We start from the raw sequence: 56,270 nt of genomic DNA, 5'->3' as shown, positions 1-56,270 counted from the left end.
ACGGCAGCGTCGACGCCTCGCCCCGCGGCGGCGGCATTGGCTTCGTCCGCGTCGCGGGCCCCAACCAGTTGCTGATGCCCGACCGCTCCGGCAACAACCGGATCGACAGCTTTCGCAATGTCGTCGAAGGCTCGGGCTTCGTGCACATGTTGTTCTTCGTGCCCGGGATCGACGAGACGCTGCGCGTCGGCGGCCGCGGCACGCTGTCGGCCGATCCGGATCTGCTCGCCTCGATGGTGGAGTTCGGCAAGCCGCCGCGCGCAGTGCTGAACGTCGCCGTCAGCGAAGTCTATTTCCACTGCGGCAAGGCGCTGATGCGCTCAAAACTGTGGTCGCCGGAGAAGGTGCAGCGCTCGGTGATGCCAAGCATCGGCCAGGTCATTCACGACCAGACGGGCCTGGGCGAACCGGAGAGCCAGGAGATCGTGGAGGAGCGCTACAAGACGCAGCTGTAGCTGGCGCGTTCGCGGCTCAGACAAACCGTCATGCCCGGGCTTGTCCCGGGCATGACGAATGGAAAGAAGCGAGCCGGAGCTTAATGCCCCTCGCCCTCGAGCCCGCCGACGTGCTTCTGGGTGTAGAGCTCGAGGCCGATGCGGCCGATCAAATCGAGCTGGGTTTCGAGGAAGTCGATGTGGTGCTCTTCGTCGCTCATCAGCTTCTCGAACAGGTCACGCGTGACGTAGTCCTTGGCGCTGTTGCAATAGCCGGCCGCCTCTTGGTAGAGCGCCCGCGCGCTCATCTCGGCGGCGAGATCGCACTCGATGATCTCCTTGACGTTCTGGCCGATGCGCAAGGGATCGAGCACCTGCATGTTCGGGAAGCCGTCGAAGAACAGGATCCGCTCGGTGAGCTTGTCGGCGTGCTCCATCTCCTCGATGGACTCCTTGCGCCAGACCTTGGCCATGTCCCGCAGGCCCCAATTGTCGAGGAAGCGGTAGTGCAGCCAGTACTGGTTGATCGCAGTCAGCTCGTGACGCAGTGCCTTGTTGAGATAGTCGATGACTTTTGCGTCGCCCTGCATGGTTCACTCCAGCTCTTGCAGTCCAAATCGGCCCTAAAGCCGAATTTAGAACGCTTCTAAATCAGTTTACTAATGAGGGCAACCGGCTACGGGGACGCAGCCGGGGAAAAGCCGACGATGGGGAAATTCTCAGCAGGCCGCGAGAGCGAACTGGGCGGGCTCGGCCGTCTCGTCATTGGCGGCCACGGTGTGGCTGTGGGGACAGCCGGAGCAGCAGGACTTCGCGCAGGGGCCAAGCGCTTCGTCGATGATGGTCTTGATGGTGCGGGCGCAGCGGCCGCACTCGGCGCTGCAGCCGAGGCATCCATAGACCTGCTTGGCATGACGCACCGCATCGTCGGACTCGGCGACGGCGGCGCGGATGTCGTCATCGCTCAGCACGTTACAGGAACAAACGATCATGGAAGCGGTAGGCCCTTCGGTGATGCGCCATCATCGATATTTAAGGGGCCGTCCGGATGCAAAGGGAAAAACCGGTATTTGAAGCTATTCCAAACTGGCCGGAAACAGCCTAGAACGGCTCTAAAATAGGGTGTTGCGCTGGATCAAGATGGCAGCGGACCTAGTCGCCGCCGCCTCCTCCACCGTCGCCACCGCCCCCACAATCTCCACCGCCTCCGCCGCCATCGCTGCTGGAACAGGCGTCGGTCGAGTTCCCCGAGCTATCGCTGGAGAACCAGCTGCCTAGCGAGAAGCCCTCGCTGCTCCCCGAATAGCTGTCGCCTCCCCCATCGCCTCCGGTCGCAGCGCGCGAGCGCCGGCCGCGGTTCTGGAGATGAGTGAACCAGCCATAGCCGATCGCAGAGACGATCCCGGCGGCGATCAAGGCATTTATCATCGCATTGCCCATCGTCCCCTCCCTAGCGAAGCCCGATCCATATCAATTGGTCGCGCCCGGCAAAGATGCCGTTCATTGATCATTCAAACGAAATATGGAACTCTGGTTCCCAAACAGTTCCGCGTTTGAGAGGACAGCCAATGAAGAGATCGCTCCTGGCAGTTGCTGCCGTCACCATTCTGGCTCTGACGGCCGGAACACCGGCCCATGCGCAACGCGGCGTTGCCGCGGGCGTGGCCGCCGGCATCATCGGCGGTGCCATTGTCGGTGGCGCGCTGGCGTCTCCGTATTATTACGGACCCGGCCCCGGTTATGGTCCGGGCTATGGCCCCGGCTACTACCCGCCCCGCTACTATGCTCCGGGTCCGGGCTATGTCGCCGACGACTATTACGGCGACGGCTGCGTCTGGCAGAAGCAGCGCTTCTGGGACGGCTATGCCTGGCGCATTCGCCGCATCCGAGTCTGCGGCTGAGACGCCTTCAACCAAGCCGGTTCACGACGGTTGCGCCGTTCATCTCCGGGCCTGAAAAAGACCGCTTTTTCTCGTCACAGCTCTGTGTGCGTTTACTGTGGATTGACCATTTGCGCGCTTCCTAGCTGCAAGGCCAATTCCATCAGAGTCTGCGTGAACCTTTGAACCCCGGGCGCTTCTAACAAGGAGCGTCCATCTCTCAGGAGAGCCAAGAGCATGAAGAAGACTTTAGTTGCCGCCCTCACGGTTGCGACGATCGCCGGTTCGCTGGTGACCGCCACTCCGTCAGCCCAGGCCCATGACGGCGTCGGCGTCGGCATCGCCGCCGGCCTGCTCGGCGGCGCCATCGTCGGCGGCGCCATCGCATCGAGCCGCCCCGCCTATGGCGGCCCGGTTTACGTCGCTGAGCCCGGCCCGCCGCCCCCGCCCTGCTACTGGCAGCGCCAGCGTTATTGGGATGGTTACGGCTGGGTCGTGCGCCCGGTTCGCGTTTGCTACTGATCTGATCGCACGGCGCTCATCAGCGCCGCGATCAAAGCCCGGCCGAGACCATCGGCCGGGCTTTTTTCTTTTGAAAGGCTTGTTCAGCGCGCCGCCTGGATCGAACGCAGCACCTCTTCGCTCGGCCAGCAATCGACCTTGAGCCCTGCCGACTTCTGATAGGCGCCGAGCGCGGCGCGCGTCTGCATGCCGGCCTTGCCGTCGATCTTGTCCTTGTAGAGCCCGACGCGCGTGAGACCGCGCTGCATGGTCTCGACGTCCTTGGTGCGCAATTGCTTCGAGGCCGACCATGCCGTCGCGAACGGCAGCGGGCTCGTCATGCGGTCGCTGAGATGGCCGACGAACAGCACGTAGAGGTCGGAGAAATTGTACTCCTTGATGACGAAGTAGTTCTTCGTCGTGAGGAACGCCGGACCGTAAATGCCCTCCGGCTGGAGCAGCGATGCCGGCTGCGCCTGCTCGGTAGCGCTGAGCTTTTGCCCGCGCACCGGCACAAATCCGTCGCGCAGCCACTGGCCGATCGGCTTGGTCACTTCAGGCACGCCGGTGGTGCAATCGACCTTCGCCGGCGCCTGCACCTCGTAGGCCCAGCGCACGCCGCTCTGCCAGCCCTTGTTGACGAGCTGCTGTGCGGCCGAGGCCAGCGCATCCGGCACCGAGTGCCAGATGTCGATGCGGCCGTCGCCGTCGAAATCGACGCCGTGCTTGTAATATTCTGACGGCAGGAACTGCGTGAGCCCGGTGGCGCCCGCCCAGGACGAGCGCATGTCCTTGCGCGTCACCACGCCTTCGCCGAGGATTTTCAGCGAGAGGATGAACTCGTTGCGATAGGTGTCCTTGCGGCGGCCGACATAGGCTTGCGTGGCCAACACGCGGACCAAATCATAAGGCAGCGTGTAGCGACCGTAATCGGTCTCACGGCCCCAAATCGCAAGCATCACGGTCGCCGGCACGCCGGAGCTCTTCTCGATCTCGGTCAGCGCGGTGCGATATTTCTGCAGCAGCCGCTGCCCCTCGCCGGCAAGGCGCGCGATCGAGGCGTCCTTGACGTAGTCCGCCGGCACCTGCACGAACTCGGCCTGCGACGGCGCGCCGATCGCGGGCCGTCCGGGCAGGATCAGATCCGGCAGCTTATAATCAGGCTCGAGCCCGCGCGTCTGTTGGTCGAACGTCGCGCGCGACACGCCGGCGGCCTGCGCCTCCGGCCAGAGCGAGGCGATGAATTGCGTGAAGGCCGCGTCAGCAGCGCGGGCGGGTGACCATCCGCAGGTGACCACAATCACCGCAGCGATGAGCGCCCGCCGCATCATGCCGCCATCACCGCGTCAGCTTCTTGTACTTCACGCGGTGCGGAATGATGCTGTCCTGGCCGAGCCGGCGCATCTTGTCCTTTTCGTAGTCCTGGAAGTTGCCTTCGAACCATTCGACATGGCTCTCGCCCTCGAAGGCGAGGATGTGGGTCGCGATGCGGTCGAGGAACCAGCGGTCATGGCTGATGATGACGGCGCAGCCGGCAAAATCCTCCAGCGCCTCTTCGAGCGCACGGAGCGTGTCGACATCGAGGTCGTTGGTCGGCTCGTCGAGCAGCAGGACGTTGGCGCCGGACTTCAGCATCTTGGCCAGATGCACGCGGTTGCGTTCACCGCCGGAGAGCGCACCGACCTTCTTCTGCTGGTCCGCGCCCTTGAAGTTGAACGACGAGCAATAGCCGCGCGAGTTCACTTCCTTCTTGCCGAGCAGGATCAGCTCGTTGCCGCCGGAGATCTCCTCCCACACGTTCTTGTTGCCGTCGAGCGCATCGCGCGACTGGTCGACATAGCCGAGATGCACGGTCTCGCCGACCGTGATGGTGCCCTTGTCTGGCTTCTCCTGCCCCGTGATCATCTTGAACAGCGTGGTCTTGCCGGCGCCGTTGGCGCCGATCACGCCAACGATGCCGCCGGGCGGCAGCTTGAAGGTGAGATCGTCGATCAGGAGACGATCGCCATAGCCTTTGCTGAGCGCTTCGAAATCGACCACGTTGGCGCCGAGCCGCTCGGCGACGGGGATGATGATCTGCGCGGTCTGGGTCTGCTTCTCGCTCGCCTGCTTGAGCAGGTCCTCATAGCGCTGGTAGCGCGCCTTGGACTTGGCCTGGCGTGCCTTCGGCGACGAGGCGACCCATTCCTGCTCGCGCGCAATCGTCTTCTGGTGCGCGGCGTCCTCGCGTCCCTCCTGCTCCAGCCGCTTCTGCTTCTGCACCAGCCAGGACGAGTAGTTGCCCTCGTAGGGAATGCCTTTGCCGCGATCGAGCTCGAGGATCCAGCTGGTGACGTTGTCGAGGAAGTAGCGATCATGGGTGACGATCAGGATCGCGCCGGGATAGTTGCGCAGATGGCCCTCGAGCCACGACACCGACTCGGCGTCGAGATGGTTGGTCGGTTCGTCGAGCAGCAGCAGCTCGGGCTGGTCGAGCAGCAGCTTGCACAGCGCGACGCGGCGGCGCTCACCGCCGGAGAGTTTCGTGACATCGGCATCGTCGGGCGGGCAGCGCAGCGCGTCCATGGCCTGGTCGACCTTGCTGTCGAGATCCCAGAGGCCCTGGGCCTCGATCTCGTCCTGCAGCTTGGTCATCTCGTCGGCGGTTTCCTCGGAGTAGTTCATCGCCAGCTCGTTGTAGCGATCGAGGATGGCCTTCTGCTTGGCGACGCCCAGCATGACGTTCTCGCGCACGGAGAGCGCCGGATCGAGATGCGGTTCCTGCTCGAGATAGCCGACGCGGGCGCCCTGGGCGACCCAGGCCTCGCCGTTATACTCCTTGTCGAGGCCGGCCATGATCTTGAGCAGCGTCGACTTGCCCGAGCCGTTGACGCCGAGCACGCCGATCTTGGCGTCCGGGTAGAAGCTCAGATGGATGTTATCGAGCACCTTCCGGGTCGGGTAGCTCTTGGTCAGGCCCTGCATGAAATAGATGAACTGGCGCGCCATCGGTCCCGTGAAACCTTCGATTTGAGGAGATTTGCTTAGCCAGCGATGTAGCGATCCCGCCCCCAAAGGGCAATGTTTTCCCTCCGTTCACCACGGATGAATACGGGACGGACACCATCCGGACCCCGATCCGGACAATTGAAACCATCTTTTAATAAATCAGGCCAAAGCTCGGTTTCGCGCGGAAACAGCGCCACCCGCTCAGAACGAACGGGGAGCACAGCGAGGCCCATCATGGCTCTGACCGAGACCCATTCTCTCCCTGTTCCGGCAGAAGCCGGCAGCCCCTCCGCGCTCGTCTCGGAGATCAAGGGCTTCTGGAAGCGCTTCTTCGCCACCGCCTTCAACCCCTACCGGCCCGAGCTGCACTACATGCGCGGCCCCGGCCCTGCCTGGCGCGCCAAGCACGGCATGGATGCGCCGTTCCGGCTGAAGCCCCGCGACCTCTGAGCCGCCCTCTCCTATCGGATTTTTGAAGACCCAAGCGGCTTGCGCGCGGTCTGATTGCGCGCAACCATGGCCCGGTTCCGACGACGGCGCCCTCGCCTGGCGCTATCACCTCTCGCCATGGATGAACGCTGATGAGCCGGCTGCGCTGTGCAATTCTCGACGACTATTTTGACCTCGCCCTCAACCTTGCCGACTGGCCGAAACTGTCCGACCGTGTCGACGTCACCGTGTTCAGCCATCCCTTCGCTTCCGAGCAGGCCGCGGCCAGCGCATTGGCGGATTTCGAGATCATCTGCGCGATGCGCGAGCGCACGGCGTTCCCCAAGAGCCTGTTCGAGCGCCTGCCGAAGCTGAAGCTGCTCTTGACCTCAGGCATGCGCAACGCCTCCATCGACATGGAGGCCGCGAAGGCGAAAGGCGTTGTCATCGGCGGCACGCAATATTCGCGCGATCCGACCGCGCCCCTCACCATGGGCCTGATCCTGGAACTGACCCGCGGCATCGGCCGCGAGAACGCGCGCATGCATGCCGGCGAGCCCTGGCAGACCTTTGCTGGTGTCGAGATCGAGGGCCTGACGCTCGGCGTTGTCGGGCTCGGCAAGCTCGGCAGCAAGATGGCAGGCATCGCCAAGGCGTTCGGCATGAACGTGATCGCCTGGAGCCCGAACCTGACGCCGGAGAAGTGCGCGGCGGCCGGTGTCGGCTATGCGACCAAGGAGGAGCTGTTCGCCAAGGCCGACATCATCACCATCCACGTCGTGCTGAGCGAGCGTTCGCGTGGCCTCGTAGGCCGTGACGACCTCGCGCGGATGAAGCCGACCGCCTTCCTCGTCAACACCGCGCGCGGGCCGATCGTGGACGAGCAGGCGCTGCTGGAGGCCCTGCAACAGCGCAAGATCGCGGGCGCCGGCATCGACGTGTTCTCGGTCGAGCCGCTGCCGGTCGACCATCCCTTCCGCAAGCTCGACAATCTCGTGCTGACGCCGCATCTGGGCTACGCGACCGAGGACGGCTTGCGCATCCATTACGGCCAGATGGTCGAGGCGATCGACGCCTTCACCAAGGGCGGCGAGCTGCCGCGCAAGCTCGCCTGAAACGACGAAGGGCGTGCCACCGGCACGCCCTTCCGCAATCTGAATTGTCAGGAAGCGCTTAGCGCACCGTCACCGGCGCGGGCAGCGGCGGAACCACGGTCGGCTGAGTACCAGGAACGGGGCCAGCCTGGGCGGCCATCGGAGCCGGGCCGGGCGTGGGCGCAGCGGAAGCCGTCGCCGTTCCCGGCGCCGGACCACCCGGCATCACCACCACGCGGGTGCCGACCTTGGTGCGCGCGAACAGATCGGAGACGTCATCATTCAGCATGCCGATGCAGCCGGAGGAGACGAACTTACCGATCGTCGAGGGCTGGTTGGTGCCGTGGATGCGGTACACGGTCGAGCCGAGATACATCGCGCGGGCGCCGAGCGGATTGCCTTCACCGCCGGCCATGAAGCGCGGCAGATAGGGCTGGCGCTCGATCATTTCCGCCGGCGGATGCCAATCCGGCCACTCCGCCTTGCGGGTGATCTTCTGCACGCCGGTCCAGGTGAAACCGTCGCGGCCGACGCGGACGCCGTAGCGGATCGCACGGCCGTTGCCGAGGACGTAATAGAGGTAGGTGTTCGGGGTATCGACGATGATCGTCCCGGCCGGCTCCTTGGTCGCGAGCGAGACTTCCTGACGGCGCAGGTTCGGCGGCAACTGCGCCGGTGCCGCGTCAGGCTGCTCCTCGGGCGGCAACGAGGCGATTGCCATCGGGCGGCCATCAGCGCCAACGGGGGGCTGTCCGGCCTGGACCGCGCCGGTCGAGGCGGGACCGCCGACGGCTTCCGGCGGACGCATGCCGTCATTGGCGGGCGCCTGGACATATCCTTGGCCCGAACGATCGCCATAGATCACCGCCGGCGGACCGGCGGGACGGCCATAGCGGGGATCGTCGGGCGACATCACGGGACCCTGCGGCGGCGCAGCCGAGTAGACGGGAGCACCGGCGGGACGGCCATAACGGGGATCATCCGGCGACATCACCGGGCCCTGCGGCGGGGCGGCCGAATAGACGGGCGGGCCAACGGGGCGGCCATAGCGCGGATCGTTGGGCGGGATCGGGCCGGGCGGCGGCAGCGACGCCTGCGGCATCGCATCGTCATCATCTTCCAGCGCGTCGAAATTCGGCGCGCGGTCGCCGGGGCGATATTCGGCCGGCGCGCCATAGCTCGGCGCCTGCTGGACCGGATAGCTCTGGGCCTGTGCGAGCGAGGTTCCCGCCGCAGCGACTGTTGCGGCAGCGCATATCGTCAGAAAATGTTTGATCATCATCGCTCTTGTATAGTCCCCAGGCCCGATCGGACCGTTAACGGCCAGATGACCGAAGATAGCGGCACATTCAAGACATTACAGGCTGATTTGTGCCCGATTTAGCGATTTGTGATGCGAGCGCACACCGTTGCTCCGTTGCATCACGGGGATGGAAATCGCTTCGCGCCGTAGATTGCCGGAGTCTTCAGCCCCGGATTTTACGGAACGGCGCAGAATCGTTGCGGTATGTTCGAATCAGCCTGATTCGCCGCCGCTTTGAACTCCGATTCCGCGTGGCGAACGCGGCAACCAGTACCGTCACCGCGTTCAGATGGCTCATGGGCCCTGGCTACCCACGCCGCCGGGGCGGAAATTCGTAACCTGTCCGATGCTTCCCGGCTTTCGCTTTCTGTTTGCCGCGATCCTGCTGTCAACCTCCATCCTGGTGTTCGGCCTAGGCGCCGCCGCGCTGCTGCGGGCGAGCCATGAGCAGTATGTCAGCAATCCCTCCTGGCGGGATGGCCCGCAGGAGCAGGTGTTCGCGCAAGCGCCCGAGCCGGCGCAGCCAGTGCTCGCGGTCCTGCGCACCGAGCCGGAGGTGGCCGCCGAGCCGGCGCCGTCGCTGCGCGACCAGGTGCCGACCATTGCGCTGCCAATGAGCGAGCCCGAGCAAGTTGCCGCAGTGACGACCGAGGCCGAAGCTCCGCAGCGGACTGAGGCCACCGAACCGGCCAAGGCCGAGGCCACGACGGACGCCGCAGCTCCCGCCGACACGCTGACCCAGGCCGACACCACCGCATCGATCTCCGAGGCCAAGCCTGCCGCGACCGTCCCCGAAGCACCGCGAACCGCGGCCCCGGTGCTGGCATCGCGCGTGGCGGACATTGCGCTCGCCAGGATGGCTGCGCTGAACGACCTCGCGCCGGCCAAGACCAAGGCCGACAGCAACGCGGCCAAGCCCCGTGCGAACAAGCCGAAGAAGCGTCACCGCATCGTGCGGCGCCCGCCGCCTCCGGTTCAGCAGCTCGATCCGTTCGGACAGCCGCAGCAGCAGCAGCAGCAGCAGACTTTCGCGACGACGACGACGCGCCCGCGGTGATCGTTCACCTCTCCCCGCTTGCGGGGAGAGGTCGGATCGCTCTTGCGATCCGGGTGAGGGGGACTCTCCACGCGTCTCACTCTCACCGCCCCCACGGAGACTCCCCCTCACCCCAACCCTCTCCCCGCAAGCGGGGCGAGGGAGCACACCGTCGTCGCCGCTCTACGCCGGCCCGGTCGCGATCGGCGGGCCTTTTTCCTGGCCCCATTCCGACCATGAGCCGTCGTAGAGCGCGGTGTCGGTGACGCCAAGGCGATACAGCGCGAGCGTCAGCACGCCGGCGGACACGCCGGAGCCACAGCTCGTCACGATCGGCGCGTCGAGCTTGACGCCGGCGCCGGTGAAGGCGGCACGCAGGTCCTCGAGCGGCTTCATGGTGCCGGTCGCGGCATCGAACAGCTGATTGTAGGGCACGTTGCGGGCGCCGGGGATGTGGCCGGAGCGGATGCCCGCGCGCGGCTCGGGTGCGCGGCCTTCGAAACGCTCGGCGGCGCGCGCGTCGATGACCTGCTCCTTGCTGCTTTCGACGTTGGCGACGAGTTGCTGCATGCTGCGCACGCGGTTTGAATCGTAACTCGCCTTGAAGGTTTGTGGCTTCGGCTTCACCTCGCCGCTTTCGACCGGACGGCCCTCAGCGCGCCACTTCTTCAGGCCGCCATTGAGGATGCGCACATTGCCGTGGCCGAAGGCCAGGAACATCCACCATGCGCGGGGCGCTGCGACCCAGCCGCCGGCATCGTAGAGCACGACGGTGTCGCTATTTCCGATGCCGAGATTGCCGACATCACGACCGAATTGCTCGGCGCTCGGATACATGTGCGGCAGCGGATTGGAGTGGTCCGACACCGCATCGACGTCGAAGAACGCCGCCCCCGGCAGGTGCGCGGCGAGATAGTCGTCCTTCGGCAGCGGCAGCACACCCGGCAGCTTGAAGCTGGCGTCGAGGACTTTGACGTTGGCGTCGTTGATGTGGGCGGCGAGCCATTCGGTGGAGACGAGGGGATCGGTGGTCATGCGGCTTGTTCCTTGTCATTCCGGGGCGTGCGCAGCACGAACCCGGAATCTATCGCGCGGCAGTGTTGGTGGATGAATGGATTCCGGGTTCACGCTTCGCGTGCCCCGGAATGACGGGTGGAGAGAGCGAAGACCGCGCCCCTCACCCCTTCTTCTTCGGCTCCCACTGCTCCACCGGACCGCCGGCGTCGCGCCAGGCGGCGTAGCCGCCGGCGATGTGGGCGACGGGCTTCAAGCCCATGTCCTGCGCGGTCTTGGCGGCGAGTGCGGAGCGCAGGCCGCCGGCGCAATGGAAGACGAACTTCTTGTCCTCCTGGAACACAGGCTTGGCGTAGGGGCTCTGCGGATCGATCCAGAATTCCAGCATGCCGCGGGTGCAGGCGAACGCACCGGGGATGCGGCCGTCGCGCTCGATCTCGCGGGGATCGCGGATGTCGACGATGACGACGTCGCCGTTCTTGGAGATCTCGATGGCGTCCTTGGCGGTGAGCGTCTCGATCTCGGCATTGGCCTCGTCGATCAGCGCCTTGATACCGCGGGTGATGGTCTGGGGCATGGGTCTTCCCTTCTTCTCTTCCGTCGTTCCGGGGCGATCGCGAAGCGAGCGAACCCGGAACCTCGATCGGCATCAACAACTGCGAGATTCCGGGTTCGCGCTACGCGCGCCCCGGAATGACAGCAGTGCTAGTGCGTCAATTCCTTCATCGCACCTTCCAGCCCCTCGATGGTGATCGGGTACATGCGGTTGGCGAAGATGCGTTTGATGATGGTGGTCGATTCCGAATAGTCCCAGTGCTTCTGCGCGACCGGGTTGAGCCACACCGTATGCGGATAGGTGCGGATGATGCGGTCGAGCCAGACCGAGCCCGGCTCCTCGTTGACGTGCTCGACCGAGCCGCCGGGCACCATGATCTCGTAAGGCGACATCGAGGCGTCGCCGACGAACACGACCTTGTAGTCGTGCGGGTATTTATGCAGCACGTCCCAGGTCGGCGTGCGGTCGGTAAAGCGGCGCTTGTTCTGCTTCCACACGCCTTCATAGAGGCAGTTGTGGAAGTAGAAATACTCCATGTGCTTGAACTCGCTCTTCGCCGCCGAGAACAGCTCCTCGACCTGCTCGATATGCGAATCCATGGAGCCGCCGATGTCGAAGAACACCAGCAGCTTCACCGCGTTGCGCCGCTCAGGGCGCATGTGGACGTCGAGATAACCGTGATTGGCGGTCTCGCGGATGGTGGTGTCGAGATCGAGCTCGTCGGGCGCGCCGGTGCGGGCGAATTTGCGCAGGCGGCGCAGCGCCACCTTGATGTTGCGGATGCCGAGCTCGACATTGCCGTCGAGGTCCTTGAACTCGCGCTTGTCCCACACCTTCACGGCGCGGTTGTTGCGGTTCTTCTCCTGGCCGATGCGGACGCCTTCGGGATTGTAGCCGTGCGCCCCGAACGGCGAGGTGCCGGCGGTGCCGATCCACTTCGAGCCGCCCTGGTGCCGCCCCTTCTGCTCCTCGAGCCGCTTCTTCAGCGTCTCCATGAGCTTGTCCCAGCCCATGGCCTCGATCTGCTTCTTCTCTTCCTCGCTGAGGTACTTTTCGGCGAGCTTCTTCAGCCACTCCTCGGGGATCTCCGCCTTCTCCATGGCATCGAGCAGGCTTTCCAGCCCCTTGAACACCGTGCCGAAGACGCGGTCGAACTTGTCGAGGTTGCGCTCGTCCTTCACCAGCGAGGTGCGCGACAGATAGTAGAAATTCTCGACCGAGTAGTCCGACAGATCAGCGTCGAGCGCCTCCATCAGCGTGAGGTATTCGCGCAGCGTCACGGGGACCTGCGCATCGCGCAGAGAGGTGAAGAATTGCAGGAACATGGGTGACAGATTGCCCGTCGGGTGGCGAACGTCAAGGGGCGGTCCACCTCTCCCATAGGGAGAGGTGAAGCGAAATCGCGAGCGCGGGTAGACCCAACGCCTTTTTGCTCTAGAATTGGGCGCACCACGAGGTTGTTTTGGGGACGTTTGCAATGGGAATTCTCGCAGCACTCATCATCGGCGCGATCGCCGGCTGGCTTGCCGGCAAGATTGTCCACGGGGCGGGATTTGGCCTGCTCGGCAACATGGTGGTCGGCATCATCGGCGCGCTGGTCGCAGGCTGGGTGCTGCCTCAGCTTGGCGTCGCGCTCGCGACGGGCACGCTGGGCTCCATCGTGGACGCCACGATCGGCGCGGTGATTGTGCTCGTCATCCTTTCGCTGATAAAACGGGTCTGAAAGCCTGACCGAACCAGGAACGGCCGCCATGAGCGGCCGTTCCCATGTCGCGACCAGGGCCATGACATCGGCAATGCCTGGGACGACGACCAACAAGGACGCGCAATGAAATTTACCGGCACCAAGGACTATGTTGCGACCGACGATCTCAAGGTTGCCGTCAACGCCTCGATCGTGCTGGAGCGCCCGCTCCTCATCAAGGGCGAGCCCGGCACCGGCAAGACGGTGCTGGCCGAGGAAGTGGCGAAGGCCCTGAACGCGCCGCTTTTGACCTGGCACATCAAGTCCACCACCAAGGCGCAGCAGGGCCTCTACGAATACGACGCGGTGTCGCGCCTGCGCGACAGCCAGCTTGGCGACGCCCGCGTCTCCGACATCAAGAACTACATCAAGCGCGGCAAGCTGTGGGAAGCCTTCACCGCCGAGCAGCGCCCGGTGCTCCTGATCGACGAGATCGACAAGGCCGACATCGAATTCCCGAACGATCTGCTGCTCGAGCTCGACCGCATGGAATTCCATGTCTACGAGACCGGCGAGACGATCAAGGCCAAGCAGCGCCCGATCATGATGATCACCTCCAACAACGAGAAGGAGCTGCCGGACGCCTTCCTGCGCCGCTGCTTCTTCCACTACATCAAGTTCCCCGACGCCGACACGATGGGCCGCATCGTCGACGTCCACTTCCCCGGCATCAAGAAGCGCCTGGTCGAAGAAGCGCTGCGCATCTTCTTCGAAGTGCGCGAGGTGCCCGGCCTGAAGAAGAAGCCGTCGACTTCCGAACTGCTCGACTGGCTCAAGCTGCTGCTCAACGAGGACATGAGCGTCGAGCAGCTGCGCGAGCGCGACCCGCGCAAGCTCATTCCGCCGCTGCACGGCGCGCTGCTGAAGAACGAGCAGGACGTGCATTTGTTTGAACGGCTGGCGTTCTTGAGCCGAAGGGAAGTTTGAGGCTCTCGTGTCCCGGACGCGCCGCAGCGTGAAACGCTGCTGCGCAGAGCCGGGACCAGAAGGCGAAACGAATTGCTCGGAGAGATGGGCCCCGGACGCAGCGCACCGCTGAAGTAGCGCTGCGCTGCGTCCGGGGCACGAGAGTGAAGTTCGACGCACGCTCCCTCCCCATCGTCATTGCGAGCGCAGCGAAGCAATCCAGAATCCCACCGCGGAAGCAGACTGGATTGCTTCGCTGCGCTCGCAATGACGGAGCAAGAGGCGACGGCGTCGCCCTCCAATTCGCATCGTGCTCGCAGACACATCTTCGCATTCTCGCGGCGCAGTCCGCCCGAGCTTTGCTTCGTTCCTCCCCCCAGAGAAAGAGGGCGCAGGGAAGACCGGGTGCCGGCTGGCACCCACGGTCCGCTGTGCGAAAGCACACGCAGAAAAACTGCACAGCGGCATACAGGTGAAGCCATACACACGGCCTTCCCTGCGCAGTGGTCGGACGGCTTATGCCGTGCTCTCCCGGGAGCCGAACTTTCCTTCTGGCCTCCCTCGCCCCGCGGATTGACGATGCCGTCTGCCCGGCTGGGCTCGCGCACATCTCCGCGAAAGGCTTGACCGTAGCAACGACGGCCAGGACCACACGGTTTTGCCGTACGCAGCTCATCCGGCTTCGCCAAGAGGCTTCGCCGAACTTTTGCGCCGCTCGTCCGCACGAAGCCTCGGGCTCACAGGGACTACCCGCCCTGCCCGCGCCTCTCGCGCACGACGCTGCCGCGTCCATCGCAACCCGGCCCGCGTTTCGAACGACTCGCGAACCGCCCCTCTTCGTGGGCCGGGCTGTTTCGACTTATGCCGCAATTCCGAATTTCGGTAAAGTGGAATATTTTTGCGGGGAGGGATTGACGGGGTGTTGGGGTGTTTTGCCCGTCGGGCAATGTGCCGGCACACTCATGTCCCGGACGCGCTGCAGCGTGCAACGCTGCTGCGCAGAGCCGGGACCCAGGAGGCGAAACGGGTTACGTGGAGACATGGGCCCCGGCTCTGCAGCGCACCGCTAGAGAAGCGCCGCGCTGCGTCCGGGGCACGAGATCTTCCTACGCCACCGCCGCGTCCGGGATGCGCGCGGCTTCCATCGGGGCCTTGCCGCGGATCAGGTCCGAGGCACGATCCGCGATCATCATCGTGGAGGCGTTGAGGTTCGCCGAGATCATGCGCGGCATGACCGAGGCGTCGATCACGCGCAGCCCTTCTAGCCCATGCACGCGGAGCTGGTCGTCGACCACCGCCCAGGTCGAATCCGCCGGGCCCATGCGGCAGGTGCAGCCGGGGTGGAAGGTGGTGGTGCCGCGTTCGGTGGCGGCGGCGAGGAATTCGTCATCGGTGTTGATGTTGGGGCCGGGGAAATCCTCGTAGGCGTAATAGGGCGACAAGGGCGCGGACTTCAAAAGCCTGCGCGCGAGCTTCATGCCGCCGACGATGACGCGGCGATCGAGCTCGGCGTCGAGATAATTGGTCTGGATGATCGGCGGCGCGAAGGGATCAGACGAGCGGATGCGGACATAGCCGCGGCTCTCCGGGCGCTGCTGCCAGGACGCGACGGTCATGCCAGGCTGGTCCTCAAGCTGGCCCTGCACGCCTTCCTTGTAGCTTGCCGGCGTGAAAGTGAGCTGCAGGTCGGAGCTGTCGGCGCTCTCGCCGGAGTGCCAAAAGCAATAGACCATGGTCGGCGACAGCGAGAGCAGGCCACGGCGCGCGGTGGCCCATTTCAGCGCCTCGATCCACAGCGAGACGCCGCGGCGAAGCTCGTTGATGGTCTTGATATCCTTGACGCGCGCGACCGTGCGCGGGGCATAGTGATCCTGGAGGCCTTCGCCGACCGGCAGCGCGTGACGCACCTGGATGCCATGAGCGTTGAGCAGATCGGGCGAGCCGACGCCGGAGAGCTGGAGCAGCTGCGGCGAATTATAGGTGCCGCCGGAGAGGATCACTTCCTTGTTGGCGCGCACTTCCACCGGCGTGCCGCCGCGGCCGCCCTTGGTGTAGCGCACACCGACGGCGCGCTTGCCCTCGAAGATGATCTCGGTCGCGTGCGCGTGCGTCTGCACATGCACGTTGGGCCGCTTCATCGCGGGCTTGAGGAACGCGGTCGAACCGGAGACGCGCAGGCCCTTGTCGATGGTGCGCTGGCAGTAGGAGACGCCTTCCTGGATCGCGCCGTTGTAATCGGGATTACGGGGAATGCCGAGGCTCACCGCGCCTTCCATGAAGGCTTCGCAGAGCGGATCGCGCCAGTCCATCGTGGTGACCGTGAGATTGCCGTCGCGACCTCGGAAGGTGTTGTCGCCCTCGCCGACCCGTTTCTCCAGCCGCCTGAAATAGGGCAGCACGTCGGCATAGCCCCAGCCGCGATTGCCCATCTGCGCCCAAGTGTCGAAATCCATGCGCTGGCCGCGGTTGTAGATGTGGCCGTTGATCGAGGACGAGCCACCGAGCGTCTTGCCGCGCGGCGCGTAGATGCTGCGCCCGCCGGTCCAGGGCCCCGGCTCCTGCTGGTAGGCCCAGTTGATGCTCTTCATGTGGAAGGTCTTGATGAAGCCCGCCGGCAGATGGATGTACGGGTGCCAGTCGCTCGGGCCCGCCTCGAGCACGCAGACGCTAACGTTCGGATCTTCGCTCAGCCGGCTGGTCAGCACGCAGCCGGCGGAGCCCGCGCCGACAATCACATAATCAAATCTGTCCATGGTGCCTCGGCCGCCTTTAGCGCGGCTTGTCGTTGAGTTGAAATTCGAGATGCGTCTGCACCGTTGGCCATTCGGCGGCGGTGATGCTGTAAACGACGGTATCGCGCAACGTGCCGTTCGGCGTAACCTGGTGGCTGCGCAGGATGCCGTCCTGCTTGGCACCGAGGCGCTCGATGGCACGGCGGCTCTGGTGGTTGAAGAAATGGGTCCGGAATTCAACCGCGATGCAGTTCAGCGTCTCGAAGGCGTGCCGGAGCAGCAACAGCTTGCACTGCGTGTTGAGCGGGCCGCGCTGCGCGCCCTTGCCGTACCAGGTCGAGCCGATCTCGACGCGGCGGTTGGTGGCGTCGATGTTCATGTAGGTCGTCATGCCCACGATGTTGCCGCCGGCATCGAACACCGTGAACGGCAGCATCGAGCCCGCGGCCTGAAGGCCGAGACGGCGATCGATCTCCTTGCCCATGTTCTCCGGCTGCGGGATCGCGGTGTACCAGAGCTTTGAGAGCTCGCCGTCCTTGACGGCCTCGACCAGCCCCTCGCGATGCTGATGCGACAGCGGCTCGAGACGGGCGTGCTGTCCACGCAGGGTGATGGGATCAGGCCAGGGCATTTTTTACTCTCCTTACGTCATTGCGAGGAGCGAAGCGACGAAGCAATCCAGACTGTCACCGCGGACGCATTCCTGGATTGCTTCGCTTCGCTCGCAATGACGGTAACTAGCACCGTTTATTTGTTTAGGAAATTGAGCGGCAAACCGCCGCGCGGCCAGTCCATGGCGATCAGCTCGCCCTTGCCTGATAGCGTGATGTAGGCGGTCTTCAGCCCGGGGCCGCCGAAGGCGATGTTGGTGGTGACGCGGTCGCCGGTCGGGACCTGCTCGACCAGGGTGCCGTCAGGCGCGATCACCGAGATGCAGCCGGACACAAGCGTGGCGACGCAGACGTTGCCATTTGCTTCCACCGCGAGCGAGTCGAACATCTGGTAGCCGCCGAGGCCGCAGATCGGCTTGCCGCGCTCGCCGCGATAGATCACCTCGCGCGGCTTCAGCGTGCCGGGCGCGGAGAGCTCATAGGCCCAGAGCCGGCCCGTCGGCGTCTCCGCGATGTAGACGGTGTTCTCGTCCGGCGACAGACCGATGCCGTTGGCCGGCAGCACGCCGTGCACGACCTCCACGATCTCCTTCATGCCGGGCTTGAGATAGTACATGCCGCCGACATCCATCTCGCGGGGGCGGCGCTTGCCGAGATCGGAGAACCAGAGGCCGCCGTGCCTGTCGAAGACCAAATCATTTGGTCCGCGCAGATCGTGCTCGCCGCATTTGGTCACGACGGTCTCGATCTGGCCGGATTGCAGGTCGATGCGCTGGATCGAGCCGCCGAGATAATCCTCCGGCTGCGGACCCGGCATGATCATCTTGCCGGTCGGGATCCAGGAGAAGCCGCCATTGTTGCAGATGTAGATCTTGCCATCGGGCCCGAGGGCTGCGCCATTCGGGCCGCCCGGCACCTTGGCCACGATCTCCTTGCGGCCGTCGGGATAGACGCGGGTCAGGCGCTGGCCGCGGATTTCAACCAGCACCACCGAACCGTCAGGCATCACCACCGGCCCTTCGGGAAATTCGAGGTCGGTGGCGAGAACGCGGACGCTGGACATGTGAGACCCTCCCGGCTGCTTGTTATGGCTTGCACGGGATGTCCGGCACGGGCCCCACACGCAAGATTTGCCTGCGGTTATGGCAAAACAGGTCCGCCTTGCCAAGCAAGCGGGACGGTATGCCAGCGTTGCGGTCGAGCAGTCGCAGGGCGCGGAATCGTAGGGTGGATTGGCCGAAGGCGTAATCCACCAACTTCGTCCCGCATTCGCTGAAGCATGGTGGGTTACACCCAGCAGACTGCGCTGCGCGCAGCCGCGGGGCTAATCCACCCTACTTCTCCTTCGCATCCTTCGGCGGCGGCGCGTCCTGCTTCTTCTTCACATCCTCCGCGATCTTCGCCTGCGCGGCCTGGAGATCGCCGAGCGTCTTCTGCAAGCCGGCAACGCCAGTCTTCAACGCGTCAATCTGGCGATTGGCCGCATCCAGCTTCTGCTGGTGGTCGAGCGTCAGCTTGGCAATCGTCTTCTGAAGGAAATCGACATTGCTCTGCAGGCAGCTCGTGCGCCGCTCCATGGTCTTCTCGACGGTGCAGATCTCGATGCCGGGCACGTCCTGCGCGCGGACCGGCGCAACGGCCTGCGTGGCGAGCAGCAATGTCGTGCAACAAGCGCCGACACTTCGAAGCAGCATGCAGGTTCCTCGTCAAATTGATCACGTCAATGTGCGCTTTTTGAGCGCAGTCGCGAGAGGCTACCACACTCGTACCGCATTCTCGCGTTGAGCTTGGCCCGTTCCCTCTGGACGGGGAGCGGTGAACCGTACGCGGAAGAAGTGGGCGCTCGTTCCGCGGCTTTGATTAGGGGAGATTTCTGGAATGGCAACGCGCGATAGACGTCTGGCGGAATTCGATGGCGCCGGAGAACCGCCACCGGGTCTGGCGGTCGAAGTGCTGTGCGAGGATCACAGCGGAACGTATCAACTGCCGTTCGCCTGCCGCTACGTCGAGGGACGCTGGCAGAACCACGAGGCCGGCATCGCGGTCGAGGCGACCGTGATCGGCTGGCGTCTGCCGCGCATGAAGCACTCCGGCGTCGCCTGACAGCAGCTTCTGTTCCAAAATGCGACGGGGCCGCGCTCCGCCTTAACCTTCGGAACGCGGTTCGAACGAATCGCGTCCGAATCGGCCGAATCGCCTCGTCCACGCCTGTTCACGGCTAGATGTCGATGCGGTCCTGCCGGCGCGCACAAGATCTGTGCGGCGGGTGCGCGGGCCCGGCCCTGGAGCCGGCGCCAAAGGTTAACGGCGGAAAAGGCATGGCTCCGGCCGGCGCCCCAGGCGGTCCCCGCCCCCGAAACAGGCAGCGCCGAGCTGACCTTGCCTAATATTCGACCTCGAGCTCCTCGATCTCGGCCGGCTCTTCCTTGGCCGCCGCGATCCATTCCTTCATCTCGGGCATGGCCATGATGGTATCGGCATAGGCCTTGAGCTTCGGCTCGAGCTTGACGTCATAGGTCACGAAACGCGTCACCACCGGCGCGTACATCGCATCCGCCATGGTGCGCCGCTCGCCAAACAGGAACGGGCCGCCGGACTTCTCCAGGCAGTCGCGCCAGATCGCCCAGACCCGGTCGATGTCGGCCTGCGCGCGCGACCAGATCTTGAAGCCAGGGAAGTGCCCCTTCAGATTGACCGGCAGCGAGGCGCGCAGCGTGGTGAAACCGGAATGGATTTCGCCGCAGATCGAGCGGCAATGGGCGCGCTGGACGCGGTCATCCGGCAACAGGCCGGCGTCCGGCATCGCATCGTTGAGGTATTCGGCGATCGCCAGCGTATCCCAGACAGTGGCGCCGTCGTGCCGCAGGCACGGCACCAGGATCGACGACGACAGCAGCAGGATTTCGGCCCGCGCGGAGGCGTCGTCGGGCGCGGTCACGATCTCCTCGAAATCGAGCCCGGAAAACTTCGTCAGCAGCCAGCCACGCAGCGACCAGGACGAGTAGTTCTTGCTGCTGATGGTCAGTGTCGCCTTCGCCATATGGCCCTTCCCTCACGCCTGATACTGGCACGTCGCCCGACCCGCGGCGTGCCCATGATCTGTGCTTCCTACGAAATGAGCAGCAAGCGACGTGCCAGTTTTCCGGGCGATTTGACTCTTGTTTGGCTTCGATATTGCATAGCAACACGGGACAAACGGGCGTTTCAGAATGATGTCGATGAATTATCAGGCCTTTCAGAACCACATGGATTTGACGGCGCCGTTTCGGGCTGGAGCCTCGTCCGCACTCAGATTCCTCCATCTGGTGCCGCAGGGGATGTCGGATCAGGTGGTTGGCCGACTATCGGCCGCGCTGGAGATGATCTCGCGCTCCACCCTCACCTATCACCGCCCGGCCTATGGCATCGACAGCGTCATGGTCGGAAATCGCGAGGTCGCGGTCACCGAGGAGATCGCCTACGCGACGCCGTTCGGTTCGCTGTTGCATTTCAAGAAGGAAGGCGTGGGCGAGCAGCCGCGCATGCTGCTGGTGGCGCCGATGTCCGGCCACTTCGCGACGTTGTTGCGCGGCACCGCGAAGACGCTGCTGCAGGACCACGACGTCTACATCACCGACTGGCACAATCCGCGCGACATTCCGCGCAGCGAGGGCCGCTTCGGGCTCGAAGACTACACCGAGCACCTGATCGACTTCCTGGGCCAGCTCGGCCCGCGCCCGCACATGGTCGCAATCTGCCAGCCGTCGGTCTCGGCGCTCGCGGCCGCCGCGATCATGTGCGAGGGCAACCATCCCTCGCGCCCGGCGACGCTGACGCTGATGGCAGGGCCGATCGACACGCGGATCCAGCCGACCAGGGTCAACGAGTTCGCCAAGAGCAGGCCGATCGACTGGTTCGAGCAGAACCTGATCAACTACGTGCCGGTGCAATGCCGCGGCGCCTTGCGGAAAGTCTATCCGGGCTTCGTGCAGCTCACGGCGTTCGTCTCGATGAATCTCGAGCGCCACATCAAGCAGCACATGGATCTCGCCAACCACATCGCCAAGGGCGAGAAGGAGAAGGCGGCCAGCATCAAGACCTTCTACGACGAATATTTCGCCGTGATGGACCTGCCGGCCGAGTTCTACATCGAGACCGTGCGCGACGTGTTCCAGGAGCATCTCTTGCCGCAGGGCAAGCTGATGCATCGCGGCCGTCCCGTCGACACCAAGGCCGTCAGCCGCATGGGGCTGATGACGGTCGAGGGCGAGAAGGACGACATCTGCTCGATCGGCCAGACGCTCGCCGCGCAGGACCTCTGCACCGGCGTGCGCGCCTATCGCCGCGTCCACCACATGCAGGCCGGCGTCGGCCATTACGGCGTGTTCTCCGGCAAGCGCTGGAACAACGAGATCTATCCGCTGCTGCGGGATTTCGTGCACGTCAATTCGTGAGGCTCACGCGGCGCGGCGCGCACTGCGGCGGGCGGCCCAGCGCGGCTGGGCGCAGATGTGGCCGAGGAATTCAATGACGGTCAGCGCGCCGAGATAGGCGGTGACACCGGTGCCGACATCGAGCGGCGGATTGACCTCGACGAAGTCGAAGCCGGCGATGTCGTGCCGCTCGGCGATCGCCTTCAGGCTGTCGCGCAGTTCAACATAGCTCATCCCGTTCGGCTCGGCCGAGACGCAGCCCGGGACCAGCGACATGTCCATGGCGTCGACATCGATGCTGACATAGACGCGGGAATTGGCCGGCAGCAGAGCGGCGATCCCCTCCGGACCGATCCGCCGGAATTCGCCCATCGGGATGATCCGATTGCCACCGGCGATGACATCCTCAACCTGCGCCGGCGAATGACGCAGACTGCGGATGCCGACCTGCGTCAGGCTGAGCGTGTTGTCCATGCCGGCGATATGGCGAAAGGCGTGGCTGTTGGTGATGGTCAGGTCGTTCTCGAACGGCGCGTAGTCGGTGTGGGCATCGAAGTGGATGACGTGCAGCTTCTCGTCGAAGGCGCGAAACACCGGATAGGTGATCGAATGATCGCCGCCGAGCACCACGGGAAGCGCGCCGCGATCGAGAATCCCGCGCACCATCGCGGTGATGTTCTCGAAGGTGCGCGGCGCGTTGGCCGGATGGATGTCGACATCGCCGACATCGGCGATCAGGCCCTGTGACATCTCCTCGACCAGGTATTCGCGCCTCGTCTCCGGATCGTAATACCCCTTGCCGCTGCCGTAGAAGCGCAGCGAGTGCTCACGCAGCGCGCGCGGCGCAAGGCGGCTGCCCGGCATGAACGGCGAGCCTTCATCGAAGGGCACGCCGAGGACGGCAATGGCCGCCTCGAGCATCGACACATCCTCGCAGATCCGCGCGCGCAGGAAGGACGGAATCCCGACATAGGGCCGGTTGATGCGAGACATGGATTTACTCCGTGGGGTTTGTTGTTGTCTTGGTCATGCGATGGTCCGGCCGCACCAGATCGAGAAAGTTTTTCAGACGCGGCTCCTTGGGCGCGGCCATGATGTCGCGCGCCGGCCCCTCCTCCAGGATGCGGCCGTGGTCCATGAACGCGATGCGGTCGGCAAGACTCGCCGCAAAGCCGATTTCGTGCGTGACGACCAGCATGGTCATGCCGATCCCGGCGAGCGAACGCAGCACCGAGAGCACCTCGCCGACCAGCTCCGGATCGAGCGCCGAGGTCGGCTCGTCGAACAGCATCAGGGCCGGATCCATCGCCAGCGCACGGGCGATGGCCACGCGCTGCTTTTGTCCGCCGGAAAGCGCGTGCGGATGGCGGTCGATCCGGTCCGCAAGCCCGAGCCGCGTCAGCAACTCTGTCCCGCGCCGCATCGCCTCGGCCCGCGGCCGGCCGAGCACCACGATCTGTGGCCGCACCACGTTTTCGAGCGCCGTCATGTGCGGCCAGAGATGGAATTGCTGGAACACGATGCCGACCTGCGGGCGCAGGGCGTCGATCTGCCGGCGGCTCTGGCGGCGCACGACGCCGCCCGGCATCAATTCGCGCCCCAATGGCTTGCCTGCGACTTCGATGAAGCCGTCGTCGGGCTGCTCGAGCCAGGTCAGGCAGCGCAACAGCGTGCTCTTGCCGCATCCGCTCGGGCCGATCAGCGCGACGATCTCACCCGCATGCACGTCGAGATAGACTTGGTCGAGCGCGGTGACGCCGTGAAAACGCTTGGTCAGGTTGGCGACGCGGAGGACGGGCGCCGCGCTCATCACGACCTCCTCGCAACCAGCGACAGATAGCGGTCGGCGATCCGGTTGCGGCTGGTCGCCTCGGCCTGAACGGCGCCGACGCTGCGTTCCAGCCGCCTGGACGCTTCCGCGATGATTGCGGCGATCAGCCAGTAGATCGAGGCGACGGCCGCGAACACCTCGAAGGGGGCGAAAGTGTTGCCCTGCACCACGAGGCTTTGATAGGTGAGCTCCGGCACCGTGATGGAGGACAGGACGGCCGACTCCTTCATCATGGTCAGCGTCATGTTGGTGGACGGCGGCACCAGGGTGCGCAGGATCTGCGGCGCCACCACGTGCCACATCGCGCTCGCCGGCGACATGCCGATGGCCCGCGCGCTTTCGAACTGGCCGCGCGGCAATGCGAGAATCGCGGCGCGCACGATCTCGGCATAATAGGCGCTGGCGAACAGCGCCAACGCTACGGTCCCGACCAGGGTCGCCGGCAGCCGGATGCCCCAGAACGGCAAGCCGTAGTAGACGACGAAGAGAATGATGATGAAGGGAATGTTGCGCAGGATCTCGACATAGAAACCGGTGACGAGCCGCGGTAGCCACCCCGGCATCAGCGCGATCAAGGCAATCGCAATCCCCGCGACATAGCCAATCACGAGGGCCGCAGCCGAGACCTGGAGCGTCAGCCAGGCCCCTTGCAGCAGCAGCGGCCAATAGTCGACCAGGACGGCGGGATCGAAATGCATCGCGCTAGACCCGCGCCGCAGCGAAGCGGCTCTCCGCGAGCCTGCCGGACAGGCTGATGACGAGATTGATGACGAGGAAGACGAGCGCCGAACCGATCATGGTCTCGAACGGCCGGTAGCTGGAGCTGGCGATCTGCTGCGCCGTGCGCAGCACGTCGACGACGGTGATCACCGACAGCAGCGCGGTCCCTTTCACCACGATCGTCGCCTCGTTGATCAGGACCGGTACGATGCGCCGGAACAGCTGGGGCAGCACCACCCTGAGCCAGATGGCATGCGGCGGGAGCCCGAGCGCCGTGGAAGCCTCGATCTGACCGGTGTCGATGGTGGCGAGACCGCCGCGCATGCTCTCGCTGACGAAAACCATGCTGTTGAAGGCGATGGCCGAGACACCCGCAACTTCCGGCGAGAGGTCGAGACCGACCGCCGGAAGCACGTAATAGGCGATGAAGATCTGGATCAGGAGCGGCGTACCGCGCACGAAGCTGATGATGACGGCGATGAATGCATTGACCAAAGCGATCTTCTGCGCACGGAGGATGGTCAACGCAGTGCCGAGCGCAAGCGCCAGCAGCATGATGATAACAGCCAGCCGGATGTTCACGGCCGCCGCGCCGATCAGGCGAGGCAGGATCGACAGCAGATAGTCGAGCTTGAAGCCCATGGCACGGGCCTTTCCTGTCGAAATGCCTGGTCCGCCGTTCTCCCCTGGTCGCCGCGCGAACGGCTACAGGGCTCCGGGCGGGAGATAGTCCTGATCCGGGATCGTCATCTCGAAGCCGAACCATTTCTTCTGAAGGGCCACGAGGCGGCCATCGTCGCGCATCTTGCGGATCACCCCGGAAATGGCGTCGCGCAGATCCTTGTCGTCAGGCCGCGTCACCCAGGCGAGATAGGGGTGCACGCCGTCCTGAGGTATCGGCGCCATCAGCTCGAACACATCGGACTTGTCCTTGACCAGCGCAGCAAGGCTCGGCAGCGGCTGGAGCACGGCATCGACCTCGCCATTCGCGAGCGCCACGTAGCTCTCGGGGTATGCGGTGAAGAGCTTCAGCTCCTTGAAGCCGGTCCCGCCCGCGGCCTTCAGCTTGGCATCGAGCGCACGCGCGACCGGCTCGGTCGACGAGGCAAGCTGCGTTGCGACCACCTTGCCGTTGAGGTCTTCCACCTTGGCGAGCTTGTCGCCCTTGCGCTTCATGGCGTAAGGCAGACCGTCGGCGATCGGCATGGTGTAGGCATAACGCTTGGCGCGTTCCGCGTTGATGCCGACCGTGGTCGCGACAAAATCGAACTTGCCGGCCAGCACACCCGGCAGGATGCCCTGCCAGGGCAGGTCGAGCTGGTTCAGCTTCTTGACGCCGAACTCCTTGACCACTTCGGCCAGGATGTCGGAGCCGTAGCCGACGATCTTGCCGTCCTTGACGAATTCGAACGGCGGAAAGGCGGCTTCAGTGCCGACCGTCAATTCGCCGGTCCGCTTGATCTTGTCCAGCGTCGTCTCTGCGAAGGCAGGCTGGCTCGCGACCAGCACGAGGCAGGCGCTGCCGGCCAGGATGCCGAATATCGTGCGATTGGTCTTCCGCATGGCTGATCCTTCTGTTGTCGATGGTCGCAAAGATTGCCGCCGCCTCAGGCGAGCGGCGCGTCGAAATAATTCGCCCTCACCGCCGCGCCGATCAGATTCACGATCAGGCGTCCGGCCGTGATGCAGGTGATCATGTTGACGTCGATGGCCGGCGTGATCTCCACGATGTCCATGCCGACCACCCGCCCCTTGCGCACCAGGCCGTGGATCAGCTTGCGCACCTGATGGAAGGTGAGCCCGCCCGGAGCCGGGCCCTCGACGGCAGGCATGACGGTCGGATCGAGGCCATCGGCGTCGATCGTGATGTAATATTGGCCGCCCTCCGGAATCCGGTCGAGCACTGACTCGATGCCTTTGTCGTGCACTTCGAACGCCGGAATGATGTTGGAGCCGTAGGCCGCCGCCGCCTCGACCTCCTCGGTCCGTGCGCTGCCCGACGAGCGGATGCCGATCTGGAAGATCTCGCCGATGTGGGGCATCTCGGAGGCGCGCCGGATCGGGCTCGAGAGGCCATCGCGAACGCCGTTCACCTCGTCGCGCCAGTCGATATGGGCATCGACCTGAATCAGCGTGATCGGACCATGGCCCTTGAAGGCGCGCAGAATCGGGATCGGAATGCCGTGGTCGCCGCCGATGGTGATGGGCATGGCGCCTGCGGCAAGGATCTTGCTTACCGCCTGTTCAGCGCGGACGGAGTGGCTGCGGAGATCGGTCATGTCGGCAGGCACGTTGCCGACATCGACCACTTTCAAGGCACGTCCGCCGTAGATCGGACCACCGACGTCGAAATCGTAGCGCTCCAGGCCGCGACAGATGCGATCGGTGACCGAACGGACAGCATCGGGTGCCTTCGACTGATCATTGGTGATCGCGGCGGCATCGTAGGCGCTGCCGTAGGGAATGCCGAGGATGGCAATGTGCGCGTCGAGAGCGTCGAGATCGGTGCAGATTGGCGACCAGAGCAGGCTCTGGTGCTTGAGCGAAGGCGGCACCGTCAGGGGCAGAACCATAGGTCCTCCAGGTCACAGCAGGTTGGTCTTGCCGAACAAATCGGCATCTGGCCGCCACGCGACCGGACCGCGCGTCGTCCGGATGTTCAGCGACGGTAACGCGGAGCGCGCAGCGCCCGGAATGATTTTTCCCGAAACCATGCTTGTAGGAATCGCAACATGAAGCACGTCCCGCCGGCACCCGTTCCGCAGCTCACGGAGACCGATCTCAGGTTGCTGCGTATCTTTCGCGCCGTCGCCGAGGCCGGCGGTTTAACCGCAGCAGAAGCCCAGCTCGGGATGGAGCGATCGACCATCAGCCGGCATCTGCTCGCGCTGGAAACCCGCCTCGGCAGCAGGCTGTGCTTTCGCGGCCCTTCCGGATTCGAGTTGACCGATTTCGGCCACAGGGCCCTGCTCGCCAGCATCGCAGCCTGCGACGCGCTCGAAATGGTGCATCACGAGCTCAATCTGGCGCGGAACATCCTGTCAGGCGAGCTGAAGATCGGCATCGCCGACAACTGCCTGTCCAACCCGCATTGCCGGCTGGCCGACACGCTGGCGCGGTTTCGTGCTGCCGCGCCTGATGTTACCCTGAACATTGCGATCGGACTGCCGACAACGCTGGTCGAGGACGTGCTGGAGCGCCGACTGCATCTGGCCATCAGCGGGCAGCCCGCCGTCAACAGCAAGCTCGAATATGTCTCGCTCTTTGCCGAGGAATTCCGGCTTTACACGGCCGCAGCCAGGCCGCTTGCGCTGGAGTCCCTGCGCAGCGACGGTGTGGTTCTGGTGACGCGAACCAACGATCGACGCACGCAAAACCTCGCCCGGCGGCTTCATATCAAGCAACGCGCTGTCGCCTTCGGACTGGAAGCGGTGGCGACGATGCTGGTCGGCGGCGGGTTTGTCGGCTTCCTTCCGAGGCATTACGTCGAGATGCTGCGGCCGATCCATCAATTGGAGGAAGTCTCCGGCGCCGAGGCGTTTCGCTACACGACCCAGTTCTCGCTGATCTCGGCGATCAATCGACCGCTGCCGCCGAGCGGCCGGCTGCTGGCCAGACTGCTGACCGGTCCAGAGAGCGCGACCTGAGTCAGATCTCGGACACAGGCTGATTGCCGCGCGTGTCCTTGCGTCTCTTTTTCACGACCAGCTTCCCTCATCCCACAGCTGGACGACATGGCCGGGCGTGATCTCGCGATACTGCCGGACCGGAGGCTGATAATCCGGCGCGCGCACCGGGCTTCTGATCTCGTCGTTTGCGATCTCGCGCCTGGTGCCGCGGCGCGCGGGGTCGGGCACCGGCACGGCGGCCATCAGCTTCCTGGTGTAGGGATGCTGCGGATTGCCGAACACGTCAGCGCGCGGGCCAATCTCGACGATCTCGCCGAGATACATCACCGCGACGCGGTGGCTCATGCGCTCGACCACGGCGATGTCGTGGGAAATGAAGAGATAGGCAAGGCCCATGCTGGCCTGGAGGTCGAGCATGAGATTGACGACCTGTGCCTTGACCGAGACGTCGAGCGCCGAGACCGCCTCGTCCGCGACGATCAGCTTCGGCCCGAGCGCGAGCGCGCGCGCGATGCAGACGCGCTGGCGCTGGCCGCCGGAGAATTCGTGCGGAAAGCGCGCGGCCATGTCGGCGGTCAGGCCGACGCGCACGAGCAGATCGGCGACCTTGTCGCGCGCCTGCGACGCGGTGGCGAGCCCGTTGGCCAGCAGCGGTGCGGCGATCGCCGTACCCACCGACATCCGCGGATTGAGGCTCGCGAACGGATCCTGAAACACGATCTGCATCTGCTTGCGGAAGTCGCGCAAGGTGCGGCCGTTCATGGCAAGCACATCCTGGCCGTCGATCAGAACCGTGCCGTTGTCCGGTTCGATCAGCTTGAGGATGGAGCGACCTGTGGTCGACTTGCCGCAGCCGGATTCGCCGACCAGCGCCAGCGTCTCGCCGGCACGTAATGTAAACGAGACGTTCTCGACCGCATGCACGCGACCCGAGACCTTGCCGAACAGGCCCGATCGGATCGGAAAGCGCGTGGTGAGGTTTGAGACTTCAAGCAGCGGGCGCTCGGCGGTCGAGACCGTATCCGGCGTCTCCGTCGGCTCGTCCGAAGTGCCCGTCACCTTGTCGACGATCGGAAAGCGCATCGGCCGCGTCCGCCCGCCCATCGAGCCGAGTCGCGGCACCGCCGCGAGCAGCGAACGCGTGTAGGGATGCGAGGGCGCGGCGAAGATGCGCGAGGTCGCGTCGGTCTCGACCGCCTGCCCGCCATACATCACTACGGTACGGTCCGCGATCTCGGCGACCACGCCCATGTCGTGGGTGATGAAGAGGATCGCCATCCCCTCTTCCTGCTGGAGCTCCTTCAACAGCTCCAGGATCTGCGCCTGGATGGTGACGTCGAGCGCGGTGGTCGGCTCGTCGGCGATCAGGAGTTTTGGTTTGCAGGCCAGCGCCATCGCGATCATCACGCGCTGGCGCATGCCGCCGGAGAAGCGATGCGGATACTCGTGGAAGCGCGACTTCGCCGCAGGGATGCGGACGCGATCGAGCAGGCGGATCGTTTCGGCCTCGGCCGCCGCACGCGACAGGCCGCGATGCTGGATCAGCGCTTCCGCAATCTGGAAGCCGATAGTGAGCACCGGATTGAGGCTCGTCATCGGCTCCTGGAAGATCATGGCGACATCGTTGCCGCGGATGTCCTTCATATCAGCTTCCGGCAGCGTCAGCAGATCGCGGCCGGTGAGCATGACGCGGCCCTCGATGCGGCCGCTCTCCTTCGGGATGAGCCGCATGATCGACAGCGCGGTGACGCTTTTGCCCGAGCCGGACTCGCCCACGATCGCCACGGTTTCGCGTGGCGCGACGTCGAACGAGACATTGCGAACGACGGGAGTCCATTGCTGCTCGCGCAGGAAGGACGTGGTCAGGCCGGCGACCGAGAGAACGGGCGCCTGTGCACTGGAAACGAGTTGGTCAGACGCGGTTGCGCTGATGCTCATGCGAAGACCTCAGTGCATTCCCCAGCCAAGGTGCGCCCCCTCCCCCGCTTGCGGGGGAGGGTTGGGGAGAGGGTGCTTCCACAATCGAGGCCCCCCAAGAGGAGAGAACCCTCACCCGGCGCTGCGCGCCGACCTCTCCCGCAAGCGGGAGAGGTAAGAGGAGCCCGCGGCTGCACCGATGTCACCATTACAAACTCGCCCTCAATAGCCGCGATCACGGTCGACACGCCCCGGCAGAACCTCGCCGCGGCGGTGGCGCGCGATGGTGTCGAGCACGTAGTCGACGGCCGTCTCCGGCTTCGTCGTGCTGGCGATGTGCGGCGTCAGAAGAATGCGCGGATGGCTCCAGAACGGATGGCCCGCAGGCAGCGGCTCGGGCTCGGCAACATCGAGCACGGCAGCCGACAGCGCGCCGGCATCGAGCGCCGCGATCAAATCGGCCTCGACCAGATGTCCGCCCCGTCCGACATTGATCAGCCGCGCACCATGCGGCAGACGCGCAAACAGCTTTGCATCGAGGATGCCGCGCGTCTCCGCTGTCAGCGGCAGCAGGCAGACGAGAATGTCGGTCTGTCCCAGGAAATCGGGCAAGGCTTCCGCGCCCGCATAGCAGGTGACGCCATCGATGCTGCGCGGGGAACGGTTCCAGCCGGCAAGCGAGAAGCCGAACGATTTGAGCCGCTCGAGCACGGCCTGGCCGAGCAGGCCAAGCCCCATGACGCCGACACGCCGCTCGCTTGTGTACGTCGCGGGGAGCTCGCGCCAGACCTGCTCGCGCTGCTGGGCGATGAACTGCACGAGATCGCGATGCAGCGCCAGCACCGACATGCAGGCATATTCGACCATGCGATCGGTGATGCCGGGCTCCATCATGCGGATCAGCGGAACATGCGGCGGCAGCTTGGTGATGTCGAACTGATCGACGCCGGCGCCGACCGAGAACACCAGCTCGAGATTGGGGAACATCGCCGCGATATCGTCCGGCGGCTGCCAGGCCACCAGATAGCGCACCGCCTGGGGATCGCCGATATCCGGCCAGACCCGAAACGGCACGTCCGGCGCGCGCTCGGCGAAGTAGCGCGCCCACTCCGCGCCGCGCACCATGTTGGCCTTGTAGAGAACAGTCATGTCGCAGTCGCTCTCAGAACGGGCTGACCGGCGCGAGCCGGCGGCCGTCGATCATGCGCTTGTGGCTATAGGGCGCCGGATCGACCAGCGGCGTCGAATTGGTCACGATATCGGCGGCGAGCTTGCCGGCGGCGGGGCCGATGCCAAAACCATGGCCGGAGAAGCCGGTGGCGAGGAAGAAGCCCGGCAGCGCATCGACCGGCGAGATCACCGGGATCGTGTCCGGCGTGCAATCGATGGTGCCGCCCCAGGCCTCCGCGACCTCGATGTCCTTCAACTCGGGATTCGACTTGATCAGCGCGGCGAGCGCCGCATTGACCAGCGACATGTCGGGTGCGGGATCGCGCACCCGCTCGGTCTCGAACGGGGACGGCTTGTCGAAGCTCCAGCTGGTGCCACGCATGAGCTGGTCGAAGAACGACTTGCCGAACGACATCTTCAGGCCGTTGCGACGATGCAGATAGGTCGGCCAGAAGGTCCGCGCGTAGCGGAACAGGTCGGGCGACAGCTCGACCGTGCCGCGGTTGCGCAGCGCGAGGGTAAATCCGCCGTCGAGGCGGCGTCGGATGCAGTAGAAATCGGTGCCGAGCGCGCCTGACGTGATCTCCGGTCCCGGCGTGGTCCGGCACGCGGTGGCGTTGACGAGACCAATCGGCAGCTCGATGCCATGGCGCCGGCAGAACAGCGACGACCACGCGCCGCCCGACAGCAGCACCGATTGCGTGCGGATGGTGCCCTTCTCGGTGACGACGGCGCTGACGCGCCCGCCTGATGTCTCCAGCCCGCGCGCGGCGCAGCCCTGGTGGATGGTGACGCCGTGCTTTCGCGCGGCGGTGGCGAGCGCAGGCACGGCCATCGACGGCTCGGCACGCCCATCGCTCGGCGTGTGCAGGCCGCCGACCCATTTGTCGGCGTTGCCGGGCAGCCGCTCGGCGACCTCGGCCGGCGTCAGGACGGTGGAGTGGACCTGCTGCTCGCGCGCGATCGCCGCCCAGCGCTCCCAGCCGGCCAGCTCGTCCTTGCTCTTGGTCAGGAACAGCACGCCGGTGCGGCGGAAGCCGGCATCGACACCGGCATCGTTCTGCATGTCCTCCCACAGCCGCAGCGCCTCACGCGCCAGCGGGATCTCCTCGCGGGCGCGGCCCTGCTGGCGGCACCAGCCCCAATTGCGGCTCGACTGCTCGCCGCCGACATGTCCCTTCTCGACGAGGGCGACGGACAGGCCCTTCTTCGCGAGATGATAGGCCGCGGAAACACCAATCACGCCGCCGCCGATGACGACGACGTCTGCCTGTGCCGGCAGGCGTTCATCGCTGTTTATACGGTTGAGCGGCGGGGACATGGGACACTCCTGGAAATCAGTTCGATCGAGGTCTTGCTCGTCATGGGATGTTCATCCTGGGATCGAGCGCATCGCGCAGGCCGTCACCGAGGAAGTTGAAGCTCGTCACCGCCAGCGTGATGGCGAGGCCCGGCGCGATCGCGAGCCAGGGCGCGCTGGTGAGATAGATCTGCGCGTTGTTGAGCATGTTGCCCCAGCTCGCGGCCGGCGGCTGGATGCCATAGCCGAGATAGCTGAGATAGGATTCGAGCAGGATCGCTTTCGCAACGTTCAGCGTTGCCGCCACCACGATCGGTGCGATCGCATTGGGTACGAGCTCGCGAAACATGATCCGCAGGTTCGACGAACCGAAGGCGAGCGCGGCAACGGCGAATTCGCGCTCCCTGAGCGATCGGACCTGGGCCTCGACGACGCGGGCCACCCACATCCAGGCGGTGGCCGCGATCAGCACGGTGGTGGTGACGAAGCCGGGCTCGATGAGCGCTGCGAGCACGAGCAGCAGGAAGATGGTCGGAAAGCACAGCACGGAATCGACGAGCCGCATCAGCACCGCGCCAACCACGCCGCCATAGAAGCCGGCAAAGGCGCCGACGGCGATGCCGACCACCATCGCGATCACCATCGCGACGATGCCGATCGAGAGCGAGATACGCCCGCCCATCATCAGCCGCGCCAGCACATCGCGGCCGAGCTCGTCGGTGCCGAGGATGTGCGCGCCCGACAGCGGCGGCGCGAACCGTTTCATGATGTCGATATAGGTGTCGTCGAACGGCAGGAAATATGGGCCGAACGCCGAGCCCAAGACGAGCACAAGGATGATCACCGCGCCCGCGAGCGCCAGGCGATGCCGGCGGAAGCGCCGCCAGGCGGCCTGGCCGGGAGAGAGCTGGTCGGTGGAGAGGGTGGCAGCCGTCATCGCCTAGCCCACCCGGATGCGCGGATCGACGACGGCATAGAGGATGTCGGCGAGCAGCGAGCCGATCAGCACTATGGTTGCCGAGAACATCAGGATGCCCATCACCACGGGGTAGTCGCGGTAGCCGATGGAATCCAGGAACAGTCGCCCCATGCCGGGCCAGGTGAACACGGTCTCGGCGACCAGCGCGCCACCGAGCAGGGTCGGAAGCTGAAGGCCGGCCACCGTGATCATCGGCAGCAGCGCATTACGCAGGGCGTGCACGGTGAGGATGCGCCATTCCGACATCCCCTTGGCGCGCGCAGTGCGAATGTAGTCCTGGTTGATCACCTCGAGCATGGAGGAGCGCATGAAGCGGCCCCACATCGCGGTTTCGACCAGCGCCAACACCAGGGCCGGCGCGATCAGATGATGAAGCAGGTCCAGGAACGAGCCGTCGCCGATGGTCTGCTGGTTGCCGGACGGCAGCCAGCCGAGTGTCACCGAGAACACGTAGATGATGACGAGGCCGAACCAGAAGGTCGGGATCGACAGCGCGATCATGGCCCCGACGGTTGCGAGCATGTCGAACAGCGAATAGCGCCGCAGCGCGCCGAGGATACCGATCCAGCAGCCGAGCAGCACCGCGATGATGGTCGCCGTCGCCATCAGTTCCAGCGTGGCACCGAGATGCGAGGAAATCACCGACAGCACCGCCTCGCCGTCACGGTAGGACTTGCCCCAATCGCCTTTCAGCATGCGGCCGAACCAGTCGAGATACTGAATTGGCAGCGATCGATCGAGCCCGAGCTGCCTGCTGACGCGGTCGAGATCCTCCTGCGTCATTTGCCCGGAGACGGCAAACTGCGAGAGCGGACCGCCCGGCGCCAGATGCAGAATGGCGAAGCCGAGCGCCGAGACGATCACGAGCAGCATGATCGCCTGCGCCAGGCGATTGACGACGTAACGGGCCATCTCAGGCGATCCAGCGTGCCCGAGGCATCAGGCCCAGTACCATTCGCGGATGTTCCAGCAATTGATGGAGGCGTTGATGTTGGGACGAAAGCCCTGCAACCCCTCCTTCACACCTTCGGCGATGAAGGCCTGGAACAGCGGCAGGATGGCAAGGTCGTTGCGGATCAGCTTTTGCAGCTCGCCATAGGTGGTCTTGCGCTGCGCCAAGTCGAATTGCTTGGCGCCTTCGGCGAGAAGACGATCGGCTTCCGGGCTCTGGTACTGATAGGTGTTGGAGCCGCGGCCGCCCTTGGCGGGAATGGCACCGGAGCCGAAGCGCGGCGTCACGTCGGGGTCGCTGCCCAGCATGAAGTTCACCCCGACGATCACCGAGTTGAACTTCGATTGCTGCCAGAAGTCGCCCCAGATCACGGCCGCCGGCATGTTGTTGACGCGCATCGCAGCGCCAATGGCCCGCCAGTCCTGGATCAGCAGCTGCTGGCACTGCTCGCGCACGGCACTGCCCGCTGTCGTCGAGTTGGTGAATTCGAGCTTGACGCCGCCCTTCTCGCGAATGCCGCTGGAGCCGCGAACCCAGCCCGCGGCGTCGAGCACCGCATTGGCCTTGGCAGGATCGTATTTGTGCTGCGGCAGGCCCTTCTGGAACGACCACGCCTGCGCCGGCACGAAGCTCTCGGTCTGCGTCGGCAGGCCATAATAGAGCGCATCGATGATCGCCTGCTTGTTGATTCCGAGATAGAGCGCCTCGCGCACGGCGCGGTCGGCAAAGGGACCGAAATCCAGATTGGGCGCGATGTGCTCCACCGAGGAGGTCGAGGAAACGAAGATCCTGCGGCCCTTCAGCGTCTTCGCCTCCTGCACGAAGTTCGGCAAGATGCCTTGCAGGCCGGTGTAGTCGACCTGACCGGTGCGGAACTGGGTGTAGAGCACGGTGAGATCGGGGATGTATTTGAACACCACGCGTTCGACATACGGCCCCTTGCCGTGATAGCCGGTGTGCGCATTCAGCAGGATGTGGTCGCCGGGCACGCGCTCGCCCCAGCGGAACGGTCCGGTGCCAACCGGCGCGTTGTGGAACGGCGAGGCGTTCGGATCGGACACCTTCTCCAGGATGTGTTTCGGCACCATGAAGGTCAGCGAGCCCAGGATCGACATGTAGGGCGAATAGGGCGCGTCCATGCGCCAGTGGATCTCGTCCGCCGCAACGACCTTGATGTCCTTGACCAGGCTATGGCCGACGCGGCTGCGGGCGCGGAAATTGGAATCGTTGATCAGGTCGAGCGTGAATTTCACGTCCTCGGCGGTGAACGGCGTGCCGTCATGCCACTTCACGTCGCTGCGCAGCTTGATCTTCCAGGTCAGGCCGTCGGCCGACAGGCCGCCATTCTCGATGGTCGGCACTTCGCGCGCGAGATCGGGAACGAAATTGCCCTCGGGATCGATGTACCAGAGCAGCGAGAACACCTGCCACCAGACGCCCTGATCGACCTCGATGCCGGGCATCAGGGGATGAAAGACCGTTGGCTCCTGCGACAGCGCCGCAATCACCTGGCCGCGCGGCTTGTCCGGCGGATTGGAGGGGCGCTCGGTCTGCGCGAAGGCGTTGCCCGCGAGGCTCCATCCCGCTGCGGCGCCGGCGCCGAGCTGGAAGAACTGACGGCGATTCGGAATGCCCAGATGCGCTGACCCAACGCCGAACTTGCCGGTGTCGCCTGCCATGACCACTCTCCGTTTTCCGCACCCGGCACCGTCTCCCGCGCCCCGAAACCCCGGCAAAGGGACAGGAGTGGGCTTTAGTGCTTCTAAATTTTTCTATCAAAAGTTCATCATGACTAAATACAGCTGTCAATGACATTGCTAGGATGCGCGACCTTTTCACTCCGACTGAAGTCTCGGACCGATGCGGTCCGGGGCTGAGATAATGTATGGGAGAGCGACATGGATGGTCGCGGCGATACCAACGGCAGCAAGGACGCCCCGGCGATCGAGGCCGACGATGCGGTCGACCAGCGCCTCGGCGAGACCGTGCGGCTGCTGCGCCAGCGCGCCGGCCTCTCGATCCAGGACGTCGCCACCAGGACCGGCCTCTCCAACGGCATGATCAGCCAGCTCGAACGCGCACGCGCCATGCCGTCGATCCGCACGCTGCGGCTGCTCAGCATCGCGCTCGACGTGCCGATCTCCTACTTCTTCGAGACCACCGATCCCTCCGACGTGCAGCGCTACATCGTGCGCAAGAACTCGAGGCGCCTGCTGCGCCTCACCGCCAGCGGCGTCGTCAAGGAAGCGCTCACCCCTGACGGCAAGGGCCAGCTCGAATTCTACGAGCTCACGCTCAATCCCGGCGCCTCCTCGGGCACGGATTTTTTGCAGCACACCGGCGAGAAGGCCGGCTACATCCTGTCCGGCAGCTTGCGGCTGTGGCTCGACAACCAGGCCCATCTGCTCGAGGCCGGCGACAGCTTTCGCTTTCCGAGCATCGTGCCGCACATGTTCGACAACCCGACCCAGCAGGTGGCGCGCGCGATCTGGGTGACGACGCTGCGCCAGACCGATTCGCCTGCGGGTTGAGGCACGGAGTCTGAACCTCCCGGAACGTCCGCCGCCCGGTACCACCGCAAATTGCCCCTCGACGCCGCCGCGCGGAATCTGTAGCTCACGTGATGCCGGACTCCTCGCGACAGGGCGGCTGGGGCAAGTCCGCGGCTGGCGTCTTTGGTGTGAGACCATGAAACTCAGGGGGCTTCTGACACTCGCGATGGCCACGCAGGTCGTCGTGACCGCCACGGCTCTCCTCGCCTCCTATGCCGTGACCGGCGCCGCCGGCGGCTTCGGCCTTCCCCAGATCGTTGCCCTGCTCGCAAGCGCCGCCATTGCGGTGCTGCTCGCGCGCCTGTGCATGCGCAGAATAGAGACGTCACAGGCAGAGCGCTCGGCAGCAACGCTGGCCGATCAGGCGAAGGCGATCACCGAGAGCGTGCAGATGACGCAGGCCATCATCAAGACCGCGCTCGACGCCTTCATCCAGACCGATGAACGCGGCATCGTCCTGGAGTGGAGCTTTCAGGCCGAAGCCCTGACCGGATGGTCGCGGCAGGAGGCGCTCGGCGCCGACGTCGTCGATCTCCTCGTCGCCGAGCCGCTCCGCGCCGGCTTCCGGCAGCGCATGACGCGGCTGATGCCGGAGCTGTCGGATACGCCGATCGGCATCCGCTTCGAAGTGAGCCTGCTCCACCGGAACGGCGAGGCGCTCCTGGTCGAGGCGTCGAGCACGGCCGTCCGGCTCGCGGGGCGCACCATCATCAACAATTTCGTCAAGGACGTCACCCAGAAGCGCGCGGCCGAGGAGCAATTGATCCAGGCCCAGAAGATGGAGGCGGTCGGGCACCTCACCGGCGGCATCGCGCACGAGTTCAACAACATGCTCACCGTGATCACGGGCACGATCGAGATCCTCGCCGACGCCGTGAAGGACAACCCGCCGCTTGCGACCATCACCAAGCTGATCAGCGAAGCCGCCGATCGCGGTGCCGCGCTGACATCGAGCCTGCTGTCCTTTGCCCGCAAGCAGGCGCTCCAGCCGGCCGAGACCGACGTCAACGAACTGCTCGAGGAACTGGCAAAACTGATGCTGGCGACCTTCGACAAGAAAATCGAGATCGTGACGAAGCTCGACGGCAATATCTGGCTCGCTTTGGTCGACCGCGGCCAACTGAGCTCGGCGCTGCTCAACCTTGCGATCAACGCGCGCGACGCCATGCTGGACGGCGGCAGGCTCACGCTGACGACGCGCAACGTCGTGTTCGGCGTCCGCGAGGCGGTGGCGGTCGGCGCCGGCTATGCCGGCGACTACGTCGAGATCGAGATCGCCGACACCGGCACGGGCATCCCGCAGGCCATCCTGGAGCGCATCTTCGACCCCTTCTTCTCGACCAAGGAGGTCGGCAAGGGCACCGGGCTCGGGCTCAGCATGGTGTTCGGCTTCGTCAAGCAATCCGGCGGCGGCATCAAGGTCGCCTCCGAAGAAGGCCGCGGCACGACATTCACAATCTACCTGCCGAAGGCCGAGAGCAGCACGCTTCGCCCGGCCGGCTATGACGAACGCAAGGTCGTGGGCGGACCCGAAACCATCCTTTGCGTCGAGGACGACCGCGACGTCCGCCAATACGTCACGGTGCAGCTCGAGAGCCTTGGCTACAAGGTCATCCCCGCCGCCAACGCGACCGAAGCCCTCGCCATCGCCGCGGAGGGCACGGCATTCGATCTGCTGTTCACCGACATCGTCATGGCCGGCGGCATCAACGGACCCGAGCTCGCCGAGCAGATGGTGGCTGCGCGACCGTCGCTGCGGGTGCTGTTCACGTCGGGCTACGCCTACGATTCACTGCACGCCCAGGGCCGCACCACCATGGGCGCGCCGCTCCTGACAAAGCCCTACCGCAAGGCCGAGCTCGCGCGCATGCTGCGCCGCTCCCTCGACACCGCCGTCGATTCCGCAGGCGATCCGATCCCGACGCCCTACTCGGTGCAGGCGGACGTCGAAGGCTTTTTGCGCAAGTCCGAGCGCGACGGTCGTTAGCGCCAGCGTGGCGGATGGACTCCGCCCGCCGCCTGCGCGAAACTCCGCAACAGCCGGAATTCAACGGCCGGAATTCATTGGAGGCGAGCCATGACTGCACTCGAGAAGGGCATTACCGCAAGCGGCACGGGCTATGGCGGCAAGAGCTGGAACATCCTTGGCCAGGTCTATTTCCCCAAGGCCGTCACCGATTCCACCTTCGCGTTCGAGACCAACAGCGATCCCGGCCAGTTCGTGCCGGTGCACATCCATCCGACCCAGGACGAGTTCATCCTGGTGCAGGAAGGCACGCTCGACCTCAAGCTCGACGGCCAATGGGTCAAGGCCCATGCCGGCGACCTCGTGCGCCTGCCGCGCGGCATCCCGCACGGCTATTTCAACAAATCCGACAAACCGGCACGCGCGCTGTTCTGGGTCTCGCCGATGCAGAAGCTGGAGGCGCTGTTCAACCAGCTCCATGACCTCACCGACCCCGCCGAAGTCGTGCGTATCTCGGCCCTGCACGAGGTCGACTTCCTGCCGCCCGAGGCCAACGACTAGGCTACGATCCCCTGAACGACGAATCGTTGGGGGAACCGGCCATGCCTGCACGACGTCACGCCATCGCAGCCCTTGCAGCGCTTGGGCTGATCTTCTCGACATCGGCGGTGGGCCACGCGCAAACGCTGAACGCAAAGCAGACGGAAGCACTGGCGACCTACGATCGCGCGCTCGGGGATTTCAAATCCATCCTGGCCGAGCGGCGCCGCCAGATCGACGCGAAAGAGCCGCTGCCGAACCTGCCGGGCCAGGCGCTGTATCTGGCGCGCGTCGCGGTCATCAGTTCCTACAAGGATCTCACCGACGCCATGCCGTCGCGGATCGGCAAGCCGAACAAGTTCGAGATACCGCCGGCCTATTTCGATGCCGACATCGAGCCGTTGATCGACGAATACGGAAAGCTGTTCGACATCATGGAGGCGCCGCCGGCGGGAGCACAGACCTCGGCGACGCCGTTCAAGGACGTCGTCGATCTCGCCACAGCGATCGCGCGCGCCAAGGGCCTTGCACCTGGCCACGCTGACGCAGCGGGGCGCATCAGCCTCGGGCTGTTCTTTGCCGAGACCAACGGCAAGCAGAATGTCCGCAACGGGCGTTCGAACACCTATATGGGCAGCTTCCAGACCGGCCCGTCCGAAGACCGCAACGGCCACAGGAAATGGGAGGCGATCAAGGCAGAGATCGCGGCAGCCAATCCCGAGCTGAACGCGCGCGACGACAAGGAAGAGGCGCGCGCCCGCGGCACCGATCACCGCTTCAACCACTGGACCAATGTGCGCGACGGCCTGATGAACGCGCATGCGGAGGTGTTCCGGGAGATCCCCGCAATCGTGAAGACACTGCCCGATCCGATCGACCAGATGAAGCTGTTCGAGCTGATCCAGATCGTTCCGACACCGACCAGGTCGGCGCTCAAATCGGGCGATCTCCTGAACTACAGGGTGTCCAGCCCCACGATCATGAAGCACCTGCGCAACAACAGCATCTTCGCGTTCGGACAGGCGGACCGGGCGCGGACCTCGGCAAGCTTCCGCGAAATCCTCGCCGCGATGTGGCTGTTCAACCGCAAGTTCGAACGCGCCATGGCGAAATATGCCGAGATCAAGCCGCGCTGAGCGCCCCGTTGTCTCCCGCTGGATCCATCGAAAATGAACCCAAGGCGGACGTGTCCTGGAATGCAGAAGTTGCCAATTCCAGGAGAACTCGCGTATGCACAATGTGCAGGGTCGTAATGTGAGCAATTCAAATGGCGATGGAGCTGAGGGGCGCGAGCGGCGAGGGATTTGCGACGATCGCCGCTGACGGTCGCGTGCTGGATTCATGGTTCCTTCAACTGCGCCTGGTTGTGGACGCTGGCAAAGCGGTAACAGTGCGGCTGACGAGTGACGAGATCAACAGATCGTTGGGTCAGTCGGCAGACGGATATGCGCGACACGACGACGTCCGCAATGTCGACATCGTTCCAATCCATACGGAAATTGACTCCCTTGCATCCGCGCCGATTGATGTGCACGACGCATATCTGCGACTCCATCTCCTGAGCCACCGACTCGTTCAGCCCAATTGCCTGAACCTCGAGGGAGTTTTCGGTCTATTGCCTAACGTTGCCTGGACGACCCTCGGTCCCTGTGAATGCTCTCGTGTACCGGCAACGCAAATGGCAGCACGAAAGCGTGCCCTCGCGTTTGAGGTGACAGGCGTGGATAAGTTTCCGCGCATGACTGATTATGTAATACCTGCGGACGTGAGAATTGCAGATGCGGATCGCGTCAGGCTCGGGGCCTACCTGGCGCCGGGCACGACCGTTATGCACGAAGGCTTTTGCAATTTTAATGCAGGTACACTCGGTCCCTGCATGGTCGAAGGTCGGATAAGCGCCGGTGTGGTTGTCGGAAGTGGCAGCGACGTTGGTGGCGGAGCGTCGATCATGGGCACTCTGTCCGGCGGAGGGAAAGAGCGGATTACGGTTGGTGAGCGCTGCCTGATCGGAGCGAACGCCGGTATCGGCATTTCGTTGGGGGACGATTGCATCGTCGAAGCGGGCTGTTATGTCACCGCAGGCGCGCGCATCCTTTTGGAAGATGGCCGAGTGCTGAAAGCCAAAGAACTTTCAGGCCAAAACGGCCTTCTTTTTCGTCGTAACTCCCAGAGCGGCGCTCTTGAGGCGACCAGACGCACACCAAATTGGGACGGCCTCAACTCGCAGCTTCACAGCTAGGCAGCTCACGCGAAGACGTCACCGGCGACATCTGGCGCGTCGGCGATGCGAACATCATGAGTTATGAGTACGCGCCCTAGTTCGCGACCTTGTAGCCGTCCGTCAGCGTCTTCAGGAACGCGATGATGTCGACTTCGTCCTGCTCCGTCATCGCCGGCTTGTCGCCGGGATGGCGATCGAAGGGCGGATCGGTGACGTCGACATTGGCGTGATGTTTTGGCGGCAGGTCGTCGTATTTCCGCACCGTGCCGTCGGCCCCGTGCGGAAACACCCTTTCCGGATTGGTGTCGCGGAAATTGTAGAAATCGAGCACCTGCTCGAGAGTACTGAAGACGCCGTTGTGGAAGAAGGCGTGGCGCGTTGCCGTGTTGCGCAATGTCGGCGTCAGGAACATGCCGCAATATTGCGTCTGCTCGGCAATGTCGGTGCGATGCGGGCCGCAGACGCCGAGGTCGAAATAGCCGGGATCGCGATTACCCGCGAGCGCGGCGTTCCGGGGCGCGCCCAGCGCCTCGTATTGGTGATCGGTGAACAGCGGCGGCAGGCCGTCACGGGTCGGCGCCGAGGTATGGCATCCCGCGCAATTGGCCTTGTCGGGATCGTTGAACGCCTGCAGCCCGCGCAGCTCGCTCTCGGACAGGCGCGCCTTGCCCTCAAGCCAGTAATCGTACTTGCTGGTGTAGGGATGGAAGCTCGGTTCCTCGACCTGATAGCGCGCCACCGCGAACATCGCTTCCGCAATCAGCAGCCGCTGGTTCCTCAGAACACCGGCGCCGAACAGCTCGACGAATCGCTGGACATAAGGCGCGCGGCGCAGCTTGTCCGCCACGATCTCGGCGCTACCGCCGTCCATCTCGTTGGGATCGAGCAATGGAAACAGCGCCTGGTCCTGCAACGTGTCGGCGCGGCCGTCCCAGAACAGGCCGCCTTGCGGCACGATGTTCGCCGATGCGCCGGTGCCGCCGGCGGTCTTCGTCGTGCGCGTCGCCTGCTGGCCGATCGCGGCCATCTGCGCGAGATCGATGATGTTGTCGTCGTCGCCCTTGTCGGGGCCGATGCTGAAATTCGGGTGGCGGTCGAGATAGGTCAGCGACGGCACCGCGCGGGCGCCTTGCCGCGACAGGCCGGCGCCGCCGAGCATGACCGGCCCATCATTGGGCGGTCCGTAAGCGCGATCAGGGCTGTGACATGACGCGCAGGACAGCACGCCGGACGACGACAGCGAGGCGTCGTAGAAAATCTCCTTGCCAAGCTGCGCCATCGCCGACAGCGGCGCAACCGGCGGACGCATGAGGCGAACCGGGTTCGGGTTCACACCGACCTGGTTCGTCTCTACAAATCCCTGGTTCGTCTCTGCAAATCCTTTCGTCCCGGCAGCAATGATGGCGCCGGCCAGACAAAGCAGGCCGGCGCCGAGAAGCCACACAGTGCGGCTGTGCATGTGAGGTCCTGTAGGACTAGTGGTGGTGATGCTCGTCCGGCGGGCTGGTCATGACAGTGCCGGAGGTGGGATCGAGGAACAGCGCGTCCGCCCGCAGATCGTGGCGGTGGTCTTGATCGAAGTCGAACAGGTCCATGATCGAGCCAGCGCTGGCGTCGAACGCGCCGCCGCCCAGACGCTTGCCGCGCAGCCAATTGTCCTCGATGAACCGCACCACCGAGGCCTGCGAGATATAGGTATGGCTGACGAAGTTCGTCCTGGCGTAGGGCGAGACCACGATGAAGGGCACGCGGGTGCCCGGACCGCAGCGACCGTTCACCGGCTGACCGGAGAGGCCCTTCGGTGCCGGCTGCTTCTGCGGGCCGAGGCCGCACAGGCCCGGACCGTTGACCTGATCGGCGGTCGGATCGTAGGAGGCGCTTTTCGGCGCGACATACTGATGGTCGTACCAGCCGTCGGAGTCGTCATAGGTGATGATGATTGCGGTCTCGCGCCACTCCGGCTGCTTCTGGAGGAAGTTGATCAGCTCAACATTGCCGACCTGCTCGTCGAGCGGATCGGAGTTGCCGGCGTGACCGTCCTGGAAGGCCGGCATCTTGATGTAGGAGACGGCCGGGAAATTGCCGGCCTTCACCGCGGCGTAGAAGTCCTCGAGATCGTAATTGTGGTTGGCCGGGTCAACCTTGCCATTGAGATCGTGGGTATGGCCGACCGCGTGGACCGAGCTCGGCCGTGCATGGGTCGGGTTGGCGGTGGACTTGTAGTACTGGAAGAAGGCGTGGTGCGGAATGTAGTCCACGATGGTGCCGTTGACGTTGCTCGAGAACGTGCTGCGGGCGCAACCAGTGGTGCCATTGGCGTTGTTGAGCGTCAGATCGAAGCCGCCCATGAAGCTGCCCCAGCTGATGCGCTCGTCGTTGAGCAAATCGCCGATGTTCTTGTTCTGCATCAGCATGGTGCTGGTCGTGCTCGAGCACGAATCGTAGCCCGGATCGGTGTCACCGATCAGCGTCAGGCCGCCCTGGCCATCGGCGATCGACGCCGATGTGCCGACGATGTTTTGCACGCCGTTGGTCTGGCCGGAGACCACTTCCAGCATGCCGGGCGTGGACGGACCAAACGTGTCGGTCCAGTGGTTGTCGCTCATGGCGAAGTGCTGGGCGTAGTTCCAGAAAGCGGTGACGGTGTTGCCGTCGAAATAGCCCATCACCTGGCCGTTGGTGCCGAAGGCGCCGGCTCCGCCGGCCGTGCCGCGGCCAGTGAATTTCGGGAACAAATCTTCCTTGCCGTTGTCCACTGCCTGCTGCTCGGGCGTATAGGCGTGGTTCTGCGACCGCGTATTGGCCTGGGTGCGATCGAGCCGGAACGGGTCCGTCGCGCCGGTGCCGTTGGCCGGGCTGTTGTTGGGGTTGTTGACCAGCAGGTTCGCCGTGACGAGGTTGTTGACCTTCGGCGTATGCGGCTTCGGCACGAAGGGGATCGCGCCGGACGGATTGGCCGCGTTCGGATAGGTCGCGAAATAATGGTCGAACGAACGGTTCTCGTTGAAGATGATGACGAGATGCTTGATCGGCGTCTCGGTGTGGATGTCATGCGGATGACGGTGGTGATCGCGGTCGCTGCCGTGATCACCTTGATCGTGTCCGCGATCGCGGTCCCCGCCAAAATCGTCCGCGAGGACGGGAAGAGTGCACGCGAGCGCGCTCGCGGCCGCGAAAATCGCAGCCGTCGTCAGTAGTCTCGATTTCATTTTTTTGACGCCCCGGAAATGAGGATGTTTACGATCAGAAATATTCTAAACACCGCGGGTGACAGAGCTGTGTCAGTTTGACGCACGAGACACTTGGCGCAATGGTTGGGGTGCAATTTTTTATGCAGCCGCCTGTGCCACCTCGCCGGGCCACGTCCTGCCGATTTATTCCCCGGGCAACGGCAAAAATGATCGCGTCCAGATTGTTGCGTGATGCGCCCGGTTGTATTTAGCTTGACCGGACAAGAACATAACTTTCGGGGGAAACATGAAAGCCGCTCTTTGCAGGCGCACGCGCCATGCCGCGTCAGCCCTGCTCGCAACGTCCCTGGCTGGCCTCGCCAATTTCGCCGCTCATGCCGAGATCGTCGTCACCGCCAATGATGGCAAGATGGCGCTGGAGAACGGCATTGCCGTGGTCCGCAAGCAACCGCTGCCAGATACGGTCAGCGTCATCGATCTCACCGACGGCGCGCTGAAGCTGCTGGGCGAAGTGCCGGCCCCCGCCAGCGTCGTCGGCCCACCGCCGAGCGTGGCGATCGCGCCGGATGGCGCCTACGCGCTTGTGACGGGCGCCATGAAGGTCGATCCGGCGGATCCGACCAAGGCTGTGCCCGACGACAAGCTCTCCGTCATCGACCTCAAATCCTCTCCACCAAAGGTGCTCGCGACGCTTCAGGCCGGCGCCGGCGCGGCCGGCGTCTCGATCAACCGCGCGGGCACGCTGGCGCTGGTCGCGAACCGCAGCGAAGGCACCGTCTCGGTCTTCACGATCAGTGGGAGCACGCTGACGCCATCAGGCAAGATCCAGCTTGGCGACGCCAAGTCGGGTCCGAGCCATGCCGTGTTCTCGCGCGATGGCGCGACCGCGCTGGTCACGCGTGACGGCGACAGCAAGATCTCGCTTCTGACCGTGGACGGGACCAAGGTCGAGTACGCCAAGCGCGATCTCTCCGCCGGCATCCGCCCCTACGATATCGATCTCACCGGCAGCGCGGTGGCGGTCGTCGGCAATGTCGGCGCCAGCAGCGGCGACAGCGACACGATCAGCCTGATCGACATGACCGCAAAGCCGATCCGCGTTGTCACGACGGTTACCGTCGGACAGACGCCTGAAGCGGTGAAAATGTCACCGGACGGCAGCCACGTCGCCGTCACCGTCATGAACGGCTCGAACAAGCCGTCGGCCTCGCCCTTCTTCAACGATTTCGGCCTGCTCAAGGTCTACAGGATCTCGGGTACCGACCTCACGCCGGTGGCGGAAGCGAAGATCGGCCATTGGTGCCAGGGCATGGTGTGGTCGAAGGACTCCAAATATGTCGTGACCGAGTGCATGGTCGAAAACGAGCTGATCGCCTTCTCGTTCGACGGCAAGGCGCTGAACAAAACGTCCACGCTCAAGATGCAGGTGAGCCCCGCGGGCATCAGAACCGCGGAGCCGTAGGGCCGGAGTGCGGCGGAGAATCGTCTGCGGCCATCCTTCGAGACGCCCGCCTACGGCGGGCCCTCAGGATGAGGTCGTATTTTGCGGCGAGATATCAGACCCTCATGGTGAGGAGCCCGCCGAAGCGGGCGTCTCGAACCATGCAGGCCGAGCACGCTCGGCGGTCTCTTAGCTATTCATATCCAATCGAGCTGGTACGCTCCGCCTGCCCTACTCGGTGCGGATCGGCGTGTCCTTCAGGCCGTTGTTGTCATAGGCCTTGCGCAGCGTGCCGTTCGTCACGGCCTCATTCATGAACTTGGTGACGAAGGTCAGCGACTGGCTGTGCCCGAGCGGCACGGCGACCGCCGTCACCGTCTTCTTGAACGTCTCGTCGAGCACCTTCGTGCCGGGAATCTTCTGCGCCATCTTGTTGAGCTGATCACGCGACAGGGCGAAGGCGTCGACCTCGCCGCTCTTCAGGAGTCCAAAGATCTCGTCATAGGTCTGATAGCCCGTCACCTTCGCGTTCTTCAGATGCGCAACGGCGCCCCGCATCGTGGTCGTGGCGTTGACCGCGGCGACCTTGATGCCCACTTGGTCGAGCGTGGCGAAATTGGTGATGTTCGAACCGGCCTTGACGATATAGGTGGCGTCCGCGACCTCGTAGATCGGGCCGAACATCATCTTGCTCTCGCGCTCCGGGTCCTTGGGCAGCCAGGTGACGTCCCAGCTGCCTTTGCCCGCCGCGTCGGTGATCTGGCCGGAATTCTGGTGCACGACATATTCGACGGGCACGCCAAGCTGCGCGGCCATCTCCTTGCCGAGATCAACGGGAACGCCGGCATAGCCGGCTTCCGTCTTGGTCGACCAGAACGCGCCGCCCGCGGGGCTGATCGCAATCGCGACCCGCAGCTTGCCGGTCGGCGCGATCTCGTCCTTCAAACCATCGGCTAGCGCGGGCATGGCGACCGCAGCTGCGAGAACGAGGCCGGCAAGGGCCGACCGGAGGGACGTTGGCATGTCATGTTCTCCTCACTTTTTCTTCTTCGCGTCGTCCCGACCGCTTCACGTCCGTCTCACGGCCTTTGACACAATTCTGGTCGATCGTGCGCCCGATGAAAAGCGGTTTGTCATGACAAACCTGTCAAAGGGCACAGCGCTGTTTGCAGTGCAAGGCCGGTGATTGCCAGAAGACTGCCATGGCTATGGTGTTCCACGGCCGGGCATTTGTTGATAGCCTGCCGCACCGACAGACCGCAATCGGGGGCCATCGAATGACCTGCGCGAATCCCGCATCTCCCGCACATCGCAATACAGAGTGGAGACAGATCGGGCGAGCGCTGACCGCCTTGGCGGCCGTGGCCGTCCTCGCCGGCTGCGAGGACAAGAATACGTTCGTCGCCCCGCCCCCGCCCAAGGTGGACGTGGCAACGCCGGTGCAGCGGCCGGTGACACGCTATGTCGAGGCCACCGGCAACACCGCGCCGATCAAGAGCGTCGATCTCGTCGCACGCGTGCAGGGCTTTCTGCAATCGATCGACTACCAGGACGGCACCTTCGTCAAGCAGGGCACTCAGCTGTTCACGATCGAGCCCGAGACCTACAAGCTCAAGCTCGAGCAGGCGCAGGCGGCCGAGGCCGGCGCGCAGGCCTCGCTCCGGCAGGCGGAAGCCGACTACAAGCGGCAGGCCGAGCTGGTTCAGCGCCAGGCAGTCTCGCAGGCCACCTTGGACACATCGACGTCCACCCGCGACAACGCCCAGGCCAATCTCCAGCAGGCCCAGGCCAACACAAGGCTTGCCGAACTCAACTATGGCTACACCAAGGTGAGCGCGCCGTTCGACGGCATCGTCAGCGCGCATATGGTCTCGATCGGCGAGCTCGTCGGCGTCGCTTCGCCGACCCAGCTCGCGACCATCGTCGCGATGGATCCGATCTGGGTGAACTTCACCGTCAACGAGCAGGACGTGCTGCGCATCCGCGCCGAGGCGCAGCGGCGCGGGTTGACGTCCGCGGACCTCAAGCAGTTCCCGATCCAGGTCGGCCTCCAGACCGAGAGCGGCTATCCTCATGAGGGCCACCTCGACTACGTCGCGCCCACCATCAACCAGTCGACCGGCACGCTCGCGGTGCGCGGCCTCGTGCCCAACGACAAGCGGGTGCTGCTGCCCGGCTATTTCGTCCGCGTCCGCGTGCCCTTCAGCCAGGAGAAGGACGCGCTCCTCGTTCCCGATACGGCACTTGGCAGCGACCAGGGTGGCCGCTATCTGCTCGTCGTCAACGGCGACAACGTCGTCGAGCAGCGCAAGGTGCAGATCGGCCCCGTCGACAACGGCCTGCGCGTGATCGAGAGCGGCCTGAAGCCTGATGACCGCGTGGTGATCGCAGGGCTCTTGCGCGTGATCCCGGGCCAGAAGATCGATCCACAGGTGACGAAGATCGGCCAGCCGCAGGCGTCTGCGAAGTAGGGAGCGGACGCCATGATCTCAAAATTCTTCATCGAGCGGCCGGTCCTCTCGAACGTCATTGCACTCTTGATGATCCTGATCGGCGGCGTCGCGCTGTTCAACCTCGCGATCGCGCAATACCCTGACGTGGTGCCGCCGACGGTGCAGGTCACCACGCGCTATCCCGGCGCCAGCGCCAAGACCGTGATCGACACGGTTGCCTTGCCGATCGAGCAACAGGTCAACGGCGTCGAGGACATGCTCTACATGCAGTCCTACAGCGCCTCCGACGGCACCTATACGCTGACCGTGACCTTCAAGATCGGCACCGACCTCAACTTCGCGCAGGTGCTGGTGCAGAACCGCGTCTCCAGCGCGCTGTCGCAGCTGCCGACGTCGGTGCAGAACCAGGGCGTCACCGTCCAGAAGAAGTCGACCTCGATCCTGCTGTTCGTGACGCTGACCTCGCCGGACTCCCGGTTCGACAGCCTTTACCTGAGCAACTACGCCACCATCAACATCCGCGACGAGCTTTCGCGGCTGCCCGGCGTCGGCAACGTCACCGTGTTCGGCGCCGGGCAGTATTCGATGCGCATCTGGCTCGATCCGAACAAGCTGCAGGCGCGCGGATTGATGCCACAGGACGTCATCCAGGCGATCCAGCAGCAGAGCCAGCAGGTGTCCGCCGGCCAGGTCGGCGCGCCGCCGACGCCGCCGGGCCAGGCATTCCAGTACACGCTCAACGTCAACGGAAGGCTCGACGACAGTAGCCAGTTCGAGAACATCATCGTCAAATCAGGCAGCAGCGGCGACGTCACGCGGGTGCGCGATGTCGGCTGGGTCGAACTGGGGGCGCAGACCTACAGCCAGATCTTCTCGCTGAACAAGCAGCCCGCCGTCGGCATCGGCGTATTCCAGTCGCCCGGCGCCAACGCGCTCCAAGTCGAGCAGGCCGTCGAGAAGAAGATGGTAGAGCTCGCCAAGCGATTCCCGGAAGGCATCAAATACGACACGCCGTTCGACACCACCAAATTCGTCGAGGCCTCGGTGCACGAGGTCTACATGACGCTGATCGAGGCCGGCCTGCTGGTGCTGGTCGTGATCCTGGTGTTCCTGCAGGACTGGCGCGCAATGCTGGTGCCGGCGACGACCGTGCCCGTCACCATCATCGGCGCGTTTGCCGCGATGGCGGCGCTCGGCTTCACCATCAACATGTCGACGCTGTTTGCGATCGTGCTCGCGATCGGCATCGTCGTCGACGACGCCATCGTCGTGGTGGAAGGCGCCGCCCACAACATCGAGCAGGGCATGAACGGCCACGACGCCGCGATCAAGGCGATGGACCAGCTGTTCGCGCCGATCGTCGGCATCACCCTGGTGCTGATCTCGGTGTTTTTGCCGGCCTCGTTCCTCGCAGGCCTCACGGGCCGCATCTACTCGCAATTCGCGCTGGTGATCGCGGCGACCGCGCTGTTGTCTGCCATCAACGCGGCGACCTTGAAGCCGACCCAATGTGCATTGTGGCTGCGGCCGGCGGTGCCGCCGGAAAAGCGCAACTTCTTCTATCGCGGCTTCAACAACGTCTATAACCGGGTCGAGCGCGGCTATACGCGGCTGATCACCTTCCTGTGCGGGCACGCCACAATGTCGGTCGCCGTCGCACTGGTGCTGATCGTGATCGGCGGCTACGGTCTGTCGCGGGTGCCGACCGGCTTCCTGCCGATCGAGGACCAGGGCTATCTGATCGCCGCCATTCAGCTGCCCGACGGCGCCTCGCTGGAGCGGACCCAGAAGGTGCTCGACAAGGCCAGCGAGATCATCAAGGAGACGCCCGGCGTCCAGCAGGTCATCACCATCGCCGGCATCTCCGCGCTCGACAGCAGCGCCAGCCTTGCCAATGCCGGCGTCGCCTACATCATCCTGAAGGATTGGGAGGCGCGCAAAGGCCCCGGCGAGGATTTGCGCTCGCTGGTGTATGGGCTGAACGACAAGCTCGCGGTCATCATGGAGGCGCGCACCATCGTGCTGCCGCCGCCGCCGATCCAGGGCATCGGCAACGCCGCCGGCTTCTCGATGCAGGTCGAGCTGCGCGACGGTAACAGCGATTTCGCCAAGCTGCAGGCGATAACAGGCGCGATGGTCAGTAACGGCCAGAGCCAGAGCGCGCTACAGCGCGTGCAGTCCTCGTTCCGCTCGTCGGTGCCGCAATTCAACGTCGAGATCGACCGCATCAAGACCCAGACGCTGCACGTCACGACCGATCAGGTGTTCTCGGCGCTGTCGACCTATCTCGGCTCGTCCTATGTCAACCAGTTCAACAAGTTCGGCCGCGTGTTCCAGGTCTACACGCAAGCCGATCCCGCGTTCCGCGTCACCGAGCGCGACATCGCCAACATGCAGGTGCGCAACTCCAACGGCGACATGATCCCGATCGGCACGGTCGCCACCATCACGCCGGCCACCGGCCCGTCGCTGATCAGCCTCTACAATCTCTATCCCTCCTCGACCGTGATCGGCCTGCCGGCGCAGGGCTACTCGTCCGGCCAGTCGCTGAAGCTGATGGAGGAGATCGCGGACAAGACGCTGCCGCAGGGCACGGGCTTCGAGTGGACCGCGATGTCCTACCAGGAGAAGGCGGTCTCGAACCAGATCTACTGGGTGTTCGGGCTGGCCATGCTGCTGGTCTATCTCGTGCTCGCCGGCCAGTACGAGAGCTGGTACGCGCCGATCTCGGTGATCCTGGCGGTGCCGCTGTCGCTGCTCGGCCCGACGCTGATCCTCAACGGCCTCAAGATCGACAACAACCTCTACTGCCAGATCGGCCTGATCCTCTTGATCGCGCTGTCGGCGAAGAATGCGATCCTCATCGTCGAGGTCGGCCTCGAGCTGCACGGCCGCGACGGCAAGCCGGTGCTGGAAGCCGCGATCGAGGCGGCGCGCGCCCGCTTCCGGCCGATCCTGATGACGTCGTTCGCCTTCATCCTCGGCGTGGTGCCGCTGGTGATCGCGACCGGCGCCGGCGCCAGCGCGCGCAAGTCGATCGGCATCACCGTATTCTCCGGCATGCTGGCCTCGACCTGCCTTGCGGTGCTGTTCGTGCCGGCCTTCTTCGTGGTGGTGCAGCGGTTCGAGAACTGGCGGGCATCGAAGAAGGCGCCGAAGGCCGTGCCGGCGACGCAGACGGAAGCCTGATCGTCACACGTCGACGCGGAAGCCGACCTCGATCACCGCGTCGTGGGGGATCTTGAAGAAATCAGGCGCGCGGCTGGCAATCCGGTTCAGGAACGAGAAGATGCCGAACGTAACAGGATCGATCGCCGATCCGGCCTCGCGGCGGACGATGGTCTCGTGGGCGAGATAGTAGTTCTTGTGATCGAGATCGGCATCGAAGCCGAGCTTGTTGCAATTGTCGAGCGTCAGCGGAATGTCCGGCGTCTGCATGAAGCCGAGCCGGACCTGGATGCGGTAGAAGCCGTGCCCGAGGCGATGCACGGAGTGACGCTCGCCGAACGGCACACGCGGCCTCTTGTCCGACACGTAGGTCAGCAGCACCACGGTCTCATGCAGCACGCGGTTGTGCTCGATATGGCGCAGCAGCATCGGCGAGACGCCGTGCTCGACTTTTGTCAGCCACACCCCCATGCCGGGCGCGCGGCCGATCACCGCCGTGTCGGCATAACCGAGGAATTCCTTCAGCGGCATCGACATGTCGTCCAGGCGCTGCCGCACCGTGGATGAGCCCCTGCGCCAGCACAGCATCAGCACGGCGATGATGGTGCCGACGACCAGCGGAAACCAGCCGCCCTCGAAGATCTTCAGCGAGTTCGAGACCAGGAACGTCGCATCGATCGCGCCGAAGGCGAGGATCACCGGCAGCGCCAGCCGGCGCGGCCATTTCCAGCGCGAGCCCGCGACGTGATAGAGCAGGATGGTGGTGATCAGCATCGTGCCGGATACGGCGATGCCGTAGGCGGCGGCGAGGTTTTCCGACGAGCGGAACATGATCACGGTGAGCAGCGTGCCGGTCATCAAGAGCCAATTGGCGGCGGGCACGTAGATCTGGCCGGCCTCGTCATAAGACGTCGGCGTGATCCGCGCCCGCGGCACCAGCCCCATCTGCATCGCCTGCCGCGTCAGCGAGAACACGCCTGATATCAGCGCCTGCGAGGCGATGACGGTGGCGAAGGTTGCCAGGATCACCATCGGGATCAGCGCCCAGCCCGGTGCAAGCTTGTAGAAGGGATTGTCGGCGGCGGAGGGATCGGCGAGCACCAGGGCGCCCTGCCCGAAATAGTTGAGCATCAGGGCCGGCAGCACCAGCGCGAACCAGGCGCGGCGGATCGCGGTGGCGCCGACATGGCCCATGTCGGCATAGAGCGCCTCGCCGCCGGTCAGCGCAAGGAAGACGGCACCGATCACTGCGAACGCGACCTTGACATCGGAGACCAGAAACTGTGCCGCCGCAAGCGGATTGATCGCCAGCAGGATCGCCGGCGCCTTCCACACATTGACCGCGCCGAGTAGGGCGATCACGACGAACCAGACGACCATCACCGGGCCGAACAGTTTTCCGATGCTGCCGGTGCCGTGACGCTGGATCACGAACAGGCCGATCAGCACGGCGAGCGTCGCCGGCAGGATGAAATGCTCGAAGGCGGGCGCGACCAGCTTGAGGCCTTCCATCGCCGAGAGCACGGAGATCGCCGGCGTAATGACGCCGTCGCCATAGAGCAAGGAGGAGCCGATGACGCCGAGCAGGACGAGGATCGGGAGCCGCGCGCCGTTCGCCACCTTCTCGGCGGCAACCAGCGACAGCAGGGCCAGGATGCCGCCCTCCCCGTCATTGTCCGCCCGCAGGATGAACACGACGTATTTCAGCGCCACCATCGCGATCAGCGCCCAAAGAATGAGCGAGACGATGCCGGTCACCTCAGCTGCTTCAGGCATGGGATGGCCGAGGCCGGAGAGCGCGACCTGGAAGGCATAGAGCGGGCTGGTGCCGATGTCGCCGAACACGACGCCGAGCGCCGTCAGCGCCAGAAACAGGGGATTGCCGAGGTGATGGACGAATTTTGCGTGCTCGGTCGCCGCGTCAAGCGGATCGTAGGCAACGCCCGTCGCGGCGCGATCGATCAGGCTCCGGACCGGGAGATCGGACGGCATATCCATGCGGGCCTCGGCGGGAGGACAGATACCCGCAGGGAGGAAATGCAAGCGCCGTGCCGGGGGCTGAGGACAAAAGTGCGAAAACAACCCCATGCACAGTAGAGACGGGGTTGATAAGGCTCGCGAAATTTCTGACTTACCGAAATGACTTGCTCCGTCGGGCAAAACAGGGGTAGAGTGGCATCATCGGAAGGCGTGTGCGGGGTGCCTCCTCATCCCCTGTCGCCGCCGTATCCTCAGTCATTGCGAGCGTAGCGAAGCAATCCAGAGTCCCTCCGTGGAGGCAGTCTGGATTGCTTCGTCGCTACGCTCCTCGCAATGACGAGTGGAGGGAGTTGCGCGCGGGACCGCAACGTCCCCGGTCGTTGCGGTGTCCCCCGTCCTCGCCGGCTCCTCCGTCATTGCTTCCGCCTTCGCTCTTCGAGCTTCGGCGGACAAGTCGCTTCGCTCGCAATGACGGGTGGAGAGGCCGTCGGCCTCACACCGCCTGCGGCGTCCTGATCTCGCGCGGCAGGATGATCGCGGCTGCGATCGCGAGCAGGCAGAGCGCGGCAAAGGCGTGCAGCATGGTGACGAAGCCGCCCTGCTCGTAGAGCCAGGCAACCAGGCCGACGGACGCGCCGGCCGCGGTGAAGCCGATGAAATAGCGCACGGCATAGGCGCGCGAGCGCCATTCCTCGCTGGTGTATTTGCCGACCATGGCGTCGTTCACCGTGACCTGCCCGAACGCGCCCATGACGATACCGATCGAGACCAGGATCAGCGGCAGGTTGGACAGGCTCGCGGCGAGATACAAAAACGGCGCCAGCATGAAGGACAGCGGCAATGCCACGGTCTTCAACGAATAGCGATCGAGCAGCCGACCGATCGTGTACTGCGTCATCGCGCCGAACACGTAGACGCAGGCCGCGATGACGCCGAGCAGCGCCGGACTTTTCGTCAGATCCGCGAGCCGTTCTGCGAACAGCTTTGGCAGCGCGACGGTGACGGCGTTGAAGGTCGTCGAGATCGCGATCACGACGATGAGGAGCGCGAGGATGACGCGCCACATGTCCTGCTTGGCGACACGCGCCTGCGCCGCCGCCTGCTTGCTCCCCTTGCGGTCCTCATGCACGACCATCATCGCGAACGCGATGCCGATCAGGATGGTGACCACGCCGGGAACGATGAAGGCAAAACGCCAGCCGAGATACTGGCCGATCACGCCTGTCACCAGCGCGGACGAGGCCACGCCGAGATTGCCCCAGACGCCGTTGATCCCCATCTCGCGGCCGAGCCGGTCGGCATAGGACACGATCATCGCGGTGCCGACGGGATGGTAGATCGAGGCGAAAATGCCGATCGCCAGCAGCGCGGCGCCGAGCTGTGCCGGTGTCTGCACAAAGCCGACCGAGATCATGGACAGGCCAATGCCGACGAAGAAGATCAGCATCATGTGGCGGCGGCTCCAGCGGTCGCCGAGCCAGCCGGTGAGCAGTGATCCGGCGCCGAAGGCGATGAAGCCGGGGGTCGCGTAAGGCAGCAGTTCCGAATAGGCCATGCCGAGCGCCGGTCCCATGATGATCACGGCGGCAGCGAAGATCAGCATCGCATAATGGTCGATGAAATGGCCTGCGTTGACGAAACTGATGACCCGGCTGGGGCTGTTCATACGAATCCTCTCCTGCTCCGAAATGGGTTATATGTCGAGCGAATGACGGGATGCTGCCAATGACTGTCTTGGAAACGCCAATCTTGGAAACGCCAATCCTGCGGGAGGTCCGGAGCAACCATCGCTCGCCAGCCGGCGTGCACCTGGTGGCGCGCGACTATCCCAAGGGCATGCGGATCGATCCGCACATGCACCGCGAGGCGCAGCTGATCTACGCGGCCAAGGGCACGATGCAGGTGACAACGCCCGGGGGACGCTGGCTGGTGCCGCCGGATCGCGCCGTCTGGGTCCCGGCCGGACTCCATCATTCACTCGATCTGCTCGCCGACATCGAGATGCGCACGCTCTATTTCGACCTCGCCTGGCTGAAGCGCGAAAAGCGCTATGAGGGGTTGACCAGGGAATTCGTGGTGCGGGTGTCGCCGCTGCTCAATCAGGCGATCCTGGCACTGTTCGACCCACGCAATACCGAGGAGCGCACCGGGCTGCTGGTCCGCCTGGTGATGCTAGAACTGCACCAGGCCGAGGATTCCGCGACCTTCGTGCCGCTGCCGCACGAGCCGCGCTGCCGGCGCGCCGCGATGATCGTGCTCGACGATCCCACCGGGGCGCACGACATCGACACGCTGGCGCGCGAGGTCGGAACCTCCGCGCGCACGCTGTCGCGGCTGTTCTCCACGGAGACGCAGCTGAGCTTCAAAAGCTGGTGCCAGCGTGCACGCATCGCGGCGGCGATCCAGCGGCTGTCGACCGATGCGAGCGTGTCGGTGAAGCAGCTCGCCACCCAACTCGGTTATGCCAGCGTGCCGGCTTTTTCGGCGGCGTTCCGGCAGGTGACGGGGCGGACGCCGACGGAGTTTGCGGGGAAGTAGGGTTGTCTCCTCGTCATTGCTGTGCATGTTCACTAATTCGCTGATCGAATTCATCCTGTTCAGGGAGGATTCCGATGCGAGA

General features: G+C 64.6%; 51 protein-coding genes (1 of these 51 running past the window's edge). 20 read left to right on the top strand and 31 right to left on the bottom strand.

Features of this window, described 5'->3' with window-relative positions; translation table 11 throughout:
• Positions 1-455, top strand: partial view of a pyridoxamine 5'-phosphate oxidase family protein gene (locus AC1RR3_RS33925; protein ID WP_492828883.1) — the 3' portion only. Its footprint begins 148 nt before the window's first position; the window shows 455 of its 603 coding nt (coding positions 149-603); its start codon lies off the left edge, out of view; the stop codon is at positions 453-455.
• An 80-nt stretch (positions 456-535) separates the two neighbouring features.
• Here the strand turns inward: AC1RR3_RS33925 and bfr are convergent, their stop codons facing one another.
• Together bfr and AC1RR3_RS33915 are read right to left on the bottom strand one after the other, a co-directional pair.
• A complete protein-coding gene (bfr, locus tag AC1RR3_RS33920; RefSeq protein WP_092021671.1) occupies positions 536-1,024 on the bottom strand; it encodes a bacterioferritin in 489 nt (162 codons plus the stop codon).
• Between the two features lie 129 nt (positions 1,025-1,153).
• Entirely contained in the window at positions 1,154-1,426 is a 273-nt protein-coding gene (locus AC1RR3_RS33915) for a (2Fe-2S)-binding protein (protein WP_458162749.1), read from the bottom strand.
• Between the two features lie 576 nt (positions 1,427-2,002).
• On the opposite strand from AC1RR3_RS33915, the gene AC1RR3_RS33910 reads away from it, so the two are divergent.
• On the top strand, positions 2,003-2,335 hold the full coding sequence (locus tag AC1RR3_RS33910) for a hypothetical protein (RefSeq protein WP_492828880.1): 333 nt from the start codon (positions 2,003-2,005) through the stop codon (positions 2,333-2,335).
• Between the two features lie 216 nt (positions 2,336-2,551).
• Positions 2,552-2,836, top strand: a complete 285-nt coding sequence (locus tag AC1RR3_RS33905) for a hypothetical protein (protein WP_492828878.1) — start codon at positions 2,552-2,554, stop codon at positions 2,834-2,836.
• An 83-nt stretch (positions 2,837-2,919) separates the two neighbouring features.
• On the opposite strand, the gene AC1RR3_RS33900 is transcribed toward AC1RR3_RS33905, so the two are convergent.
• On the bottom strand, positions 2,920-4,146 hold the full coding sequence (locus AC1RR3_RS33900; RefSeq protein WP_492828876.1) for a lytic murein transglycosylase: 1,227 nt from the start codon (positions 4,144-4,146) through the stop codon (positions 2,920-2,922).
• Positions 4,147-4,153: 7 nt separating this feature from the next.
• Complete coding sequence (gene ettA, locus AC1RR3_RS33895) at positions 4,154-5,803, bottom strand: energy-dependent translational throttle protein EttA (RefSeq protein ID WP_492828874.1); 1,650 nt, start codon at positions 5,801-5,803, stop codon at positions 4,154-4,156.
• A 234-nt stretch (positions 5,804-6,037) separates the two neighbouring features.
• Here ettA and AC1RR3_RS33890 point away from each other — a divergent pair, with 234 nt between their 5' ends.
• Positions 6,038-6,253 carry a hypothetical protein gene (locus AC1RR3_RS33890; RefSeq protein WP_492828872.1) on the top strand — a complete coding sequence of 72 codons (216 nt, stop codon included), beginning with the start codon at positions 6,038-6,040 and terminating at the stop codon, positions 6,251-6,253.
• Between the two features lie 131 nt (positions 6,254-6,384).
• The gene (locus AC1RR3_RS33885; protein WP_492828870.1) at positions 6,385-7,347 is read left to right on the top strand and encodes a D-2-hydroxyacid dehydrogenase family protein; all 963 of its coding nucleotides are present in this window, start codon (positions 6,385-6,387) and stop codon (positions 7,345-7,347) included.
• Between the two features lie 58 nt (positions 7,348-7,405).
• On the opposite strand, the gene AC1RR3_RS33880 is transcribed toward AC1RR3_RS33885, so the two are convergent.
• Entirely contained in the window at positions 7,406-8,605 is a 1,200-nt protein-coding gene (locus tag AC1RR3_RS33880; RefSeq protein ID WP_492828868.1) for a L,D-transpeptidase, read from the bottom strand.
• A gap of 370 nt (positions 8,606-8,975) precedes the next feature.
• Here AC1RR3_RS33880 and AC1RR3_RS33875 point away from each other — a divergent pair, with 370 nt between their 5' ends.
• Positions 8,976-9,686 carry a hypothetical protein gene (locus AC1RR3_RS33875; RefSeq protein ID WP_492828866.1) on the top strand — a complete coding sequence of 237 codons (711 nt, stop codon included), beginning with the start codon at positions 8,976-8,978 and terminating at the stop codon, positions 9,684-9,686.
• Between the two features lie 162 nt (positions 9,687-9,848).
• On the opposite strand, the gene sseA is transcribed toward AC1RR3_RS33875, so the two are convergent.
• The 3 genes from sseA to AC1RR3_RS33860 all read right to left on the bottom strand — a co-directional run bounded on the left by sseA (position 9,849) and on the right by AC1RR3_RS33860 (position 12,560).
• On the bottom strand, positions 9,849-10,700 hold the full coding sequence (gene sseA, locus AC1RR3_RS33870) for a 3-mercaptopyruvate sulfurtransferase (protein WP_492828864.1): 852 nt from the start codon (positions 10,698-10,700) through the stop codon (positions 9,849-9,851).
• A gap of 142 nt (positions 10,701-10,842) precedes the next feature.
• Positions 10,843-11,256: a rhodanese-like domain-containing protein gene (locus AC1RR3_RS33865; protein ID WP_007613708.1), complete on the bottom strand. Its 414-nt coding sequence runs from the start codon at positions 11,254-11,256 to the stop codon at positions 10,843-10,845.
• 128 nt (positions 11,257-11,384) lie between these two features.
• Entirely contained in the window at positions 11,385-12,560 is a 1,176-nt protein-coding gene (locus AC1RR3_RS33860) for a vWA domain-containing protein (RefSeq protein WP_212329541.1), read from the bottom strand.
• Positions 12,561-12,712: 152 nt separating this feature from the next.
• Between AC1RR3_RS33860 and AC1RR3_RS33855 the strand changes: the two genes are divergently transcribed.
• Together AC1RR3_RS33855 and AC1RR3_RS33850 are read left to right on the top strand one after the other, a co-directional pair.
• Entirely contained in the window at positions 12,713-12,958 is a 246-nt protein-coding gene (locus AC1RR3_RS33855) for a GlsB/YeaQ/YmgE family stress response membrane protein (RefSeq protein WP_492828862.1), read from the top strand.
• A gap of 105 nt (positions 12,959-13,063) precedes the next feature.
• Complete coding sequence (locus AC1RR3_RS33850; RefSeq protein ID WP_008140272.1) at positions 13,064-13,906, top strand: AAA family ATPase; 843 nt, start codon at positions 13,064-13,066, stop codon at positions 13,904-13,906.
• A 1,085-nt stretch (positions 13,907-14,991) separates the two neighbouring features.
• Here AC1RR3_RS33850 and AC1RR3_RS33845 read toward each other — a convergent pair.
• The 4 genes from AC1RR3_RS33845 to AC1RR3_RS33830 form a co-directional block, all read right to left on the bottom strand.
• Positions 14,992-16,638: a GMC family oxidoreductase gene (locus AC1RR3_RS33845; protein WP_492828859.1), complete on the bottom strand. Its 1,647-nt coding sequence runs from the start codon at positions 16,636-16,638 to the stop codon at positions 14,992-14,994.
• Positions 16,639-16,654: 16 nt separating this feature from the next.
• Positions 16,655-17,248 (bottom strand): GNAT family N-acetyltransferase, encoded by a 594-nt coding sequence (locus tag AC1RR3_RS33840; RefSeq protein ID WP_492828857.1) that lies wholly within the window; start codon positions 17,246-17,248, stop codon positions 16,655-16,657.
• A gap of 116 nt (positions 17,249-17,364) precedes the next feature.
• The gene (locus AC1RR3_RS33835; protein WP_492828855.1) at positions 17,365-18,291 is read right to left on the bottom strand and encodes an SMP-30/gluconolactonase/LRE family protein; all 927 of its coding nucleotides are present in this window, start codon (positions 18,289-18,291) and stop codon (positions 17,365-17,367) included.
• A gap of 271 nt (positions 18,292-18,562) precedes the next feature.
• On the bottom strand, positions 18,563-18,922 hold the full coding sequence (locus AC1RR3_RS33830) for a hypothetical protein (RefSeq protein WP_492828853.1): 360 nt from the start codon (positions 18,920-18,922) through the stop codon (positions 18,563-18,565).
• 184 nt (positions 18,923-19,106) lie between these two features.
• Here AC1RR3_RS33830 and AC1RR3_RS33825 point away from each other — a divergent pair, with 184 nt between their 5' ends.
• A complete protein-coding gene (locus tag AC1RR3_RS33825; RefSeq protein WP_492828851.1) occupies positions 19,107-19,331 on the top strand; it encodes a hypothetical protein in 225 nt (74 codons plus the stop codon).
• 280 nt (positions 19,332-19,611) lie between these two features.
• On the opposite strand, the gene AC1RR3_RS33820 is transcribed toward AC1RR3_RS33825, so the two are convergent.
• Positions 19,612-20,268 carry a glutathione S-transferase family protein gene (locus tag AC1RR3_RS33820; protein ID WP_492828849.1) on the bottom strand — a complete coding sequence of 219 codons (657 nt, stop codon included), beginning with the start codon at positions 20,266-20,268 and terminating at the stop codon, positions 19,612-19,614.
• A 169-nt stretch (positions 20,269-20,437) separates the two neighbouring features.
• Between AC1RR3_RS33820 and AC1RR3_RS33815 the strand changes: the two genes are divergently transcribed.
• The gene (locus AC1RR3_RS33815; protein ID WP_492828847.1) at positions 20,438-21,661 is read left to right on the top strand and encodes a polyhydroxyalkanoate depolymerase; all 1,224 of its coding nucleotides are present in this window, start codon (positions 20,438-20,440) and stop codon (positions 21,659-21,661) included.
• 3 nt (positions 21,662-21,664) lie between these two features.
• On the opposite strand, the gene AC1RR3_RS33810 is transcribed toward AC1RR3_RS33815, so the two are convergent.
• The 7 genes from AC1RR3_RS33810 to AC1RR3_RS33780 all read right to left on the bottom strand — a co-directional run bounded on the left by AC1RR3_RS33810 (position 21,665) and on the right by AC1RR3_RS33780 (position 26,905).
• Positions 21,665-22,633: an arginase family protein gene (locus tag AC1RR3_RS33810; protein WP_492828845.1), complete on the bottom strand. Its 969-nt coding sequence runs from the start codon at positions 22,631-22,633 to the stop codon at positions 21,665-21,667.
• Between the two features lie 4 nt (positions 22,634-22,637).
• Positions 22,638-23,450 (bottom strand): amino acid ABC transporter ATP-binding protein, encoded by an 813-nt coding sequence (locus tag AC1RR3_RS33805; protein WP_492828843.1) that lies wholly within the window; start codon positions 23,448-23,450, stop codon positions 22,638-22,640.
• Entirely contained in the window at positions 23,450-24,169 is a 720-nt protein-coding gene (locus AC1RR3_RS33800) for an amino acid ABC transporter permease (protein WP_492828841.1), read from the bottom strand. The genes AC1RR3_RS33805 and AC1RR3_RS33800 overlap by 1 nt, the downstream gene beginning before the upstream one ends.
• Before the next feature lie 4 nt (positions 24,170-24,173).
• Entirely contained in the window at positions 24,174-24,833 is a 660-nt protein-coding gene (locus AC1RR3_RS33795) for an amino acid ABC transporter permease (protein ID WP_492828840.1), read from the bottom strand.
• A 63-nt stretch (positions 24,834-24,896) separates the two neighbouring features.
• The gene (locus tag AC1RR3_RS33790; protein ID WP_492828838.1) at positions 24,897-25,754 is read right to left on the bottom strand and encodes a transporter substrate-binding domain-containing protein; all 858 of its coding nucleotides are present in this window, start codon (positions 25,752-25,754) and stop codon (positions 24,897-24,899) included.
• 44 nt (positions 25,755-25,798) lie between these two features.
• On the bottom strand, positions 25,799-26,764 hold the full coding sequence (locus AC1RR3_RS33785) for an agmatinase (RefSeq protein ID WP_492828836.1): 966 nt from the start codon (positions 26,762-26,764) through the stop codon (positions 25,799-25,801).
• A gap of 12 nt (positions 26,765-26,776) precedes the next feature.
• Positions 26,777-26,905, bottom strand: coding sequence for a hypothetical protein (locus AC1RR3_RS33780; RefSeq protein WP_492828834.1), 129 nt, complete (start codon positions 26,903-26,905; stop codon positions 26,777-26,779).
• Positions 26,906-26,923: 18 nt separating this feature from the next.
• Here AC1RR3_RS33780 and AC1RR3_RS33775 point away from each other — a divergent pair, with 18 nt between their 5' ends.
• Positions 26,924-27,838 carry a LysR family transcriptional regulator gene (locus AC1RR3_RS33775; protein WP_492828832.1) on the top strand — a complete coding sequence of 305 codons (915 nt, stop codon included), beginning with the start codon at positions 26,924-26,926 and terminating at the stop codon, positions 27,836-27,838.
• Positions 27,839-27,889: 51 nt separating this feature from the next.
• On the opposite strand, the gene AC1RR3_RS33770 is transcribed toward AC1RR3_RS33775, so the two are convergent.
• The 6 genes from AC1RR3_RS33770 to AC1RR3_RS33745 all read right to left on the bottom strand — a co-directional run bounded on the left by AC1RR3_RS33770 (position 27,890) and on the right by AC1RR3_RS33745 (position 35,817).
• Positions 27,890-29,758 (bottom strand): ABC transporter ATP-binding protein, encoded by a 1,869-nt coding sequence (locus AC1RR3_RS33770; RefSeq protein ID WP_492828831.1) that lies wholly within the window; start codon positions 29,756-29,758, stop codon positions 27,890-27,892.
• A gap of 201 nt (positions 29,759-29,959) precedes the next feature.
• Positions 29,960-30,886, bottom strand: a complete 927-nt coding sequence (locus AC1RR3_RS33765; RefSeq protein WP_492828829.1) for a 2-hydroxyacid dehydrogenase — start codon at positions 30,884-30,886, stop codon at positions 29,960-29,962.
• 13 nt (positions 30,887-30,899) lie between these two features.
• Positions 30,900-32,228: an NAD(P)/FAD-dependent oxidoreductase gene (locus AC1RR3_RS33760; RefSeq protein WP_492828827.1), complete on the bottom strand. Its 1,329-nt coding sequence runs from the start codon at positions 32,226-32,228 to the stop codon at positions 30,900-30,902.
• 40 nt (positions 32,229-32,268) lie between these two features.
• Positions 32,269-33,144 (bottom strand): ABC transporter permease, encoded by an 876-nt coding sequence (locus AC1RR3_RS33755; protein WP_492828826.1) that lies wholly within the window; start codon positions 33,142-33,144, stop codon positions 32,269-32,271.
• A gap of 3 nt (positions 33,145-33,147) precedes the next feature.
• Positions 33,148-34,098 (bottom strand): ABC transporter permease, encoded by a 951-nt coding sequence (locus AC1RR3_RS33750; protein ID WP_492828825.1) that lies wholly within the window; start codon positions 34,096-34,098, stop codon positions 33,148-33,150.
• 27 nt (positions 34,099-34,125) lie between these two features.
• On the bottom strand, positions 34,126-35,817 hold the full coding sequence (locus AC1RR3_RS33745; RefSeq protein WP_492828824.1) for a peptide ABC transporter substrate-binding protein: 1,692 nt from the start codon (positions 35,815-35,817) through the stop codon (positions 34,126-34,128).
• Positions 35,818-36,036: 219 nt separating this feature from the next.
• Between AC1RR3_RS33745 and AC1RR3_RS33740 the strand changes: the two genes are divergently transcribed.
• The 5 genes from AC1RR3_RS33740 (at position 36,037) to dapD (ending at position 41,435) form a co-directional block, all read left to right on the top strand.
• The gene (locus AC1RR3_RS33740; RefSeq protein WP_492828822.1) at positions 36,037-36,669 is read left to right on the top strand and encodes a cupin domain-containing protein; all 633 of its coding nucleotides are present in this window, start codon (positions 36,037-36,039) and stop codon (positions 36,667-36,669) included.
• Between the two features lie 157 nt (positions 36,670-36,826).
• A complete protein-coding gene (locus AC1RR3_RS33735; protein WP_492828820.1) occupies positions 36,827-38,677 on the top strand; it encodes an ATP-binding protein in 1,851 nt (616 codons plus the stop codon).
• 90 nt (positions 38,678-38,767) lie between these two features.
• The gene (locus tag AC1RR3_RS33730) at positions 38,768-39,217 is read left to right on the top strand and encodes a cupin domain-containing protein (RefSeq protein ID WP_492828818.1); all 450 of its coding nucleotides are present in this window, start codon (positions 38,768-38,770) and stop codon (positions 39,215-39,217) included.
• Positions 39,218-39,258: 41 nt separating this feature from the next.
• Positions 39,259-40,332 (top strand): hypothetical protein, encoded by a 1,074-nt coding sequence (locus AC1RR3_RS33725; RefSeq protein WP_492828816.1) that lies wholly within the window; start codon positions 39,259-39,261, stop codon positions 40,330-40,332.
• 131 nt (positions 40,333-40,463) lie between these two features.
• Positions 40,464-41,435, top strand: coding sequence for a 2,3,4,5-tetrahydropyridine-2,6-dicarboxylate N-succinyltransferase (dapD, locus tag AC1RR3_RS33720; RefSeq protein ID WP_492828814.1), 972 nt, complete (start codon positions 40,464-40,466; stop codon positions 41,433-41,435).
• A 76-nt stretch (positions 41,436-41,511) separates the two neighbouring features.
• On the opposite strand, the gene AC1RR3_RS33715 is transcribed toward dapD, so the two are convergent.
• Together AC1RR3_RS33715 and AC1RR3_RS33710 are read right to left on the bottom strand one after the other, a co-directional pair.
• Entirely contained in the window at positions 41,512-42,876 is a 1,365-nt protein-coding gene (locus AC1RR3_RS33715) for a cytochrome-c peroxidase (protein WP_492828812.1), read from the bottom strand.
• A 16-nt stretch (positions 42,877-42,892) separates the two neighbouring features.
• Positions 42,893-44,626: a phospholipase C gene (locus AC1RR3_RS33710; RefSeq protein ID WP_492828810.1), complete on the bottom strand. Its 1,734-nt coding sequence runs from the start codon at positions 44,624-44,626 to the stop codon at positions 42,893-42,895.
• Between the two features lie 268 nt (positions 44,627-44,894).
• On the opposite strand from AC1RR3_RS33710, the gene AC1RR3_RS33705 reads away from it, so the two are divergent.
• Entirely contained in the window at positions 44,895-46,070 is a 1,176-nt protein-coding gene (locus tag AC1RR3_RS33705) for a YncE family protein (protein WP_492828808.1), read from the top strand.
• Positions 46,071-46,280: 210 nt separating this feature from the next.
• Here the strand turns inward: AC1RR3_RS33705 and AC1RR3_RS33700 are convergent, their stop codons facing one another.
• Complete coding sequence (locus AC1RR3_RS33700; protein WP_492828807.1) at positions 46,281-47,072, bottom strand: ABC transporter substrate-binding protein; 792 nt, start codon at positions 47,070-47,072, stop codon at positions 46,281-46,283.
• A 254-nt stretch (positions 47,073-47,326) separates the two neighbouring features.
• Here AC1RR3_RS33700 and AC1RR3_RS33695 point away from each other — a divergent pair, with 254 nt between their 5' ends.
• The gene (locus AC1RR3_RS33695; RefSeq protein WP_492828805.1) at positions 47,327-48,520 is read left to right on the top strand and encodes an efflux RND transporter periplasmic adaptor subunit; all 1,194 of its coding nucleotides are present in this window, start codon (positions 47,327-47,329) and stop codon (positions 48,518-48,520) included.
• 12 nt (positions 48,521-48,532) lie between these two features.
• Entirely contained in the window at positions 48,533-51,691 is a 3,159-nt protein-coding gene (locus tag AC1RR3_RS33690) for an efflux RND transporter permease subunit (protein ID WP_492828804.1), read from the top strand.
• A gap of 3 nt (positions 51,692-51,694) precedes the next feature.
• Here AC1RR3_RS33690 and AC1RR3_RS33685 read toward each other — a convergent pair whose 3' ends face one another.
• Both AC1RR3_RS33685 and AC1RR3_RS33680 read right to left on the bottom strand, forming a co-directional pair.
• The gene (locus AC1RR3_RS33685) at positions 51,695-53,668 is read right to left on the bottom strand and encodes a potassium transporter Kup (RefSeq protein WP_492828802.1); all 1,974 of its coding nucleotides are present in this window, start codon (positions 53,666-53,668) and stop codon (positions 51,695-51,697) included.
• Positions 53,669-54,143: 475 nt separating this feature from the next.
• Positions 54,144-55,316 (bottom strand): MFS transporter, encoded by a 1,173-nt coding sequence (locus AC1RR3_RS33680; protein ID WP_492828800.1) that lies wholly within the window; start codon positions 55,314-55,316, stop codon positions 54,144-54,146.
• Between the two features lie 50 nt (positions 55,317-55,366).
• On the opposite strand from AC1RR3_RS33680, the gene AC1RR3_RS33675 reads away from it, so the two are divergent.
• The gene (locus tag AC1RR3_RS33675) at positions 55,367-56,188 is read left to right on the top strand and encodes an AraC family transcriptional regulator (protein ID WP_492828798.1); all 822 of its coding nucleotides are present in this window, start codon (positions 55,367-55,369) and stop codon (positions 56,186-56,188) included.
• Positions 56,189-56,270 lie beyond the last annotated feature (82 nt).

It is taken from the genome of Bradyrhizobium sp. GW821-FHT13H05 (assembly GCF_058804065.1).
Note: the sequence above shows the minus strand (reverse complement) of the source record. Positions and strands in the feature narration are given on the sequence as shown.

Excerpts from the sequence above, each read along its gene's own strand:
- bfr (WP_092021671.1), bottom strand. The coding sequence starts at position 1,024 with ATGCAGGGCGACGCAAAAGTCATCGACTATCTCAACAAGGCACTGCGT.
- AC1RR3_RS33915 (WP_458162749.1), bottom strand. The coding sequence starts at position 1,426 with ATGATCGTTTGTTCCTGTAACGTGCTGAGCGATGACGACATCCGCGCC.
- AC1RR3_RS33910 (WP_492828880.1), top strand. The coding sequence starts at position 2,003 with ATGAAGAGATCGCTCCTGGCAGTTGCTGCCGTCACCATTCTGGCTCTG.
- AC1RR3_RS33905 (WP_492828878.1), top strand. The coding sequence starts at position 2,552 with ATGAAGAAGACTTTAGTTGCCGCCCTCACGGTTGCGACGATCGCCGGT.
- AC1RR3_RS33900 (WP_492828876.1), bottom strand. The coding sequence starts at position 4,146 with ATGATGCGGCGGGCGCTCATCGCTGCGGTGATTGTGGTCACCTGCGGA.
- ettA (WP_492828874.1), bottom strand. The coding sequence starts at position 5,803 with ATGGCGCGCCAGTTCATCTATTTCATGCAGGGCCTGACCAAGAGCTAC.
- AC1RR3_RS33890 (WP_492828872.1), top strand. The coding sequence starts at position 6,038 with ATGGCTCTGACCGAGACCCATTCTCTCCCTGTTCCGGCAGAAGCCGGC.
- AC1RR3_RS33885 (WP_492828870.1), top strand. The coding sequence starts at position 6,385 with ATGAGCCGGCTGCGCTGTGCAATTCTCGACGACTATTTTGACCTCGCC.
- AC1RR3_RS33880 (WP_492828868.1), bottom strand. The coding sequence starts at position 8,605 with ATGATCAAACATTTTCTGACGATATGCGCTGCCGCAACAGTCGCTGCG.
- AC1RR3_RS33875 (WP_492828866.1), top strand. The coding sequence starts at position 8,976 with ATGCTTCCCGGCTTTCGCTTTCTGTTTGCCGCGATCCTGCTGTCAACC.
- sseA (WP_492828864.1), bottom strand. The coding sequence starts at position 10,700 with ATGACCACCGATCCCCTCGTCTCCACCGAATGGCTCGCCGCCCACATC.
- AC1RR3_RS33865 (WP_007613708.1), bottom strand. The coding sequence starts at position 11,256 with ATGCCCCAGACCATCACCCGCGGTATCAAGGCGCTGATCGACGAGGCC.
- AC1RR3_RS33860 (WP_212329541.1), bottom strand. The coding sequence starts at position 12,560 with ATGTTCCTGCAATTCTTCACCTCTCTGCGCGATGCGCAGGTCCCCGTG.
- AC1RR3_RS33855 (WP_492828862.1), top strand. The coding sequence starts at position 12,713 with ATGGGAATTCTCGCAGCACTCATCATCGGCGCGATCGCCGGCTGGCTT.
- AC1RR3_RS33850 (WP_008140272.1), top strand. The coding sequence starts at position 13,064 with ATGAAATTTACCGGCACCAAGGACTATGTTGCGACCGACGATCTCAAG.
- AC1RR3_RS33845 (WP_492828859.1), bottom strand. The coding sequence starts at position 16,638 with ATGGACAGATTTGATTATGTGATTGTCGGCGCGGGCTCCGCCGGCTGC.
- AC1RR3_RS33840 (WP_492828857.1), bottom strand. The coding sequence starts at position 17,248 with ATGCCCTGGCCTGATCCCATCACCCTGCGTGGACAGCACGCCCGTCTC.
- AC1RR3_RS33835 (WP_492828855.1), bottom strand. The coding sequence starts at position 18,291 with ATGTCCAGCGTCCGCGTTCTCGCCACCGACCTCGAATTTCCCGAAGGG.
- AC1RR3_RS33830 (WP_492828853.1), bottom strand. The coding sequence starts at position 18,922 with ATGCTGCTTCGAAGTGTCGGCGCTTGTTGCACGACATTGCTGCTCGCC.
- AC1RR3_RS33825 (WP_492828851.1), top strand. The coding sequence starts at position 19,107 with ATGGCAACGCGCGATAGACGTCTGGCGGAATTCGATGGCGCCGGAGAA.
- AC1RR3_RS33820 (WP_492828849.1), bottom strand. The coding sequence starts at position 20,268 with ATGGCGAAGGCGACACTGACCATCAGCAGCAAGAACTACTCGTCCTGG.
- AC1RR3_RS33815 (WP_492828847.1), top strand. The coding sequence starts at position 20,438 with ATGATGTCGATGAATTATCAGGCCTTTCAGAACCACATGGATTTGACG.
- AC1RR3_RS33810 (WP_492828845.1), bottom strand. The coding sequence starts at position 22,633 with ATGTCTCGCATCAACCGGCCCTATGTCGGGATTCCGTCCTTCCTGCGC.
- AC1RR3_RS33805 (WP_492828843.1), bottom strand. The coding sequence starts at position 23,450 with ATGAGCGCGGCGCCCGTCCTCCGCGTCGCCAACCTGACCAAGCGTTTT.
- AC1RR3_RS33800 (WP_492828841.1), bottom strand. The coding sequence starts at position 24,169 with ATGCATTTCGATCCCGCCGTCCTGGTCGACTATTGGCCGCTGCTGCTG.
- AC1RR3_RS33795 (WP_492828840.1), bottom strand. The coding sequence starts at position 24,833 with ATGGGCTTCAAGCTCGACTATCTGCTGTCGATCCTGCCTCGCCTGATC.
- AC1RR3_RS33790 (WP_492828838.1), bottom strand. The coding sequence starts at position 25,754 with ATGCGGAAGACCAATCGCACGATATTCGGCATCCTGGCCGGCAGCGCC.
- AC1RR3_RS33785 (WP_492828836.1), bottom strand. The coding sequence starts at position 26,764 with ATGGTTCTGCCCCTGACGGTGCCGCCTTCGCTCAAGCACCAGAGCCTG.
- AC1RR3_RS33780 (WP_492828834.1), bottom strand. The coding sequence starts at position 26,905 with ATGGTTTCGGGAAAAATCATTCCGGGCGCTGCGCGCTCCGCGTTACCG.
- AC1RR3_RS33775 (WP_492828832.1), top strand. The coding sequence starts at position 26,924 with ATGAAGCACGTCCCGCCGGCACCCGTTCCGCAGCTCACGGAGACCGAT.
- AC1RR3_RS33770 (WP_492828831.1), bottom strand. The coding sequence starts at position 29,758 with ATGAGCATCAGCGCAACCGCGTCTGACCAACTCGTTTCCAGTGCACAG.
- AC1RR3_RS33765 (WP_492828829.1), bottom strand. The coding sequence starts at position 30,886 with ATGACTGTTCTCTACAAGGCCAACATGGTGCGCGGCGCGGAGTGGGCG.
- AC1RR3_RS33760 (WP_492828827.1), bottom strand. The coding sequence starts at position 32,228 with ATGTCCCCGCCGCTCAACCGTATAAACAGCGATGAACGCCTGCCGGCA.
- AC1RR3_RS33755 (WP_492828826.1), bottom strand. The coding sequence starts at position 33,144 with ATGACGGCTGCCACCCTCTCCACCGACCAGCTCTCTCCCGGCCAGGCC.
- AC1RR3_RS33750 (WP_492828825.1), bottom strand. The coding sequence starts at position 34,098 with ATGGCCCGTTACGTCGTCAATCGCCTGGCGCAGGCGATCATGCTGCTC.
- AC1RR3_RS33745 (WP_492828824.1), bottom strand. The coding sequence starts at position 35,817 with ATGGCAGGCGACACCGGCAAGTTCGGCGTTGGGTCAGCGCATCTGGGC.
- AC1RR3_RS33740 (WP_492828822.1), top strand. The coding sequence starts at position 36,037 with ATGGATGGTCGCGGCGATACCAACGGCAGCAAGGACGCCCCGGCGATC.
- AC1RR3_RS33735 (WP_492828820.1), top strand. The coding sequence starts at position 36,827 with ATGAAACTCAGGGGGCTTCTGACACTCGCGATGGCCACGCAGGTCGTC.
- AC1RR3_RS33730 (WP_492828818.1), top strand. The coding sequence starts at position 38,768 with ATGACTGCACTCGAGAAGGGCATTACCGCAAGCGGCACGGGCTATGGC.
- AC1RR3_RS33725 (WP_492828816.1), top strand. The coding sequence starts at position 39,259 with ATGCCTGCACGACGTCACGCCATCGCAGCCCTTGCAGCGCTTGGGCTG.
- dapD (WP_492828814.1), top strand. The coding sequence starts at position 40,464 with ATGGCGATGGAGCTGAGGGGCGCGAGCGGCGAGGGATTTGCGACGATC.
- AC1RR3_RS33715 (WP_492828812.1), bottom strand. The coding sequence starts at position 42,876 with ATGCACAGCCGCACTGTGTGGCTTCTCGGCGCCGGCCTGCTTTGTCTG.
- AC1RR3_RS33710 (WP_492828810.1), bottom strand. The coding sequence starts at position 44,626 with ATGAAATCGAGACTACTGACGACGGCTGCGATTTTCGCGGCCGCGAGC.
- AC1RR3_RS33705 (WP_492828808.1), top strand. The coding sequence starts at position 44,895 with ATGAAAGCCGCTCTTTGCAGGCGCACGCGCCATGCCGCGTCAGCCCTG.
- AC1RR3_RS33700 (WP_492828807.1), bottom strand. The coding sequence starts at position 47,072 with ATGCCAACGTCCCTCCGGTCGGCCCTTGCCGGCCTCGTTCTCGCAGCT.
- AC1RR3_RS33695 (WP_492828805.1), top strand. The coding sequence starts at position 47,327 with ATGACCTGCGCGAATCCCGCATCTCCCGCACATCGCAATACAGAGTGG.
- AC1RR3_RS33690 (WP_492828804.1), top strand. The coding sequence starts at position 48,533 with ATGATCTCAAAATTCTTCATCGAGCGGCCGGTCCTCTCGAACGTCATT.
- AC1RR3_RS33685 (WP_492828802.1), bottom strand. The coding sequence starts at position 53,668 with ATGGATATGCCGTCCGATCTCCCGGTCCGGAGCCTGATCGATCGCGCC.
- AC1RR3_RS33680 (WP_492828800.1), bottom strand. The coding sequence starts at position 55,316 with ATGAACAGCCCCAGCCGGGTCATCAGTTTCGTCAACGCAGGCCATTTC.
- AC1RR3_RS33675 (WP_492828798.1), top strand. The coding sequence starts at position 55,367 with ATGCTGCCAATGACTGTCTTGGAAACGCCAATCTTGGAAACGCCAATC.